We start from the raw sequence: 43380 nt of genomic DNA on the forward strand, positions 1-43380 counted from the left end.
TAGAATTTATAAACTAGCAGTAACCCTATGTCGAAGCAGTGTACCAGGGCATTAAATGGGGATGGAAAAGGTAAAAACTGGCTATATTTGTGTATTAATAAATGACCAAAATGGCGATTATGGGAAATAGAATTGTGATTGATGAAATTATGAGCAAAGATTGGATGTAAAACAACCCATCAATGATCAGAACAGATCACATATATTGGCAAGATACGCATCTTCCCCAATCATGGTGGAAACGCATTGATTATGAACGGTATCAGTCGTTATCTTTTTCTACTTTGCGTATTCTAACTCTGGAGATTCGTTATAACGAATAAATTGGAGAGTTGCCTGTAATTTTGTATAGGACTTGGTAACCATCTCATTAACAGGCAACTCCCAATTTCGGATAAAGTTGCAACTAACACATCCAAATTTATTTAACGGAAAACTCTATATTTACACTTCGATTTCTTACCCAGTAGGCTTGGCTGTTATAACAAATCTGGCCTCCACAGATAGCATTTTCAACTATATCAGGACATCCTTTAATTAATGTATACCATTCTGGGCCAGATCCATCTGAATTTGCATGACCACGGCCATGCCGGAATGTTAGTGTACAATTTTCTGTGTCTGTATTGGCGACATTAATATAACTAACATTCCAATCTACAGTTTTAGTTGCATTTGTACATCCATCTGCCCAGTTATTATTATCCTTCAAGTTTCCAAGATAAGTTTGACCTGCTTCTAAACGTATTTTTTCGTCCCCACTATCATACATGCAATTAGATGATTGTGTAACAAGGGTAATACTCTTTGTCGCTGATGAGTTTTTAATTTGTAGTGCATATGTGGCTGATAAATTGGAAATTTTACCTTCTGAAACTTCCAGTGTCACCTCCTTATCGGTAATGTTTTCTCTTGTCTCAGCAGCTAAGGCTAATTGTGTTGACGAAGTTAAAATCACAATAGCTGTACCAATTAAAGCTTTCAAAGTGATCATATTAATAAACTCCTTTGATGAAATTATTCGGAACTTCATTAGGTGATTTTTGTGAGTCAATTTTCACCCATCAGATAGCTTATATAGGATATTAAGAGCTCATCCCATTAGCATTATTTTATTTTCACTTAAGCAAGTGTTGTTGAACGTTATTGATATCGTAACGATAATTATAAGTATAATTCATATTTTTATATGTTGAGTTGTTTTTGTAGAAAATTAATTTGCTAATATATGTTGGGATGTAACCTAGTGAAATATTGGTGAATATATATTTCACTGATGTGATTTATTATGTAAATAATAACGAATGGTTTTTTTAACTTTAAAATAATTCCATTAATTATAAAAAACATCATCTATATTTTTGTTGTTTTAATATAATTACAGGTGATGTTTATCACATCTAATTTAATAAAATGGAGAGGTTTTAATTGATTTTATTTTATATTTGTCAGTGAAAATAAAGAGGGCCAGCAAATGCTGGCCAGTTTTAAAAATTTATTTTTTAACTTTAAAATCACTAACAGATATTGGAGTTTTATTACCCGCTTGATCTAAGCCATATACACAAAAGCGTACTGGGGAGTCTTTCTTTTTAAGAGAAATTGGGATTCTTCTATAAATAGAGTAACCTGTGTCATCGTCGCATTTTGTGGATTTTAATGGACCTGATTTTACACGTAAGTCAACAATTTCATAGGGGTTAAAAGTAGGATCAACAATCCAACTATCCTCTGTTTCAAAAACTAATCTTGTTGTTGGTTTTATTGTTGGAGGTGTATCATCAATTTCACGTAATTTTATTGATGCGTTAGACGTACTCTGCCAGTTTTTATTTGCAGAATGTTGTCCAATGACGCACATAGCGTAAATCCCTTCTTTGGAAGGAACGGTAAGTTTATCCAGTGGTTGTGTAGTGACTGGAATAGGTTTGCTGTATCCTTCAGGATCTGAACAATCAATATTACTCGCAAGTCCTCCTTTATAGCGAATATTATCAAAACCTTGCTCTTCAAGATGTAAATTCCAGGTGGCAGGCTTGTTGTTAACTGTGCTCTTAGTAATTAGTGGGCCGCCAGCATTAATAGTGATCCCTTTGCCATCATCAAATTTACTTAAATCCAGTTTTCCATCAGGAGTAAATGCACGTGCAATTTTATCAACAGGAATATAATAACTGTCACCTTCACGTGAAAAACCTTTATCCTTAACCAACTCACAAGGCCGATTAACGCCACAACCCGTGTAATTTCGATCGACGGTGGTATTTAATACACCAATTATCTGGGGGTTATCTTTCAATATAACCGGTGAACCAGAAGTTCCTCCTGCAACACCGGCGCAATCAACAGAAACGGCCGGAGACCAAACCCATGTACCTTCATACACGAGAGGAGTTTTTCCAGTAATGGAACAAGCTGAATAGCGTAGATAGCGTTTATCACCCGCTATGCCATTGGCCGGAATGTGGGCAAGTTCAATCGGCTGACTTACTGATGGTTTATAATCTTTGTATAAAGTCACCGGCAGTATTCCGCGATTCGCTAACTCACCATAAGTTGCTTTAAGTCTGAAAACTGCAAGGTCGCCGCCTTTCATGGTTGCGTATAAAACCCTATCAACGCTAACAGGTTGGTGTTTATTGATTAAGTCAATAAAGTAATTTGGTGTGTATGTCCAACCGGGGCCTACTGGTTGATCAATCACGACTTCATTAGTATCTAATGAAGAGTCAAAACAATGGCCTGCGGAAAGAATAAGGGCTTGTTGATTGGCATCAGGGGTTTCTGAACCGGCAATAAGTGTCGCGGTACATAGACCACGACCGCTTAGTTTTCCCACATGTTTAAATCGCTCAGCGCCCGGATCGGTAGATTTTAATAGCGGAGCTTCGTTGCTGGTATTGTCTTGCAGATCAGCCATATGCTCGCTTTTATTTTCGGGAAGTGCTTGTACGAAACAGCTTGTTGACATAATCCCTGTAATAAGTGTAGCTAAAAAGGTTTTTCTCATGTTTTTACCTCATGTTGTTTACATTTTTAATCTTTCCATGTAATGGAAACAGACATTCAATTGAAGAAATGTTTTTAAAGCTTCAATAAATCCTCTATATGAGTATTTAATGTTTATTAATTTATGAATTAATAGACAGCTTTTTTAGCGCATAAAATCATTCCATTGGGTGCCTGTTATCCATAGCCAATAATAAGTAACATAAAAATCAGATAAATAGTTTTATATACTGCAATAGGGCTATAACGTTCAATGGAACAAGAACTGGCTATAAAGGTTTTTCTGGTATAAATTCGTTGTTATAAAGGATGAATTGATTAGATGAGAGTTAAACTCCGGGAGAATGTATATTTATTCGTTGTTACTAAATTTATTACCCGGAGCATTTGTTGTGGAATAATAAAAGTGTTAGCGAAATAATTCTGGTCTTGCCGGAATGAGTTTCAATTCAGTTTGCAAGGTTTTTAAATAGTCAATAGTAATAGTCGCTAAAATGGAATAAAAATCATTTTCCAGCTTAGTTGTCTGAACCAATTCCAGATAACGGTAGGCCCACGGTAATAAGTGCTGTTCTAACAGTATACGTGCGGCAGGTTTATGCCCTTGTTCCAAAATATAAACTAAGGCCAGCAGCATTAGACCGAATTGATCTTCGGGTTCCCGTTGTTCACTGGACATGACGATATTCTGTTTTGCCAGAAATTCCCGGTAAGCCAGCGTGCTTTCACCGGATAGCGAGTTTTCTCTGTCCAGATAAACCGATCCCCAAGGTGGCGCTGGCATAACACCTTGTCCTTCGAACAAGATGGAGTAGTCATATTGTAGAGATTCGGCCGAGAAGGTAGCGAGTTTTTTGGTCAGATTTTCTATTTTGCGGTTATTTGACCAAGGAAATAATTTATCAATATCGACAAATAATGGAATTAGCGGGCGGATTTGTTCTGATTTCGGTGAGTAATAAAAACAGGCGCCAATAATGCGGGGTACAGAGGTATCTAATAACATGGAGAGCTCTCATTATGATTTAGTTATACTGATGGTGTAAGCAGCGATTTTACGATAAACAACATCATAATCTTATATTATATGAATAGATAGTTGATTATGATCAACGATTAATCTGTTGTAGTTTTGCTACTATCTTTATCACCAGATTGACGGTGATTTTTGTTATAAATCGCATAAGTTTATCGCCGAAAATAATAAAATTAACCGCTTTATTGGTATGGGGAAATATATTTGACCTGCATTTAAATTCAACGAATTTAATAAGGTTATTATGGTAAAAGTGAATATATATCATTAGTTATCTAATGGTTTAATAACTTGAAAAGTAGGCCACGTTAAAAATAAATAAACCCTATGGATTTCAAGATGCATCGCGACGGCAAGGGAGCGAATCCCCGGGAGCATAGCGAACTATGTGACCGGGATGAGTGAGTGCAGCCAACAAAGAGGCAACTTGAAAGATGACGGGTATAAATCGCCGTTGGGTTAATACCGCACTTTAATAGTGTGGTTGGGAAGGAGGTGAAAATCCTCCGCAGCCCCCGCTGCTGTGATGCTGACAACTCCGCTGATACCACTGGTCGGAAAGACTGGGAAGGTGGCGGGGAAGGGTGACGCTAAGCCAGAAGACCGACCTGACAGGCACGAGACATTAACTCCTTCGGTGGGAAGCGAGTTGTCATCCGAGTGGTGTGCGCAGCATTGGCACGTCTTATTGGCGCTCATTTTCCGATCGACATATCGGGAATTTTTTATGCAATGGTCAGGCAGGAAGGCATTTGTTATCGCAGGTACCGGTAGTGGTTGTGGTAAAACTACAGTTACCCTTGGCATTTTGCGGGCATTGATGTTGCGAGGGTTGACTGTCCAGCCGTTTAAGGTGGGGCCGGATTATCTGGACAGCGGCTGGCACAGCGCGGTGTGTGGCGTAGCATCTCGTAATCTTGATGCATTTATGCTGTCAACAGCGACGCTTAATGGTCTTTATAATCAGCATATGCGTCATGCTGATGTAGCGGTCATTGAAGGTGTGATGGGGCTGTATGATGGTTATGGTATTGATCCCAACTATTGCAGTAGCGCTGCAATGGCTAAGCAGTTGGGATGCCCGGTGATTTTGTTGGTGGACGGCAAGGCAGTATCGACTTCTGTTGCCGCAACTGTTCTGGGTTTTTGTCGTTTTGATCCCTCTTTAACGATTGCAGGCGTCATTGTTAACCGCGTCAATTCTGAAAATCATTTCGAACTTATTCGTCATGCGATTGAACATTATTGTGGCGTTCCAGTGCTAGGGCGCTTGCCTGTAATGAAGGATGTGTCGTTACCGTCTCGTCATCTTGGTCTTATTCCTGCTCAAGAGCAGGTTGACAATGATGCTCGCTGGCAGCGGCTGGCGCAACAGGTGGAGGCGCATATCAATCTTGATCGTCTGTTGGCGCTTTGTGACTACCCTGTTTTACCTGAAGGTGAGACGCCATCATTGCCTGATCCCGCATTAGCTGATGGCTTGACGTTAGCGTTGGCAGATGATGAAGCCTTTAACTTTTATTACCCAGATAATCTGGAGATGTTGGAGCGGGCAGGGGTGCGTATTCACCGTTTTAGTCCACTGCATGATCGCCGTTTACCCGATTGTCAGATGATTTATCTCGGTGGTGGTTATCCAGAAATATATGCCGCTAAGCTGGCCGCCAATAGCGCCATGCGGGAAGCCTTACAGGATGCTCATTATCGTCAGGTTCCCATTTATGCTGAATGCGGCGGCCTGATGTACCTTGGCAAATCTTTGACCGACGGAGAGGGGAAGAGCCACCAGATGGCTGGTATTTTGCCGGGAGAAAGTCATATGGGAACGCGGTTGATGCGCTTTGGTTACTGTCAGGCACAGGCCCGTTTTGACACTTTGCTGGCCGCAGAAGGTGAGATTTTACGGGGCCACGAGTTTCATTATTCTGATTTTATCAGCTCAGTACCCTCAGTTTTTGACTGTACTAAATGGCGTGACGGGATGGCAATACAGCAATGGGCCGGAGGTTATCAGGTACAGCAGACGCTAGCCAGTTATCTTCATATCCATTTTGCTCAGCGTCCTAGTTTGCTTGATCGCTGGTTGAAGTCTGCAAGGAGGCTATTGTGACGCTTGCTGCCTGGTTTGCTGCTTTCTTGCTCGATAGCTGGTTAGGCGATCCGCCGCATTGGCCTCATCCGGTGCGTTGGATTGGTAAGCTGATCTCATTGGTGCAACAGGCGGTTCGGCGTTGTTGTCACAGTGAACGTGCATTGAAAGTTGGTGGAGCAGGGCTATGGATAGTGGTTGTTGGGCTGACTTGGTTGGTGAGTTGGGGATGCTTGTGGCTGATGAACTCCATTCATCCTTGGGTCGGTTGGCTGGTCGAAGTGTGGATGATTTATACCCTGTTGGCTGGCCGTTGTCTGAGTGACGCTGCGCTAGAGGTACATAGCGTATTACAACAGGGTTCGTTGGATGAGAGTCGCCAGCAATTGTCATGGATTGTCGGGCGCGATACTTCTCAACTGGATGCACCGCAAATCACCCGCGCCGTGGTGGAGACGGTGGCGGAAAACAGCGTTGATGGGGTTATTGCTCCACTGTTTTTCCTGATGATTGGCGGTGCGCCGTTGGCAATGGCTTATAAAGCAGTTAACACCCTCGATTCAATGGTGGGATACAAAACTCAGGAATACCGCGCGATTGGGTATGTTTCCGCTCGCATGGATGATCTGGCGAATTGGTTACCGGCGCGGTTGAGTTGGCTGTTATTGAGTGCGGCGGCTTGGTTCATCCGGCTTGATTTTCGACAGGCGCTGCGTATTGGCTGGCGTGATCGTTATCAACATACCAGTCCTAACTGTGGCTGGCCGGAAGCGACGGTGGCGGGAGCGTTGGGTATCCGTCTTGGTGGGCCGAATTGTTATTTTGGTGAACGAGTAGATAAACCTTGGATTGGCGATGAACGCCGTAAAATCGCGCTGACGGATATCCCGCGCAGTATCCATTTGATGATGATAGCTTCGCAACTGGCCTTACTGTTGTTTGCGCTGTTGCGTTTACTGTTGGTCGGAATGGCTTAGAAAAGGGCAACAATATGAACTACCTTCAGAAACCTCAGCAAATTGAACAGAATAGCTTTGCAATCATTGGCGATATTATTGCCAGTGAACGCCCCGATTACCATTTTGTTGATGAGATGCAAGAAGCGGTAATTAAACGGGTGATCCACACCACCGCAGATTTTGACTGGTTGGATATTTTATGGTTCTCGCCGGGTGTGCTGGCCTGCATTACAGAGGCATTAAGTCGGGGATGCACTTTGTATACCGATACGACAATGGCTCAGTCTGGTATCAACAAAGCACTGTTACATCAGATGGGGTGTGAATGCCGCTGTTATATCAGTGATCCGCGTGTCGTAGCGATGGCGAAAGCGCAGAGCATCACGCGTTCTATGGCTGCGGTGGACGTCGCATTAGCGGAAGAGGGTGACAAAATCTTCGTGTTTGGTAACGCTCCAACGGCTTTGTTCCGCTTGCTGGAAAGGCAGGCTTCACCATTGGCGGTGGTTGGAGTGCCTGTTGGCTTTGTTGGCGCGGCGGAATCGAAAGCGGCTTTGATGCAAAGTGAACTGCCTTGTATCGCCGCCGCAGGTCGTAAAGGGGGAAGTAATATCGCGGCGGCGATTATCAATGCCATTCTGTATCGATTACGGGAGGCGCTATGAGTGACGCCACGCAACTAGACAGCATCTGGCATAACGGTAAGCAGTATCGCAAAGGTTACACCACCGGTTCCTGTGCTACCGCGGCCGCCAAGGTTGCCGCATTAATGGTGCTGCGTCAGCAAGTTATCGATCATGTTTCTATTGTGACGCCTTCTGGTGTGACATTACGCCTTAACGTTGAACAGCCATTAATTGAAGGCCAGCAGGCGACCGCCGCTATCCGTAAAGATGGTGGCGACGATGTGGATGCTACTCACGGCATGTTGATTTTTGCCCGTGTCACCTTGTGTGACCACGGTGAGATCCATCTGCGAGGCGGGGAAGGTGTTGGCACGGTTACCCGCAAAGGGGTGGGATTGCCGGTAGGCAGCGCTGCGATTAATCGTACACCGCGTCAAACCATTGAGGCCGCAGTACGGGAGGCTATCGGTCCTCTACGGGGCGCGGAGGTGGAAATTTTCGCACCGGAGGGTGAAGAGCGGGCAAAGAAAACTTACAACGGGCGATTGGGGATACTGGGCGGTATTTCCATCATTGGTACTACCGGCATCGTCACGCCAATGTCGGAAGAGAGTTGGAAACGTTCATTGGCGTTAGAACTGGAAATGAAACGTTCGGCGGGTGCTGAAAAGGTCATTCTGGTGCCGGGCAATCATGGTGAGCGTTTTGTGCGTGAACAGTTGGGGCTTGATGGTCAGCTAGTGGTAACCATGAGTAACTTCGTTGGTTACATGTTGCAGGAAGCGGTACGGCTTGGGTTCCGCCATATCATGTTGGTGGGGCATCCCGGCAAACTGGTGAAAGTGGCCGCCGGCATTTTTCATACCCACAGTCATATTGCTGACGGCCGCATGGAAACGTTGATTGCTTATCTGGCACTGATGGGGGCGTCGCAGGCACTGCTGTTAGAGGTGAGTCATTGCGATACCACGGAAGCGGCGATGGAACTGATTGCAGAACATGGTTTGCAGGCGGTTTATGACCGGATTGCCGAACGTATTTGTGAACGAATGCGTGAAATGTTGCGTTTTGCCGTTAATCCACCGTGCTGTGATGCCATCATGTTCTCTTTTGATAATCAGATACTTGGCGCCAGTCGTCCATTGAATGACATTTTGGAGGCAATGCGATGATCACCGTAGTAGGAATTGGTCCCGGCGATACTGCGTATCTGATATCGCAGGCACAGCACTATATCACTGAGGCAGAGGTATTGGTCGGCGGTAGACGCCACCTGGAGATATTTAGCGGTGTCACCCACGAAACACGTGTACTGGATGCTGATCTTGCCAGCTTGCTGGTTTGGCTACAGAACAACAGTACACGCCAGATTGTGGTATTAGCGTCCGGTGACCCGTTGTTATATGGCATTGGCAAATTATTGTCGGAATATTTTACCGCAGAGGATCTGCGCATCATTCCGGGTATCAGTTCAATTCAATATCTATGCGCTAAAGCTGCGCTGGATATGAACAATATCTATCTAACCAGCAGTCACGGGCGTACCCCGGATTTTGGCTGGCTTTTGCAACACGACAAAGTAGGCATGGTAACTGATGGGCGCGTCGGTCCGCGGGCAATTGCGGAGGCCATTATTGAACGTGGCTTGAACCGTACATTGATTATTGGTGAAAACCTCTCTTTACCTAATGAGCGTATTCACCGTCTGCGGCCGGAAGCGGTGGCGACTGACTATGACATGAATGTGGTGGTGATCCTAAATGAGAGATGATGAATTTTTACGCGGACAGAAAGTGCCAATGACCAAAGAACCGGTGCGTGCGTTGGCGCTGGAGCGGCTGGAACTCAGTGATGCCAGCCAATTGATTGATGTGGGAGCGGGTACGGGCAGTGTGGCATTGGAGGCGGCATTACGATTTCCGGCGCTGACCGTCACTGCCATTGAACGCAACCCGGCGGCATTGGCCTTGATTGAGGAGAATCGTCAACGACTAGGTTGTCATAATGTGGAGATCATTGCAGGAGAAGCCCCGTTAGCATTGGATGTAATGGCAGATGCCGTATTTATTGGCGGCAGCGGCGGACAATTGACCGCCTTGATTGATTGGGCGCTGGATCACATGTACCCCGGCGGCCGCTTGGTATTGACTTTTATTTTGTTGAATAACCTGAATGATGCGCTGGAACATTTGCGGACCTGTCAGATCAGTGATTTGGAGTGCATCCAGTTACAAGCTTCTACTCTGGCATCCCTTGGTAGTGGTCACTATTTCAAACCGAATAATCCGACTTATCTGATTTCCTGTTACAAGGAGAAGATCGATGTCTGAATATTTTGATCCCCGAAAAGTGTGGTTTGTCGGGGCCGGACCGGGTGATAAGGAGTTGATCACCTTGAAAGGCTACCGTTTGCTGCAACAGGCGCAGGTGGTGATTTATGCCGGTTCACTGATTAATACCGAATTGTTGGATTATTGCCCGCCAGAAGCTGAGTGTCATGACAGCGCCGGTCTGACGTTGGAACAGATTGTTGCACTGATGGTTGATGGTGTACGTGCGGGTAAACTGGTAGTGCGGCTGCAAACCGGCGATCTCTCGCTGTACGGTTCCATACGCGAACAAGGGGAAGCTTTGACCGAGGCGGGCATAGATTTTGTCTCAATCCCGGGTGTCAGCGCCTTCCTTGGGGCAGCCGCGCAATTAGGGGTGGAGTATACCGTACCGGAAGTAGCGCAAAGCTTGATCATTACTCGAATTGAAGGGCGTACACCGGTGCCGCCGCTCGAACAGTTGGAATCCTTCGCTGCTCATCAAACTTCAATGGCGATTTATCTTTCTGTACAGAAGATGAGGCATGTGGCTGCGCGTCTTCAAGCTGGCGGCTATCCGGCGACTACGCCGGTTGCGGTGATATACAAAGCGACTTGGGCTGAAAGCCTAATTGTGCGCGGTACGTTGGCCGATATCGCTGAAAAGGTACAGGCAGCGGGTATTCGTAAAACCGCTTTGATTCTGGTTGGTGCTTTTTTGGGAGAGGAGTACCACTATTCCAAGCTTTATGATGCGGGGTTTAGCCATGAATATCGCCGGGCATGAATCAATTGCGGTGTTCTGTCTGACGCCGGGAGGGGTCAGATTGGTACGTCGGTTGAAAACGCATCTTCCTCTGACCTGTTTTACCAGCGAAAAGTTATTGGAGCCGGGGTTTATGCCTTTTAACGGCAGCTTTGGCGACACGTTGCGTGAAGCATTTAAATGCTATTCGGCGTTGGTGGTAGTGGCGGCGCTTGGCATCACGGTACGCATGCTGGCGCCACTCATAAACGACAAAATGCATGATCCCGCCGTGGTGGTGATTGATGAAGGTGGTCAGCATGTTATTAGCCTGTTATCCGGTCATGTGGGTGGGGCTAACGCGTTGACTCACCATTTGGCTGAGTTGTTAGGCGCTGATCCGGTGATTACAACCGCCACGGATGTTAATGGGATGGCAGCGTTAGACACCCTTGCCGTCCAATTAGATGCCGATATGCAGGATTTTCGCCACGTGGTGAAGGTGATAAATCAAATGCTGGTCAGTGGTCAAAAAGTGGGGCTGTGGTGGGAGGAGCCACTACTTAGTGAACGCGAGCAGTGTGATACCCGAGGTTTTGTCCCGGTAGCGTGTCTGGAAGCGTTGCCAGCGCTAGATGCGTTGGTGTGCGTCACATTGCGAGATTCGTTGCCGGAATTATCTCTACCGGTTTACAAACTGGTGCCGAAACGGGTTGTCGCCGGGATTGGTTGTCGCCGAGATACGCCATTGCAAACCGTGATTGAGCTATTGCAGCAACAGATGGCGGAAAACCATTTCGATCTGATGGCGCTGCGTGCCATCGGCAGTGTTGTCATTAAAAAAGATGAACCAGCGCTAAATCAGCTTGCACAGCGTTGGCGTGTACCGTTTGAGTTGTTCAGTGTTAATGAATTAAGTCTTCATGAGCAACGTTTTCCTGCTTCCGATTTTGTACGCCAGACAGTGGGGGTTGGCAGTGTTTCACAACCTGTCGCCTGGTTGATGAGCGAAGGAAAATTGGTTGGTCGGACCTTGCGTCAGCAGGGCGTCACTATCACTTTGGGGGTATCACAATCATGTTAACAGTAATCGGCATTGGGCCAGGCAATGAATCCATGATGACGCAGGAGGCCATTGAGGCGATCCGCGAAGCTGAAATTATTGTCGGCTATAAAACCTACACCCATTTAGTTAAGTATCTGACGATGGATAAAGAAGTGATTAAGACCGGTATGTGCAAGGAGATTGAACGCTGCCAGAAGGCGATCGATCTGGCGTTGTCCGGCCGTAAAGTCGCGTTGATCAGCAGCGGTGATGCGGGAATCTATGGCATGGCCGGGTTAGTGCTGGAATTGGTTTGCCAGCAACAGTGTGATCTTGAAGTCAGGTTGGTCGCCGGGATCACCGCCAGTATTGCTGCGGCGTCGTTGTTGGGCGCGCCGTTGATGCATGATTTTTGTCATATCAGTTTAAGTGATCTGCTAACGCCGTGGCCGATGATTGAGAAACGTATTATTGCCGCCGCGCAAGCCGATTTTGTTATTTGTTTCTACAACCCACGTAGTCGTGGCCGGGAAGGACATCTTGCCAAAGCATTTGAACTTATGCGGCCGTGGAAAGCGGCACAGACGCCGGTTGGCGTAGTAAAAGCCGCTGGACGTAAAAAACAGGATAAATGGATCACTACATTTGGCGAGATGGATTTCTCTCCGGTGGATATGACCAGTTTGGTGATTGTGGGTAATCAAACGACCTACTGCCGTGATGGATTGATGATCACGCCACGGGGGTATGAATTATGAGCCATCCGGCTATCCATGTTTTCGGCGGTACCAGTGACGCCCGGCTGATTTGCCGGGCATTAGACGCAGCAGGAGCGCGTTATCGTCTCTCTGTTGCTACTGATGCAGGGAAGCAACTGGCGGGTGATATTCAGGGAGACGTGGTGGTAGGGCGAATGGATGCCGAGGCGATGGTGGATTACTTTGATCGGCATAAGGTACGTTGGGTGATTGATGCTTCTCATCCTTACGCAAATGCATTAAGCCACAACGTGATTACAGCTTGTCGTCGTTTGTCACTGCGGCTTACTCGTTATCAGCGTCCCAGTGAGATTGACTTACTGAACCATCCACTGTTGCACAAAGTGAATAGTATAGAGGCGGCTTGCGACGTTGCCCGGACGTTAGGACAACGGATCTTGCTCACCACCGGCAGTAAGCAACTGGAGCTGTATCAGCGTTTACTACCGGGAAAAACGTTGTTGGTACGGGTATTGCCGACTGCCGAGGTGTTGATTCAGTGTGAAGCGTTAGGATTGGGGGTCGATCATATTATCGCGTTGCGGGGGCCATTTACGGCTGAATTCAATCATGCAGTGTATGAATTTTGTCACCCTGATGTGGTGATCACAAAAGAGTCTGGGGCCGAAGGGGGATATCAACAGAAAGTCGCTCCCTGTCTGGCGCTTAATATTCCCTGTATTGTGGTGTGCCGTCCGACACAGACTTTACAGGGAGATGAAGGAGAGCAGATTAGTTCGCTGGATGAGTTTGTCCAACACCTAGCCAGTTGGCAGGAATAATGAGGGCAATAAAATGAAAAAAGCACTATTAATCATCAGTTTTGGTACCAGCTATCATCAAACTCGACAAAAAAATATTGATGTCTGTGAACAACAACTGGCAGCGGCTTACCGTGATCGCGATCTGTATCGTGCATTCACCTCAGAAATGATCATCCGTAAACTAAAAAAACGTGATGGCTTACAAGTGGATAACCCACGTCAGGCGTTGGAGCGTTTAGCCAGCGAGGGTTATCAGGATGTGGCTATTCAATCCCTGCATGTCATCAACGGCGACGAATATGAAAAGATCGTCAGTGAAGTGCGTACCTTTAGTGATCGTTTCCAGCGTCTGGTTGTCGGTACGCCGTTGCTTAACAGTTTTGCTGATTATCAACAACTGCTTATTGCCTTGAAAAACCAGATGCCGCCGTTAGCTGAGGATGAGCGCGTGGTGTTTATGGGGCATGGCGCTAGTCACTATGCTTTTTCTGCCTACGCGTGCCTTGATCACTTGATGAGTTCACATAATTTCCCGGCGTTGGTCGGCGCGGTGGAAAGCTACCCGGAAATCGACAATATCATCATTCGCTTACGGCGGCAGGCAGTACGTAAGGTACATTTGATGCCGTTAATGCTGGTGGCTGGCGATCATGCGATTAACGATATGGCATCAGACGAGCCGGATTCGTGGCGTTCTCAATTAGAAGCTGTTGGGATCAAAACCCAATCTTGGTTACAGGGATTAGGTGAAAATCCACTGATCCGTGAAATGTTCGTTCAACACTTGGCAGATGCGTTACAGACAGATCAGCAGGAGGTGATGTGATGAATGGAAAACTTTATGCCATAGGCGTCGGTCCGGGCGCCAGCGACTTGGTTACCATACGCGCAGCTCGAATACTCGCTCGCCTTGATGTGCTTTATGCACCTGCTGGACGTAAAGGGGGGGATAGTCTGGCGCTCTCCATCGTGCGTGAATACCTGTTACCCCATACAGAAATTCGTACCTGCCATTTTCCGATGAACAGTAATGGCGAAGAGAAACAGGCGGTATGGGATGAAGTGGCGCAACAACTGCAAGATGAAGTAGCAAAAGGGCTGCAAGTGGGTTTTATCACGTTGGGTGATGCCATGTTGTTCAGTACTTGGGTCTTTTTGCTGGCGCGAATTGGTCGGCAGGAGTGGCTGGAAATTGTCCCAGGCATCACCTCTTTTGCCGCGATTGCTGCGCGTACCGTACTCCCACTGGCGATGGAACAGCAATCAATGGCGATAATGTCTTGTACTGCGCCGGAAGCCGAGCTGGAACAGGCATTACAGACGCATGATTGCGTGGTGCTAATGAAAGTTTATAACCGTTTTGCCGCAGTGAGCACATTGTTGGCGCGTCTGAATTTATTTGAACATGCCTTGTTGATGGCGGATGCTACATTGCCAAGTGAGCAGTGCTGGCGCCGTTTGGATCAGGTGGACGCCGATCAGAAATTACCTTATTTCTCCACCATTTTAGTGAATAAACAGTGGCATACTGAGAAATGAGTGCTTGAAAGGTAGCTAAAGCTGCATGGCGAATGGAATCGCGGTTGTAAAAACTGAGGAGCAGCTTTTTGCTCTGCTACACCAATCAAAGGAGATAGCATGATGGGCTTGTCTTTAATGTTGCAGGGTACGGCGTCTGATGTTGGGAAAAGTGTACTGGTTGCGGGCTTGTGCCGTATCTTTGTTCAGGATGGTTATCGCTGCGCGCCGTTTAAATCACAGAATATGGCGCTGAATTCTGGTATCACTATTAACGGTGAGGAGATGGGAAGGGCGCAAATTTTTCAGGCAGAGGCGGCAGGTATCGAGCCTGATGTGCGGATGAACCCGGTATTGCTTAAACCCACCAGCGAGCGTAAGGCGCAAGTGGTGTTGATGGGAAAAGTAGCCTGTAGCATGAATGCGGTGGAGTATCACCAATACAAGCCCAGTTTGCAGCAGCAAATTTGTGAGGTTTTTCACAGTTTGGCGGGTGAATATGACGTCATTGTGCTGGAAGGTGCTGGCAGTCCGGCGGAGATTAATCTGCGAGATCGCGATATTGTCAACATGGGGATGGCGGAGATGGTTGATGCCCCGGTGTTGTTGGTCGCGGATATTGATCGCGGCGGCGTATTTGCGGCTATTTATGGCACATTGGCGCTGTTGCGTCCGGAGGAGAAAGCGCGGGTAAAAGGAGTGATCATCAATAAATTCCGAGGTGATATCAGTCTGCTCCAGCCGGGTATTGAACAGATTGAAGCCTTGACTGGCGTGCCTGTCTTGGGAGTCATGCCTTGGTTGAATATTGATCTGGAAGATGAAGACGGCGTCGCGCTACAAACGGGCAAATATGATGGCGCAATAGAAAAGGCGCTGGATATTGCTGTGGTTCGTTTGCCCCATATTGCCAATTTTACTGACTTTAATGCGTTGGCGGTGCAGCCGGATGTTCGTTTGCGTTATGTGACTCAACCATCCGCGTTGCAGCCGTCGGATCTGATTATCTTGCCCGGTAGCAAAAACACGTTGGGAGATTTGCAATGGCTGAGGCAGAACGGGTTAGCGGATGCCTTGTTAACGGCACATCAGGCTGGTGTTCCGATTATCGGTATCTGCGGTGGTTATCAAATGTTGGGGAAACGGATCATTGATGGCGTGGAATCGGGCATTGAACAGATGGATGGCCTTGGATTGCTGGATATGGAAACCCGATTTGCCGATGAAAAAGTGACAACCAGAGTAAAGGGTAAGTGCTTGTCAGCATTGCCGGGCTTGCTGTCAGACTGCATTGAGCAGCCTATCCGAGGTTATGAAATTCATATGGGAAATTCATTACTGGGGGAGGATGCAATACCGTTTGCCTGTATTACTGAGCGTAATGGTCAGTCGGGTAGCTGGTGTGATGGTGCGGTTAATCGAGAGGGCAATGTGATGGGCAGTTATATTCATGGCTTGTTTGATAGCGCTAATTTTACCCGCGCGTTGCTTAATACTTTGCGTCAGCGCAAAGGATTGGCGGCTTATCAAGGGGAAACATTGGATTATACCCACTACAAACAGACTCAATTTGATCTCCTGGCGAAAGCCATGCGCGAACATCTGGATATAGAACGGATTTATCAGTGTATGAAAACCCATCGACAAGGTTCGGCTCCGTGATTTTGATTACCGGCGGCGCCCGCAGTGGTAAAAGTGTGCTGGCGGAGAAACTAGCGGCACAAGCGAGTGAACAGGTATTGTATATTGCAACTGCCGTGGTGACAGACAGTGAAATGGCTGAACGTATACAACTGCACCGTGAAAATCGGCCAGCCCATTGGCGCACATGGGAAGGTTATCGCGATCTCGGTGCAGTTATCACGACACAAACCCGACCGGGAGAAGCGGTTATCTTGGAATGTATCACCACCTTAATTACCAACCTATTATTTGAGCAAGCTGGGGAGACGCCACCTGAACACATGGATTTTGCGGTATTGGAGGTGGGAATTCAGCAACAAATTAGCGATCTGTTAGCGGCTTGTGCCGGCATGACTTCCCCGATATATCTGGTCACTAACGAATTGGGAATGGGTATTGTGCCGGAAAACCGTCTGGCCCGTCATTTCCGCGATATTGCTGGAAGAGTTAACCAGCGGCTGGCGGCGGCTGCCAGTGAAGTATTTTTGATGGTATCGGGAATTGAGGTAAAAATTAAATGAATCTGCGTCTGTTTCTTGCCAGCTTACAGTTTATGACTCGCATTCCAGTACCATCGCGCTGGACACAGGGATTAGAAATAGATCAGTACGTGCACGGTATAGCGAGTTTCCCACTGGTTGGATTGATTGTCGGTATGCTTGCGGCGGCGGTTTTTACCTTGCTGGCGCCTTGGTGTGGCGCACCCTTGGCGGCATTGGGGTACGTACTAGCGCTGGCGTTGTTAACTGGGGCTCTTCATCTTGATGGTTTAGCCGATACTTGTGATGGCGTGTTTTCTGCCCGTAAGCGGGAAAGGATGCTAGAGATTATGCGAGACAGCCGTTTGGGAACAAATGGTGGTTTAGCATTGATCTTCCTTATTTTGGCGAAAGTGCTGGTGGTGAGTGAATTATCTCTGCGTGGCGCTCCGATGTTAATGGCTTTGACTGCCGCATCTATTGCGGGCAGGAGTGCGATTATCTTATTAATGTACCGCCAACGTTGTGCTCGTGAAGGGAGTGGATTGGGGAATCTCTATATCGGGCGGGTTAACGGTTATCAGACACTGTTGACATTGTTAGGCGGGGCAATGTTGATTGCTTTACTGATGCGCTGGTCTGGTGTGTTGGCGTTAGCGATCACGCTGTTGGTTATCGGGCTGTTGGCGGTTTATCTGCATCGACGATTAGGCGGTCAGACCGGTGATACCCTTGGTGCGTCAGTGGAAGTTGGGGAGTTGGTGTTTTTACTGGCGTTACTGTGAGTGACGATAATGCGACTATTTTTGGTTCGGCATGGTCAAACGGAAGCGAATCTGAGCGGAGTTTTCTGCGGTATGACGGATGTGGAGTTGACTGAAACGGGAATAAATCAGGCTCGGCAAGTTGCCCGTTATCTATCGGCAGTGACATTTTCGCAAGCGATAAGCAGCACGCTACGGCGGGCACGCCATACTGCGGAGATTATTCTGGCCGATCATTCGCTATCAGTTAGCATTGATGCTCAACTTAATGAGATGCATTTCGGCGCATGGGAAATGCGCCATCACCGTGATTTGCAGCATGAAGACGCTCAAGCCTGGGCTGCCTGGTTAGCAGATTGGCAACAGGCATCTCCGACTGGGGGTGAAACCTTTCCGACATTTGCGGCCCGGATAGAACATGTGGTTCAGCAACTGCTGATACAAGAGAGTCAGGATAATCTGTTATTAGTCGCGCATCAGGGGGTATTGGGCTTGTTACTGGCGCGTCTGCTAGCTATGCCGCCTGCTGCTATGTGGCATTTTCATTTTGAACAGGGAGCGTACAGTGTCGTGGAAATCCAACATGGATTTACGACATTGCGTACATTTAATAACCGCACTGACTGGCAGCCTGAGATACGGAAATAACACCATGCAAACATTGTCATCGATCATTAATGCTATTGTGCCATTGGATAACGTTGTGATGGCGCGTACTGCCACTCGATTGAATGGGCTGGTTAAACCGACAGGCAGCTTCGGACGTCTGGAACATCTGGCGATTCAGCTTGCCGGAATGCGAGGATTGCCGGGCCATCATATTGATCGTAAACAGATTATTGTGATGGTTGCTGATCATGGGGTTTATGACGAAGGCGTGACCATATCGCCTAAGTCAGCAACGGCTATTCATGCGCAGAATATGATGAAAGGGATCACTGGTGTTTGCGTATTGGCGGAGAACGCGGGCGCTGATGTGAAAGTGGTGGATGTGGGCATTGATAGTGATCCGTTGCCGGGATTAGTGAACATGAAGATGGGGCGCGGCAGTGGCAACATTGCTCAAGGGCCAGCGATGAGCCGCCAGCAAGCAGAAGATCTGTTGCTGGCAAGTGCGCACCTGACATTGGAACAGGTTGCAAATGGCGTGAAATTGTTTGGCGTGGGGGAATTGGGTATGGCGAATACCACACCGGCGGCGGCTGTGGTCAGCGTCTTTACCGACAATCATCCACAACAGATCGTCGGCATTGGAGCTAACTTTCCCAGAGAACGCCTACATCACAAAGTGGCGGTTGTGCAACAGGCGATAGAAATCAATCGACCTGATGCCAGAGATAGCATTGATATATTGGCAAAGATTGGTGGTTATGATTTGGTGGGGATGACGGGCATCATGCTTGGCGCGGCTTCTGCCGGGCTGCCGGTGATTCTGGATGGGTTCCCCTCTTACGCGGCGGCGTTGGCTGCTTGTCGAATTGCTCCCGATGTGCGTCATTACCTGATTCCTTCACATTTATCGGCAGAGAAGGGATCAATCATTGCATTGCAGCACTTGCAATTGGAGCCTTATTTACATTTGGACATGCGTCTGGGAGAGGGCAGTGGTGCTGCGCTGGCTATGCATCTGGTGGATGCGGCTTGTGCTATGTATAACAATATGGGGCTATTGGCCGATAGCAATATTGTGCTGCCGTTGTAAAAGAATGAGAGAAAAAGCGTTATCGGGGTAGGATAACGCGGAGAAAATGGTATTTGATTTATACCCGTTATCCTTCAAGTTGCCTCTTTGTTGGCTGCGTTGGCTGCGCTCACTCACCCCGGTCACATAGTTATCTATGCTCCCGGGGATTCGCTCCCTTGCCGTCGCGATGCATCTTGAAATCCATTGGGTATATATGTCGTTACGAGCCTTGGCAACATGACTAAGTGCCAATAAAAAGCGCGTTTCGCCACCCCCTTCATCAAGCTCTTTAAAAGCAGTGTGAAGGTATATTTCAGCAAACTCAGGGTCCTTACGAATTATTTCAATTACTGCTTCATCATGACTACGTGATCTGCTCATGGTTTCCAATACTGAATATAAATTAAGGTTTTTGGCGGAAGGGATCAGAAAATACCCTGCTTTATGCCAGCATTTTACTGAGTGCTGATCTCTGGTCTCTTATTGGCGTGGGTCATACCAATAAGAGACTGAATAAAGCTTTATATTGTTGCCTCCGTTACCTATCAGTGTGAAGTCACGGATACCTCAAGATTTTTACCCATTGCCCCGATAGCACGCTGAACAGTGTCGATTTTTGTTGAATGCCGTAAATTAAAAATACGTTGTACTTCCTGTTTTTTAACCGTAATACGCTCGGCCAGCTCCACCTGAGTTAAGCCGGAATCAATAAACGTATTCAACATCATAATTTTTGCTGCAACACTTATAGGCACATCGACAAAATCACCTGTTATTGAACTAGGTAAAGGCACTTTCTCACTATCTTCAAAATAAAACTCAAAAGCGGTAATAAGTGCATCAAGCGCCATTTCTAGCGCTTCTTCGCGTGTATCACCTTGTGTAAGGGCCTCTGGTATATCGGGAAACGATACAACAAAGCCGCCCTCATCGGCTGACTGTAAGTTTACTGGATATCGCATATTTTTTTATGGTGAAAGTCCGCAAGTACCAGCCACGAAGGGCTGGATTTGTTAAAGACCTAACTGCTTGATAATGGCTCTTCTTAGAGCTTCTTTTATCTCATTGCCGGGGTGCCTCGGCATTACGCTTCGTTTCCCCTTATATCGTAGTTTTAAATGGTTTGTACCGTCCCAAACTTCGACGCCTTGAGATTCGAGCCACTTTCTAAACTCGCGTTGTTTCACCATCCCTCCTTTTTGTTGAACATAGAGTTATGGTAAGCATTTTTGATTACCTTGGTCAACATTTATATTTGCTATTTTCATGTTTGAAACAGAAAAGGATAATTTATCTGTTTTAGGGACTTTTTATTCTGCTCTGCTATAACTAACCTTGGGCAAAAACTTTAAGTGTTTTAGGTAAATATATCTTGTACAATTTGATTACCAATATCTCTCATCTATTCTGAGTTTGCTTGGATTAGTAAATTAATTAAATTACTAACACAAAAGTATTAACTGAGTCTATCTTGTCATGAAATATATCACATTTTTTGGAATGAAACTTATAACTAATTATAATTCTTATTAATTTGATATATATTCACGTTTTTGAAAAATTGACTAACTGATGGTTAAGGTACCTTCTTTCATCATCGTCAAGATTTTTAAAGATTCTTGGTTTAGTGGAAACGGTCAATTTGGCGAAAAGTGCCGTGCCGAGCAGTCGGAAAATTAATGGCAAGGCGCTGAGTGGGGATGTGAGTCTGAATGCCAGGGATGTGGGGGCATTGTCGGGTAAACAATATACCCATGATCTGACAATTCAATCGTCAGCTTGGGTGAAAATCGCTGAAGTCACAATGAAAGTGATGAGCACTATCAATATTAATATCACTGGCGGTTCAGGGTACAACGTGGGCAATTTTGAACAATGCGCTGTTGCTAATATAATTTTAAGAACTGGAAATGGTGCACCCCACGGAATCAATGCAGTGATGTACACAACTAATGATTGTGCCCCTACTGACTTGGCAACTGTTAATGCATCTGGTGATAACTATGACATTTATATATTTATTGGCCCTTTTGCTCAAAATATAATTTTAAATGCTTTTGTGTCAGATAATGCAACTGTTAATCAATTATTGAAGATAGCAGAGTTATCAGAGATCCCTAAAGGTGCAGTTAAGGGGAAAGTTTACTCTTATTTATTATCTGGAAAAGAAAGCGATATCTATCCCGTTGGTGCCCCCATCCCGTGGCCGCAACCCAATCCTCCATCAGGTTATCTTACATGTAACGGTCAATCATTTAATAAATCTACCTATCCAAAATTAGCTGTCGCCTATCCTAATGGCAGGTTACCCGATTTACGCGGTGAATTTATCCGTGGTTGGGATGATGGGCGTGGCGTGGATCATGGTCGTGGGGTTTTGTCGTGGCAACCACAACAAGTTCAGTGGCACCGGCACCTTGGTGGTCATGGTGGCCGAGCGCAGGGAGCATTCGGTGTAACAAATGTAGCCGGCCATCCTGGCTCATACCATGATGATGCAAAGCAAACTTTACCATTCACAAATGATGGCAGTGATTATCAGGGATTTACAAACAATGGTGCTGTTGGTGCAGAAACCCGCCCCCGCAACGTCGCATTTAACTACATAGTGAGAGCAGCATAATGACTGAACAAAAATATTCTTTAGAACCGGAAGCAGCAATGTTAGGCCAAGATGGATTAGCAGAAAAAGCTGGCTGGTTGACCATCTATCATGCAGCGCCTCATTCAAGGGAATTTATTGGCGCGACACCAGAATACCTGATGGAGGGGGTAGGAATACCGGCCAGTTCCTATACAGATGTTCCGACACTTCCTGAATCCGATTCTCTGGCTGTCAGGCGCACAGCAGAGGGAGATCACTGGGAAATTGTACCTGATTACCGTGGAAAAACAGCTTACAACATACAGACTCGATTACCGCAAGAAATTACTGAGCTGGGTGAATTGCCTGAAACTCTGACATTCAAACAGCCTACTACTCATTTTGATCGATGGGATGGTTCAAAGTGGGTGACTGACAAAGCAGCAATAAAGGGCAGCGAGATTGAGCAGGCAGAACAACTACGCGATACTCTGTGCACGCAATCTAATGAAACCATTACATTACTTCAATATGCCGTTGATACTGAATTGGCTTCGGAAGAGGAACAGGCTCTGTTACTTGAATGGAAAAAATATCTGGTATTATTGAACCGTGTTGATACTTCACTGGCTCCTGATATTGAATGGCCAGAAATACCAAAATAAGTTACATCTTTTGGTAAAAATCTTCCATGAGTGGTTTGTTGGATTTGACAAATTCATTAGATCACTCAAACCAAATGAAGTCCCTTAAAAATTACCACTATTTTAGAAAATCCTTTAGTAAAGGAGATCATGAACTATTCAGTATTGATTTGACGGAAGGATAGCTTCACCAAGCGATGATGTATGACTTATTAATATTATTGGACATATTTCTAATAAAATTATAAGATGCTTACATTGTTATTCTGATGTTATTTAACAACTATGAAATCTGGGCTAATATTCGTTTTGTGCTATAAGTCTGATATCAATTATGAAAGTGTTGTTTAAATATACATTGGATGCAATAATCATAAATTATCGATATCTATTAAAGGGGGAAGTATTATTATGAAAAACATTATATTTATAGCTCCAGAGTTCCATTCTATTCCCCCTACCTATTCGGCTGCTGTTGAATGGTGGATTTATAATGTGGCAAAAGAATCAGATGTTAAAAACATAATAATCTGCAAAGGTGAACACAATGAAAAGAAAATAGAGATAATAAATGAAAGTTCTATTATATATAGAATTAAAATTAGTAATGTTTATAAAAGAATATTTCAAAAATGGACAAGATTAGATCCATTGCCTTATAGTAAAAGAATAATCTTGAAAGCTTACAATGAAAGCAAAAGAAATAACGTAATTTTAATAATTCACAACTCCATTAAACTATATAACGAAATAAAAAAACAGTATCCGGAAGAATTAATGATTCTTCACATGCATAATAAGCAAAATACAGAACATCTTGATCGTAAAACAAAATTAATTACCCCAAGCGTTTTTTTAGCTAATTTCTTTAAGAAAGAAGTTCCAGATATTAATATCAAGGTGGTTCCTAATGGTATTAACAAAAATGTATATAATTCTAATAAGTACTGGGACAGAAAAAAATTTAATTTACAAGATAACGATATTATTATTCTTTATGCGGGAAGGCTAGATGTAGGTAAAGGTGTTCTTGAATTAATGGAATCAGTATCTATCCTGAAAAATAAAATAAAAAATATAAAGCTACTAATTGTAGGAGATTATGAAACTAAGAAAAGAGGAAACCGTGAAGATTATAGAAAAAAGGTTATTGAACAAGCGAATAAGATGAGTTCATACTGTATTCTTGTGGGAAATATTCCTCCTAATGATATGCATAAAATTTACCCATTAGCCAACTTAACAGTAGTTCCATCATTAACAGAGGAAGCTTTCTGTATGGTCGCTTTAGAATCAATGGCTAGTGGCACTCCAGTCCTTGTAAGCCCTAGAGGTGGAATAAAAGAATTTGTCATACATAATGAAACTGGTTTTCATTTGAAAGAGCCCCTATCCATTGAAAGTATTTCTTTAGACATCAGTGAAACTCTGAATAATCCAAATGTAAAAGCTATTGCTGAAAAAGCAAAATTAACTGCACTGAATAATTATGATTGGAAAAACATAAGTAATAAACTTATCGATGTTTTAAACGAATGGTTCTAGAATAAAGCCGTCAATCAAGACGGCTACCATTATTGGCTATAACTGACATCAAAAATCCCAGATAAACACCTAATATGTTCAAATGAACACTTTCAAAGTTACCTCTAACGATAAAGTATCCAACAAAAGAAGCCATTAACATAATTGAAATTTGCTTTGTATATTTATTTCTACTTAAAATTAGTGTGGTTGACTCTTTTATATATATGAATATAAGATACAGGAAGGATAAAAATCCAATAATTCCCGATGAAAACCAAACTGTAAGATATATATTATGAGGCCCTAGTGAACTCTTAAATATCCATTCCTGATGATTGATAACATTATCATTATATATAGAATTGTATATTTCATTCCCTGCCCCATATCCTAAAATGGGATTTTTTAATATTAATGTCAAAGCAGAACCTTGAGTCCCATTTTCATATCTATGGCTACTGTCAAGTTGTTCCATTTTTGTTAACAGAACAGATTCATTGCTATTTTTGTGTAATTTAACTACAGAAAAAACGGCAACTCCGGTAATTAATGTAATTATAAAAAGTTTCCAGTCTCTGTTTATTAATAAGATAAGTATATACATGGAAAAAACAGCGAGCCAGGCACCTCTGGAAAGGGTTCCTAGTAAGACAAACAATACTAAGGTAGATAACGAAATTATACCAAGTAAACTAGAATAGTTATTTTTATTAACAAGGTACCAAGTAGATAGCAAAACAGGAAAGAAAAATACAATCCCATCTGAAACGCTTCTATGGTTAAAGTTAGAAAACGGTAGTATATTGTTTCTATAATCGATAAAATATAAGTAAATTTCTTTTAAAGTTATCAGAGATAACCCTATAAAGAAACTATATAAAAACATTTTTTTTATTTTTAGGCTATTCTCCTTATATAATAAAATTAATATTAAAGTGGCAACAAAAAATACATCTCTAAAAAATGGGGTTTTGACTTCACTAAAGCTAATTGCAGGGCTTTTAGATATAAAAATAGAATAAATGACAGTAAGGAAGAAAATTAATAGTGCAAAAAACACTCTGTTTTTTACTGCGTGCAGGTATATTCTTGGGGATTTACATAGATAAAAAATCGATGTAATTGCCATCAATATAAGAAAAAGACTTTTATATCTAGTTACGTCAGTTAGATAGATAAGAGAAACATAACCACCAACTAAAAAAGTATTCCACGATATATTTTTCTTTACAAACTCGATAGTCATTAGCAATACCAAAATGTGATTTATCAATGTTATTATTATAATACATAACTCAATAGAAAGACAAAAATTTATATGTTCCCGAATCTTCACGTTGCTCAGCAATCCTCACATTTTTAATAGAGTTCAGAAGTAGAATTCAAATAATCTGTAACATATGTTATTTAGGTGTGTAGCTAACTAATACTATATTTAAAGTGCTCATGGTTATAAAACTATTGTCACTTTGCAACACATCGAGATAGACCTTTTCAATTTTACAGACTCAATATTCTGCCAATTGGTTATGGGTTACACCATCTGAGTTTGTATTCTCTGGATGGACAGCCGAAGGAATACCTGATAAAAGAGCTGACTGCCGTTGGATGTGAATTTAGAAGGCATAACGGAGGTAGCCACCAAATTTGGTGGTCACCTATAACCGGAAAGACATTCCCGGTCCCGCATCCCAAAAAGGATCTGCCTATCGGCACCGTCAAATCTATAAAGAAAATGGCGGGGATTAAATCCCCGCCGACTTTGGAGGTCATCATGTTTTTCTCAGTAGGTGTTGAGTTGCCGAAAGATGAAAACACCGCGTATGGTCTAGTTATTCCTGCGTTGTGTACTGAAAATTATGGCTGTTTTTCTGCCGCTGATAATAAAGAAGACATCGCGGTAATGGCGCGTGAGGCTATCTTGCTGACAGTAGAAGATATGGTCGCAAATAATAGAGCAGTTGAACGTATTCAGGATGCTGGCTATCTGGTTTATGCGAAAAACACAGAATATCAATATGTTGATAGCTGGTTTGTTATCGACGTTGATTTGTCTGAATTTTCCGGAAAGCAGCAGCGTATTAATATCTCATTGCCTGATACACTCATTCAGCGTATTGATAATCGTGTCAAAGAAAGTCCGGCACAATATCGAGACCGAAGTCACTTTTTAGCAGAAGCGGCAAGACATGAACTCAGCTAATACCAGGCGCACGGATGCGCGCCTGGTATTAAAAAGTACTCAATTGATGCCATTTTTGTAAATCCCCACGATATCGGTATGAATATAAAGATCGGATCATAGCCTCTGTACCATTTTAATGAATGCACTGTTTCGAATGAAGATATGGAGCATATAGCTCTCACTACCAGCCTCAGAAGCCAAATAGATTATTAACCCCCCATAATTAAAGTCCTTTAATTAAGAGCGTTAAAATGCATCTTGCAATTTCACCAAGGATTAAATATTTTATTAGTGCGTTTTTTGTCTTATTTCTTCATCTGCCCTTACATGGGTATCCCAACCAATATACCTAACTGAACTTTTATCTAAAACAACCTGATATTTATATCAGTATATTTCTTTGAAAATGTCATTTTGTATCTAAATAAGGTTTCATAATAGTGCTACACCCATTTTTTGTCTTCCTGGTTCTTGCTGTGATGAAAACGATTTCAAAAAGGCATCAACATAATTAAGCAACTGCCACATAAATTGACAACAATGATTTCGCGTTACTGTCTCATGGAGCGATTGCCATAACCGTTCTATTTTATTTAGCCACGGGGAATAGACCGGTAAAAACAACAAGGTAAATTTGGGATGTTGGGCCAACCAATCCTTCACCTTCTGACTTTTATGAATACAGTCATTATCTAAGATTAATGTGAGGGTTTCCGCATGGGGATATTGATGATTCAGTTCATCTAACATTTTGATAAACAAATCAGCGTTCTTTTTTATTCCCTTAACATAGGTGACTTGTTCTGTTTGGGCATTGAGGCAGCCCGCAAGGTAATATTTTTCATTTTTTCCCGGGGTGATAACCCGTTTTTGTTGCCCTTTGAAACACCAGTCCGCGCCGATTTTCGGGTTGAAATCAATATCTACCTCATCTTCATAGAAAACGGGATGTTTTTCTGAGCTATTCGCTTTAGCTTCCGTGACCTTTGCCATTTTCTCATCATATTCAGGTTAACGTGAGGGTTTCAGCGTGACAATATTGGCGCTCAAGTTCCTTCAATACATTGATAAATAATCGAGAATCCTTATTTAATCCCCCAACAGAAAAGCAGGGAAAACGGAGGTTCGATTTCTTCATCCATCCGGGTTTACTATCAATACAATACTATGTATTTTTCGTCATGTGAATAAGAGAAATTTTAGTTAAAGTTAAATTTTAAATCAGAATACTTTAATTATGATTTAAAATGACCCACATAATACATAAGTATTACTAAAGCCTCCCAACGTAGGAGAATACAAATAATATACCATAGTTGGGTTCGATTAAATAAGTGCACTTTTCAGGAAGGATAGTTAGTTGCTATACTTATCGCCTTACTCGCCAAAGGAAAATGCATCATGAGATACAAACAACTGACCAGTGAAAGGAGATAAAACTCCTAAATGAATTTCGTGCTACGAAAAATACAAACAGGATTTGTGTTGAGCCTGATTTTTAGATAAAATTAAAAGGTAATAAAGATAAGGTTAGATTAACTTATGAAAGCGAAAAAAATTATTCTTGTAGGCTACGATATGCCCGGCTTTGGGGGAAAGGAAACTGTATGCAAAAAATTAGTAACCCTATTATCGAAGGATAACACGCCAGTAGATATCAGTTTCTTCTTTATCGATGATATCCGCCAAGGATGCATTGAAATAGATGATGGATGGTTAAATGGCATGTCATTTCATCGCATCCGATCTGAGATATATAATACAAAGGCCCGCAGAATACATTTTGCCTTTTTATTCTCTAGATTTATGAAAAAAGAAAAGCCAGATATCATTATTGCTATAGATCCACTGAGTTGCTACATAACAAGTCTGGCGAAAAAATTAATTTTTTCCAAAACACCTATATTCTCATGGATTCACTCCTCTCTTGAGGAATTGTATAAAAGTATTTATGCAACAAAAGCTGATTATCACCTTTCCATTAGTTCAGGAATAACTCAGCAATTTATTGATAGAGGTGTTAATCCAGATAAAATCTTTACTATATTTAATCCTGTTTCTCAGAAAAGTGAAACTATCCCTCGACCAAATGGGAGTATAACTAAATTTTTATATGTAGGCAGATTAACTGATGATGATAAGAACATTAGTGGTATGTTTAAAGCATTATCGCAAGTTCATGGTAATTGGGAGTTAAATATTGTTGGTAGTGGTCGTGATGAAAAAATATTACGCAGTGTAGCAGATAGTCTAAATATAACTAGTAATATAATATGGCACGGTTGGCATAATGAGCCATGGCACTATGTTATCAGTGAAATTAAAGAGATTACAACACTGTTATTGACTTCGAATTTCGAGGGGTTCCCTATGGTGTTAGGCGAAGCTAATTCTCAAGGTATATATTGTATAAGTTCTGACTGTAAAACTGGCCCCGCTGATATCATAACCAATGAAATTAATGGTGAGTTATATCCTGTTGATAAGCCATCTGAATTAATAAATAAATTACAGAATATAGTTAACGGAAAAAAACTAGCTGACAACGATACAATAAAAATGGCGATTTCCAATTTATATGATTCGAGCTATTTAAAAAGAGTGAAATCGGCGCTTAATATTTAATGGTATCGACTAAATAATACAAGAGAGATGATAGTGCAAGGTTCACATTTACATTCTGGAAAAAAATTATCAGTCATAGTTGTAGCGCATAACTTAGAAAAGTTAATAGGAAAATGCTTAAAAAGCATAAAAAAATGCCTATGCAAAGTTTCTTCTAATGATTATGAAGTTTTGCTGATAGATGACAGTTCTTCTGACTCAACTCCATCAATCTTAAAAGAATTTTCAGAAGAAAATGAATCTTTTATTTACATAAGAAAAGAGTTTAGGAATGTAGGTAAAGTAAGGAAATATGCAGTAGAGGTGAGTCATGGAGAGTATATTACTTTCGTTGATGGTGATGATTTTTTATCTGATTTTTCTATGAGAGAGATTTTGGACTTTTTGGCATATAAAAAACCAGATATATTTATCAGTGGGTTAAATGAAGTAAAAAAGGATTCAGATATAATAGAAAGGTCGAGATTGCTATCCTCAATAAAACTTAATAGGGATTCGGCAATAAAAGATTTTTTAATTCATAAAAAATTTCAAGCACATTCAATAGGGAAATTTTTTAGGAAAGAATTATTCCACGGAAACAACTTTCCTGAAGTTCCTTGTTATGAAGATTCCTTATCATTTCCTTTATTTTTAGCTAGGTGCAATAGTATTCATTATACTAAGATGAAATACTATAATTACGTAAAAAGAGACGGTAGTTTGTCTAATTCCATTAATGAGTCTAAAGTAAATATAATGGCAGAGGTTATTTTAATAACAGATAAAACCTTCGGCAGAAAATTCAGAAACCTTACAGCTTGTCATGCTATAGAGCTTATCTATAAATATGGAAATAAGTTGTCAAAAGAATATTCTGATTCTATCTATCAGATATTAAAAGACCTTTCAATATTAAGCTTTATGTTAGATCATAATGTTAGGTTTAGTTTTAAGAAAAAGTTACTGAAAATAAGAAAAAAATAGAATATCAAGGAGTGGAAAACTCCACTCTTTTTTTGCATTAAGGGATAATCTTGGACTTAAACACACAATAAAATACTATCATTAGTAATGTTGGGATTCATAACTATAAAACCGCTGTTATTTAGTGGAAGAATTTTATGACATATTTATTATTAGACCGATAGGAAAATGCTAATGGTTCAGATATATTATCAATAGGTGGTGGTTACTCTGGCAGTCAATAATTTTCCAATACATAGTCACAGTAAATCTAGGTAATATTGATCATGAAGGAAATATAATTATGTTGTGGTCGCTAATGAGTGTGTATATACCCGTTATCTTTCAAGTTGCCTCTTTGTTGGCTGCGCTCACTCACCTCGGTCACATCGTTATCTATGCTCCCGGGGATTCGCTCCCTTGCTGTCGCGATGCATCTTGAAATCCATAGGGTATATATTATTAATATTGGCGTTCATTCCCATTTTATTTCCGGAACAACAACTAATATTGGGTCAGAAACTGAAATACACATAACAAGTTCATATATCAAGTTGATGGGTTAGTATCGAAATATATGATATTAATAATTACTGCCCTATTTATGGGCAGAATTATTATGGGAAAAGTAATCGACCAATGCTTTCTCTGATACACCAGCGATCTTTATATTCGTAGGTAGGTTTTCCAAATGAAAAACGCATTGCTTTATTTTCTTCGTTACATTTGTTCCACGCACTTTGTGTGTTCAGCCACATTATTATAGTTCCTACAGACAATTTGGCTAACTCTGTATTTAACCCAATATTTATGTAATCAAAAGTTGACCATTTTGGATTATCTGATTTCATTATTAGCTGAAATGCTGCTGGTTTCCCTTGATAAAAAAGGATACTACCAAACACCATATTGCGAAATTTTTGGATGAATTTTATGTTTTCTTCTCTTTGACCTGGATATATACCTCTGCGCATCTTGAAAAGTTCAAAATAAATATCTACTAATTCAGAGGCACTATATTCACGTTGGTCTATTATCTCGCCCCCTTGCTCAAGGAATCGTCTAACTTCTCTTTTTCTTGAGTTTTTCGTACTGGATGACATCATCTCTGGATTCTTTGCCAAACAAATTTGTCGTCTGGCATTCAATTTGTAAGCAACATTCATAATAGAGTTTGCGTTTATCTCTGATATAATTTTACTTTTAAAAGGAAGTAAGCTTTTTTTCTCAGCAGATAAAGGCAAAATTAATTCATCTTTTGGCACAGGCAAATTGAGATGTTTAGTGATTTCGGAAGTAAGACAATCATTAGCCAGATATCTATTGTGCCATACACATAAAGCTCCTGTGAGCTTACCATTTCCATTAGTTCTCACAAAGAATCGTTCTCTACATTCTGCGTGTGAGTGTAAATAATCAAGTACATCAGGGTGCGTTGAAAAATTGCCGCCAAATTTTTTATAACAATAACGGTATTCAGACTCTCCAGCCTCTGACCACCCTGAAAAATGAGTCTTTATGTTTGTAATATTCAATGATGCTACCTCTATATAAATTCAAAATAGATCGTAATATGATAATTTCCATTTTTCATAGTAAATCAATGCAACACATCTCAAATGTTTATAACGTCATATTAGACTGTTTATGGTTATAAAGCTACTACTATTCGGAGGCAAACATACTATATATTAACAAATTTTTGGGGCATTTGAATCAATAAGGGCAAAACGGCCCAGAAATTACTTTGGCAGTTTTGGTCATTCGATATCAGGAGGTTATAAAATATCTATCCGACTCAGTATTACCCGATATTCCTGATTTGTTGGAAACTATAAAGTTGGAAAAAGTGTAGGGCCGAATAATAAGAAAATTAACAGTAAGGCGCTGACCAGAGATATAGGGAGTTATGCCAAATCAAAAGCTAATTATTAAATATCAACCATGTGGGAACTACTGACCTGCTGGTAATTATATGTTGAGAGGCGATAATTATACGAAAGCAGAGAGTGATGTGATTCGTCTGAAATAAGTGATAAGTATGAAATTTAGGAATATTTGGGTAGAGGAATTTAATATGGACACAAACCGCTAATTTTAATGAAGGTTTAGCAAATGTAATTAATGTTCGGAGTGATAACAAAAGAAGATAAAGTAAATTTAATTAAGTAGATGTAATATATGGAGGAAATTCATATGATTGATATACAAAAAATACAGGATATTAGATAACCGAAATAATCAAATTAATTGTAGGACCGTTTGGTCCTAATGGCAGTTATTTGGTAGGTTCGGTGACATAGTTATCAAGAAAAAATAGTTTCTATAAATTTTACATAGGGTCATGCTATTGCATGGTTTTCTTATGCCTGGTGTTATTCTTTAATAATCAATACATATTTTTTTGTCTTAGATACAGGAAGATTAAATACTATTTTTTCTTTTGATGTGATCTGAGGTTCACCAGTATCCCTTAGTTTTATAAATCGAGAAAGGATAATTTTATTGAAAATTTTTAATTTATCTTTACGAGAATGAGAAGGTAGCCAAGAACCATTAAAATGGTGTATTGCGAAGTTTGTCATATTCGGTTCTGGCGTGCAAAAATAATTAGATGGATAAATAATAGAATTATTAGTTAAATAGGTCTCTTTTGTCCCATTATATGGTGGTAATAGGTTGAATTTTTTTGAAAAATAACGAGTTATCTTTATTATGTTTGTTTCTAAATCAAGTCCATTGGGATTTTCAAAATGAATATCGTCATATTGTTTTAATAAATCATAAACAATACTGTTTCTTTTTTCTGCGCCTATAACAGCAGAGGTAACAGGATAGTAACAGTTCCCCTCTCCTTTTTCATAACAACTAAAAAAGTCCAAATGTAAGAATGAATCTAGACTTTGGGTAATTTCTACATCAGTATCTAAGTATATTCCACCTTCATTATAAAGAACATAAAGCCTCAGGTAATCAGAGACAAAAGCCCATTTTTTATTACGAAATGCTTCTTCGGTATAATTATTTTTAATACTCTTTAGGCTCTCATTGTTCCATTCAATCAATTTATAATCAGGTAAAAATTTTTTCCATGTTGCTATGCAATCCAAAACGAATTGTGGTTTAGGTTTATCACCAACCCATACATAATGAATTTTCTTAGGTATCATTTGTCATCTCAAAAGTTGAATATATTTCGCTAAAAATAGGATACACAAATTATCTCTCAAGGTCTCGTTAAGTCTTCCTTTCCGAACATCGTATGCTCAACTTCTACCCAATCTCAGTTAGCCAAAAGGAGAAAGACTGTTGTAACAAGCAAATGAGACACTTATCTTTACTACAAGACGCAGTTGATTTAGAAATCGCTGTCATCTCACCTTGTCTTTTACAAAGATGAATAAATATTGACCTAAACCTTAAAGTCTGGGCTGACGGCTATCTACTAAAGAAGCAACAAAAGTGTATTCCCACTCCGAGCTAGAATGGAAAACACTATCTTGCCGGAGCCCTACATTCTGTATATGGGTAAAATGGATCATATGAGCGGAACAAGTAAGAATTCAGACTCGTTTATCAGGATGTTGGAAAAATTAAGAAGCACTTATCGACAAGCTAAGACCTAGACTTTAACAGTAGACAATTATGTGATCCACAAGAGCTTAAAGTAGAACGATGGCTTTTGACCAATCCAAAGTTTAATTTATTGTTTTTACTGACTTACTCCTATCGGTTAAACAAAATAGAGTTGCTATGGTTATCTTTACACGAAACGGTCACTTGTCATCATCAATGTCGCTATATGTGGCAATTGTTGATAAAGGTAAAGCAGTTTATGGTGGTCGTTTCGCCTTTATCGAGAAGCCATCCAGTTAAAACAAAAATGTGGCGATAATATGCAAAGCTAATTAAATCCCCACCATTTTCTTATAGATTTGGCAATTACTGATAGGTAAATCTTTTTTAGGATACAGAGTTGGGAATGTTTTTCCAGCTGTAAGTGACTATCTCTGTTATTCCTTCTAAGTTCACACCCAATGGCAGTCAGCCCTTTTATCAAGTCAGTCAATTTCATATATCCCTCTTAACCTAACATCAAGATACATACGCGCACACAAAGTATATTTTTCTCAAGTGAACTACATCAAAGCAATGGGTAATAGATTAGCTAATCCGTGATATTGCAAAATATAACATTATGATAGATCTGCACCCATAATTCATAGAGTTATTGCCCAAGATGCATTGTAATGAAATTTCTGAACAAATAAAGCAGGTGATGCCAATTTTTTAGATAAAGGTCGAATGACCTTTATCCTTTAATGAGTCTAATGTGATGGAACTTTTTTAGTGAAAAAAATTCGTAATTTGATATGGAATTCAAACAAAGATCACTATAATTTTAATATGTAGAACATCTTGCATATTATGTGATAGAATGCATTAATTTTTTTATGGAAACGTAGTATGAATATTTTTGAAAATGTTATAAAGGAAGAGAAAAACATTGTCTTAAAAAAAAGACATGATGTTTTCCATATTGCTTTTGCGGTCGATGGGAATTATTTGAGGCCTGCTGGAGTTGCAATGTTTTCCATACTGAAAAACAACCCTGATTCTTTTTTCCATTTCCATATATTTACCGCAGGTCTTTCTCCTTCTGATGTTGAGAAAATTAAGAGCTTTAGTGATTTTAACTGTTCTGTTACAATTCATTTTATTGATACTAGTGTATTTGATAGGCTACCAGAAAGTAGTTATATTTCTACAGCTATGTATTATAGGCTTATAATACCTTATGCTCTTAAGGGAATAGCGGAAGTTGTTTTATACCTCGATGCCGACATTTTATGTTTAGGGAATTTATCTCATTTGTTCGATGCAGACATTGGTAATAATCCAATTGCTGCTGTTTATGATGAGTGTGTTAACCTAAGTTATATAGATGAATTGGGTATCGACAGAACAAAACCATATTTTAACTCTGGAGTTATGTTAATAAACATTCACAATTGGATGTTAGATGATATAGTTTGTAACTTCATGAAAATTATTAATGAAAGAGTATACTCCTATCCAGACCAAGATGTATTAAATATCATTTTAAACGATAAGGTTAAACTTTTACCTAAACAGTATAACCGTTTTTCTTTAGGGAAAGGTTCATTCTCGTCTGACACTGTTTTAGCTCATTTTGCTGGTTATCCAAAACCCTGGAGTGTTTTGTTTAAACATAATGATATTTATCTGGCTTATTATAATGAATCTCCTTGGGGGAATGTTCCATTAGATAAACCAAGAAACTATAAACAATATAAAAAATACTCTAATAAATTATGGGGTGAAAATAAGTATTTTTCTAGCTTTATATGGTATGTAAAGTACGTTGTGAAGAAAATATCGTGTAAAAATAATTAAATATTTTTTGGGGTATAGCTATTAATTATATATATTTTATACCCCCCTCGACTTAATAATTATACTAACTTATCAGCATGAATAATTAATATTTCCTATAGCCTAGATACAAAAATAACACTTTCAAAGAAATATACTGATATAAATATGCGGTTATTTTAGATAAAAGTGCAGTTAGGCATATTGGTTGGGATGCCCATATAAGGACAGATGAAGAAATAAGACAAAAAAAACTTACTAATAAAAGAAAAATAAAATATTTTATCCTTGGTGCAATTACAGGATGCATTTTGACGCTCTTAATTAAAGGACTTTAATTATGATAAATTAGTAGAAAGTTTAATAATCTATTGGGCTTCTGAGGCTGATGTGAGATCTATATGCTCCGTATCTTCACTCGGAACCATATATCCACTAAAACGGTACGAAGTCTATGATTCGAGCTTTACATTCACACCGATATCGAGGGATTTACAAAAACAGCGTCAATTGAGTGCTTTTTAACACCAAGCGCATTTATGCGCCTGGTGTTAGCTGAGTTCATGTTTTGCCGCTTTTGCTAAAGGTCACTTCGGTCTCGATATTGTGCCGGACTTTCTTTGACACGATTTCAGTACGCTGAATGAGCATATCAAGCAGTGAGATATTAATACGTTGTTGCTTTCCGGAAAATTCAGACAAATCAACGTCGATAACAAACCAGCTATCAACATATTGATATTCTGTGTTTTCTGCATAAACCAGATAGCCAGCATCCTTAATGTGTTCAACTGTGCTATTATTTGCGACCATATCTTCTACTGTTAGTAAGACAGCCTCACGCGCCATTATCGCAATGTCTTCTTTATTATCAGCGGCAGAAAAACAGCCATAATTTTCGGTACACAGCGCAGGAATAACTAGACCATACGCGGTGTTTTCATCTTTCGGCAACTCAACACCTACTGAGAAAAACATGATGACCTCCAAAGTCGTCGGGGATTAAATCCCCGCCATTTTCTTTATAGATTTGACGGTGCCGATAAGCAGATCTTTTTTTACGGGACAGGGAACGTCTTTCCGGTTATAGGTGACCACCAAATTTGGAGGCTACCTCCGTTATGCCTTCTAAGTTCACATCCAACGGCAGTCAGCCCTTTTTTCAGGTCAGTTGATTATATATCCTCCCAACCTGACATCAACATATGCACGCATACATACAAAGTAAATTTGTTTATCTCAAGTGAACTACGGGTAAGAGAATTGGTTAATGTGTAATGTTGCAGAATATAGCGTTATGGTAGGTTTACAGAGAGTGACTACTTTAGATGCGTTGTAATGAAACTTTGTAAGGTGATGCTATTTTTCTGTATGTTTATTATGCAATAATGGTTCGTAATTCCATCATAGTTAATATATTTCTTTCTCAATCATCATTTCGGTTATTTATTGATACTCAGATCTGCCCGATTTTTACCATATTGGGTCTCATCGAATACTTTTAAAAACTGCTTTCACAAAGATTGCTGTCAGTTAATGGGCTACAGAAAACATTCCATTTCGAGAAGCTCTTTAAATGTGAATCCACTACTGAGGGTTAATTTTCTTAACTTTTCCAAATCCATCTATTCAATCTCATAATATTTTGTTGATATAATGACTTATCATAACATAATTATAACTTTATTATACCTAATAAATGCATTATTTATATCTGTTTTTCAAAAGTTTGTTGTATTTAATAGTATGATACTGCCGTGGTAATAGAAATGAGAGAGAAAAGTGTTATCAGAATAGATAATGCGAAAAAAAACAGTATCTTATTATTTCGGTTGTTATTTATTACATGATTGAATGAAATATATATACAATGAATTTGTTGGCTGTATTTTTCTTCACTGGGCTGATAAATTTCAATATTTAACTGTTTGTGGAAAGTGTTAAGTTAAATTTCATAGGTGAAATCACCTATTATATATGTCACTAAATAACAGTTAAAATAAGGAAGGAATAAAATGTCATCGAAAGTTATAGCTATAAACCCTGGTCAATCGTTTGAGATTTTTAAGCATGGAAATGTAATATTTCCCAATCATTATCCTTTGGCGATTATAAAAAACAATGGTATGGCGCCGATTAGGGCGGTAAATTACTGGGCTCCCCCGATTGGAGATTATAACCAGTATGGTTATATTGATGTTTACCCCGGTGAGGAGAAAACATTTCTCGCACCTGTTAACGCTGTTTATTTCTATAAAATTATAGTCACCAATCTCAGCACTATTTACAACGCAGAAATTGAAGTTACATCGCAGTTTTGGAATTGGTAGTTGAACCTTTATGGGGCATATTTTAAGAATTTAATTATCTAGCAAACCGATTTAAGGAGGCAGGCTTTAACCTGCCATCCTTTATTTTAGGTGATATTAAATTTCACTTTTTTGGGGTTGGCTATTCTATTAAGAAATAACTTTAAGTGTTTTCAGTAAGTATATCTCGTAATATTTAATTGTTAATGGCTTTCAAGGTTGATTTAAGTGGAATATTTATAGCAGTTAAATTCTATTTCTAACACCAAAGGATTAACGAAACTTTTCTTGTCATGAGGTTTATCACACTCTTTGGAAATGAAACCAACAGTTATATTACATTTCTTATCAATATACTATATATTCATATTTTTGAATGTTAACTAATTGATGATTTTTTATGGCAAATATAATCTATTTGGAAATTAAGGGTGATAAACAAGGTTTGATATCACAGGGATGTTCAACGGTTGATTCTATTGGTAACACATGTCAGCTTGGTCATGAAGACCATATATTTGTTTATGAATTGACGTCTAATATAACCAGAGGTCAACATGTTAACCATCAACCGGTTGAGATAAGAAAACCAATAGACAAATCTTCTCCTCTTTTGGGATTAGCCATAACCAATAAAGAATCGCTGCAATGTATTTTTTATTTTTACAGAACATCAACTAAAGGTGGTTTAGAACTCTATTATAAGATAAAACTCACTGGCGCATATCTATGTGGATTGAATGGCTTTTATCCAAATTCATCTACGCATAATGAATGCCAGCCACAGGAAAGTTTATCTTTAATGTATAAGTCAATAACGTGGGAACATGTTATGTCCGGCACCAGTGCATATAGCATATGGGAAGACAACGTTTATTGAGGTTTTTATGAAAGGGATATCCCATCTTTCTTATGATTTAAATAATTACGCTTCGTCATTGAAGCGTAAAGCACACTTGGCTGCCAGCTTTTTTATAGAGGATAGCCAGTTGAGAATGTCATATTTAAAAGAAATTGATGACTTTGTTAATATAAAAACACGTGAGTTTAAAAATACCTTTGATGTAAATGAAAAGAAGAGATTGGTTTATGAAGTAAAAGATGAATATGAAATAACGGAAAGAGAATGTCAGGCTTTAAGGCGTAAGGATTATACCAAATATATTGTAACCGATATATTTGAAGATTAGGGCGTGGTTAAATACGCAAAAATAGGCGGTGGTGCTCAAGCAGTTGCTGGTTTTGCTGTAATTAATTCAAGGAAGTTTTTAAAGTCTAAAGCAGTTCAATCGATGGGGGTTATATTAGTTGCTCATGGAGCTAATAACTTTTATGAATCTATTAGTCCGATTCTTTATGAGAATCAAGATATAGGTTGGGTTAGGGAAGGATATAGGCATGTCTCTCATGCTTTAGGTTATGGTAATGATGTAGCTGATGTTGCCTATAGTTCAGTCGATTTAGCGGCGAGTGCGTATGGAACGTATGGAATGTTCAAGCTTAAACCGGGAGCGGGGAAATTGTTCAGATATATTAATTCGGATTTTACCAGAAAATGGCGGTTAACACCGAGTCCTATTTTAACCATTCAAATATCTGGTAGTATGTATAAAGTCAAACTTTTAGTAGAGGATATATATAAGCTTTATGATGATTGAAATCTGTTTTTTATTTTAAAACGAATATAGAGTGTTGTTAATTTTAATCCTGTGATAGGATTACAGCTAACGGAAAGGCTATAATAAATTGAGAATGAGATAAAAAAGAGTAAGTAAATAAGTGACATTAATGAAATACTATATTCCTTTTCACTGAAAAGCATACCTGATATTATAAATAAACAGACTGAGGTTAAAAGTATTAATGGTGTGGCGATTTCTTCAGCTATAAATAATAGATAATGACAGAAACAATCTGTTTTGCTCTTGTATTTATGATAAATATCAGGATCATCTTTGTGTAGAATAATAAAGCTTCTCTTTATCTTAACTAATTCTTTTAAGGTGAATCCGCTATTTAATATTAATTTTCTCAAGTCAGTTAGGTTCATTTATTTAGACCCGATTTTACTTAGTTTTATAATTGGTTATTTTTATCATGTTTTATTGGTGAACTCAAGGGTTAAATTTATTTTTTTAAAACGAATGTAGAAAATTAATAATTTTGAACCTGTGATTAGATTACAGCTAACGGAAAAACTGTAATAAATAAAAGATGAGATTGAAATAAATAAGTAAATTGAAAACATTAATGGAACTCCATATGCCATATCACTGAAAAACATACCTAAAATTATAAATAAAAAAATTGGAGTAAAAAATAATAATGGCATGGCGACTTCTTCACCTATAAGTAAAATATATTGGCAAAAACAATCTGTTTTACTTTGGTATTTGTCATAAACATCAGGCTCATCTTTATATAGCATAATAAAGTTTCTCTTTATCTTAATCAATTCTTTAAAGGTGAGTCCGCTATTTAATATTAATTTTCTTAAGTCAGTTAGGTTCATTTATTTATGCTCGATTTTATTTGGTCTTATAATCAGTTATTTTTATCATGTTTTATTGGTGAACTCAATGGTTAAATTTATTTTTTATTTTAAAACGAATATAGAAAATTAACAATTTTGAACCTGTGATTAAATTACAGCTAACGGAAAGGCTGTAGTAAATAAAAGCAGAAATAGCAAAAAATAAGTAAATAGATGACATTAATGGAATTCCATATGCCATTTCACTGAAAAACATGCCTGTTATTATAAATAAAAAAACTGAAGTAGAAAATGTTAATGGTAAAGAGACTTCTTCAGCTATAAATAACAGATAATGGCAAAAACAATCTGTTTTACTTTGATATTTATCATAAATATATGGGTCATCTTTATGCAGAACAATAAAATTTCTCTTTATCTTAAGTAATTCTTTTAAGGTGAATCCACTATTTAATATTAGTTTTCTTAAGTCAATTAAATCCATTTTTTTAAACTCGTTTTCTAACTATATAAATTTTTTACCGTAACATGCTTATTTTTTATAGCTGTTTGAGTTGTTCTTTTATTTTGAAGCGAATATAGAAAATGACTAATTTTATGCAGGTGCAAAAATTATAACGATAGCGGTGATAAAAAGATTTATAACATATGCATATAATGGTTGAAATAATATAAATAATCGATATTAATGATAAATAGGATACTGTATTTTCGTTATGAAGGAAAATTTCCATTATTATGATACCTATATACATGAGAGAAAAAAATAACACGGGATCGCCGGCATCTTCAGCAAGCACTATTATAACATTGTAAATATTATCGCTTTTTGTGTAATATCTTATTACATATCTTCTTTCATCATCGTCAAGATTTTTAAAGGTCCTTTGCAGCATAAGAAGCTCTTTAAATGTGAATCCACTACTGAGGGTTAATTTTCTTAACTTTTCCAAATCCATCTATTCAATCTCATAATATTTTGTTGATATAATGACTTATCATAACATAATTATAACTTTATTATACCTAATAAATGCATTATTTATATCTGTTTTTCAAAAGTTTGTTGTATTTAATGGTATGGTACTGCTGTCGTAATAGAAATGAGAGAGAGAATTGTTATCAGAATAGATAATGCGGAAAAAACATCACCTTATTATTTCGGTTGTTATTTATTACATGATTGAATGACAAAGTATATACAATGAATTCGTTGATTGTATTTTTTCACTGGGCTGATAAATTTCAATATTTAACTGTTTGTGGAAAGTGTTAAGTTAAATTTTACAGGTAAAACTGCCTGTTATATATATTACTAAACAACATAAATAATAAGGAAAAGAATAATGTCAACGAAAAAAAGAATATCTGTAGGTCCTCTTCAAACCGTTGAGATTTATAGTAGTAGCAATATTGTAATGCCCAATACTGTCCCAACGGCAGTTATAAAAAACAGGAGTATAGCACCAATTAAAGCTATAAATTACTGGGCTAGTCTGACTGGAGATTATCAGCAGTATAGTTATGTTGATGTTTATCTTGGAGAAGTTAAAATACTCGCAAGACCTACTCACCTTCTTTACCGATATAAAATAGTAGTTTCCAATCTTAGCAGTACTGAAAGCGCAGAAATTGACTTTGTATTGGATTCTATGTATAAAAACACTGACATTCGATCAAGAAAAATACTGTTGACCAATCCACATGGATTTGAAATTTATAATTCTGGTAATGCAGCATTCCCTTCTGAATTCAGTGATGCAATTATAAGAAACAATGGTTTTGCACATATTAGGGCTATAAATTATTGGGCTAGTCCGTTTGGAAGTTATAATATGTATACCCATGTTGATGTTGACGCCGGTAACTCCGATATACTTGCATCACCGCCTAATCTTGTTAATTTCTATAAAATTGTAGTCTATAACATTAGCCGTGATGTTCAAAATGCAGAATTTGAAGTTATATCGCATATATGGCCCGCCAATTAATAAAGTAGGAGGCAGGTTCTGGCCTGCCATCCTCTTTTTTATTTTTATATTGGTGATTTTCTTTTAATCAGTCGAGCACTAGTTGACTTATTCGGCAATCATATAAAGCCGCTAATTTTTCAATCGTTGCTTTGCGTGGGCGATCTGATTTCTCAAACTGAGAAACGGCAGCTTGTTTTATACCCAGTTTTTCCGCTACCTCAGCTTGTGATAGTCCACGATAAATACGCCAAGCGGCTTGTAGTGAAACTTCATCGTCTACCATGATAGAAACGATTTCATGAGGAATAGTTTCATTGTCATTTGGACCCGCTGTATAGGGAATAATTTGATAATCTTCATCATGATCCGCGGCTGCCAACAGTCTTTCGTACTCGTCCATTGGTAAAATAACGGCTTGTTTTTTGCCATGCTCGTCTGTAATAAATTGAATACTAGCCATATTCTTTTGCTCCGTATGTTTACGTAGTTACGTAGCCCTTAGAGGTAAATGGTTATTCCCGTTATCTTTCAAGTTGCCTCTTTGTTGGCTGCACTCACTCACCCCAGTCACATAGTTATCTATGCTCTTGGGGATTCGCTCCCTTGCCGTCGCGATGCACCTTGAAATCTATAGGGTATAAATGGGAAAACTTACCTATTTGTTAATAGGTTTTTGTCTGGCGCCGCCTAATTTCCTGAATTTCTAGGATGTTAGGTTCTCCATCCAGTAATTCAAACAAAACCCGATAATCGCCAACTCTGAGTCTATATCTGTTATCGAATCCTGATAATTTTCTGATATCCAGACCAACAAGAGGAAAATCTGTTAGCGAACTCACCTTTTGTTTTATCGCCTTCTGATATCGAGTATCGATCCTCGTTAGCTGCTTGATTGCAGCTTTAGACTAAATTACTTTAATCATTTCTTCCTCTATTTTAAAAGAGCATATCCGCTGTGGATACTCAAAATATAGGTGTTTATATTTATGCCGTCAAAGGAAAGTCTTATATTTTAAGAGGAAAAATAAGGTTACGTCCAGTAGAGTTCAATTTTTTATGATGAAATCAGATATAAATTTTATGATGATTGGAATTTATTTTTTAATAAAATTCTTTCTCTGTTTTAAATGTGATTATAGAAATGAAGATTAGTTTCTATTTATTTTTTTATATTGATTTTACTCCTAATTAAATTAAAGGGGTTTACCCCTTAAATAAAAGATTGTTGT

At 39.7% G+C, this 43380-nt stretch carries 44 protein-coding genes, 5 pseudogenes and 1 riboswitch; of the genes and pseudogenes, 32 read left to right on the top strand and 17 right to left on the bottom strand.

The window, feature by feature from the left end:
- Nucleotides 1–421 precede the first annotated feature (421 nt).
- From OO184_RS17880 to dmsD, 3 genes are all read right to left on the bottom strand, one after another.
- Complete coding sequence (locus OO184_RS17880) at nt 422–994, bottom strand: hypothetical protein (protein ID WP_265380336.1); 573 nt, start codon at nt 992–994, stop codon at nt 422–424.
- Between the two features lie 501 nt (nt 995–1495).
- Nucleotides 1496–3010, bottom strand: coding sequence for a trypsin-like serine peptidase (locus OO184_RS17885; protein ID WP_265380337.1), 1515 nt, complete (start codon nt 3008–3010; stop codon nt 1496–1498).
- A gap of 408 nt (nt 3011–3418) precedes the next feature.
- Nucleotides 3419–4015 (bottom strand): Tat proofreading chaperone DmsD, encoded by a 597-nt coding sequence (gene dmsD, locus OO184_RS17890; protein WP_265380338.1) that lies wholly within the window; start codon nt 4013–4015, stop codon nt 3419–3421.
- A 469-nt stretch (nt 4016–4484) separates the two neighbouring features.
- A riboswitch (cobalamin riboswitch) is annotated at nt 4485–4671 on the top strand.
- Between the two features lie 101 nt (nt 4672–4772).
- Here dmsD and OO184_RS17895 point away from each other — a divergent pair.
- The 17 genes from OO184_RS17895 to cobT all read left to right on the top strand — a co-directional run bounded on the left by OO184_RS17895 (nt 4773) and on the right by cobT (nt 19486).
- Entirely contained in the window at nt 4773–6155 is a 1383-nt protein-coding gene (locus OO184_RS17895; RefSeq protein WP_265380339.1) for a cobyrinic acid a,c-diamide synthase CobB, read from the top strand.
- Nucleotides 6152–7111, top strand: coding sequence for an adenosylcobinamide-phosphate synthase CbiB (gene cbiB, locus OO184_RS17900; protein ID WP_265380340.1), 960 nt, complete (start codon nt 6152–6154; stop codon nt 7109–7111). The genes OO184_RS17895 and cbiB overlap by 4 nt, the downstream gene beginning before the upstream one ends.
- Before the next feature lie 14 nt (nt 7112–7125).
- A complete protein-coding gene (locus tag OO184_RS17905) occupies nt 7126–7758 on the top strand; it encodes a cobalt-precorrin-8 methylmutase (protein WP_265380341.1) in 633 nt (210 codons plus the stop codon).
- Entirely contained in the window at nt 7755–8891 is a 1137-nt protein-coding gene (gene cbiD, locus OO184_RS17910) for a cobalt-precorrin-5B (C(1))-methyltransferase CbiD (RefSeq protein WP_265380342.1), read from the top strand. Before OO184_RS17905 ends, cbiD begins: the two co-directional genes overlap by 4 nt.
- Entirely contained in the window at nt 8888–9490 is a 603-nt protein-coding gene (locus tag OO184_RS17915) for a cobalt-precorrin-7 (C(5))-methyltransferase (protein ID WP_265380343.1), read from the top strand. Before cbiD ends, OO184_RS17915 begins: the two co-directional genes overlap by 4 nt.
- Nucleotides 9480–10049, top strand: a complete 570-nt coding sequence (locus OO184_RS17920) for a decarboxylating cobalt-precorrin-6B (C(15))-methyltransferase (protein WP_265380344.1) — start codon at nt 9480–9482, stop codon at nt 10047–10049. Before OO184_RS17915 ends, OO184_RS17920 begins: the two co-directional genes overlap by 11 nt.
- The gene (locus tag OO184_RS17925) at nt 10042–10815 is read left to right on the top strand and encodes a cobalt-precorrin-4 methyltransferase (protein ID WP_265380345.1); all 774 of its coding nucleotides are present in this window, start codon (nt 10042–10044) and stop codon (nt 10813–10815) included. Before OO184_RS17920 ends, OO184_RS17925 begins: the two co-directional genes overlap by 8 nt.
- On the top strand, nt 10796–11857 hold the full coding sequence (cbiG, locus tag OO184_RS17930) for a cobalt-precorrin 5A hydrolase (RefSeq protein ID WP_265380346.1): 1062 nt from the start codon (nt 10796–10798) through the stop codon (nt 11855–11857). The genes OO184_RS17925 and cbiG overlap by 20 nt, the downstream gene beginning before the upstream one ends.
- Nucleotides 11851–12576 carry a precorrin-3B C(17)-methyltransferase gene (locus OO184_RS17935; protein WP_265380347.1) on the top strand — a complete coding sequence of 242 codons (726 nt, stop codon included), beginning with the start codon at nt 11851–11853 and terminating at the stop codon, nt 12574–12576. The genes cbiG and OO184_RS17935 overlap by 7 nt, the downstream gene beginning before the upstream one ends.
- Nucleotides 12573–13358, top strand: coding sequence for a cobalt-precorrin-6A reductase (locus OO184_RS17940; RefSeq protein WP_265380348.1), 786 nt, complete (start codon nt 12573–12575; stop codon nt 13356–13358). The genes OO184_RS17935 and OO184_RS17940 overlap by 4 nt, the downstream gene beginning before the upstream one ends.
- Nucleotides 13359–13371: 13 nt before the next feature.
- Entirely contained in the window at nt 13372–14166 is a 795-nt protein-coding gene (gene cbiK, locus OO184_RS17945) for a sirohydrochlorin cobaltochelatase (RefSeq protein ID WP_265380349.1), read from the top strand.
- Nucleotides 14166–14879 carry a cobalt-factor II C(20)-methyltransferase gene (locus OO184_RS17950; RefSeq protein ID WP_265380350.1) on the top strand — a complete coding sequence of 238 codons (714 nt, stop codon included), beginning with the start codon at nt 14166–14168 and terminating at the stop codon, nt 14877–14879. Before cbiK ends, OO184_RS17950 begins: the two co-directional genes overlap by 1 nt.
- A gap of 102 nt (nt 14880–14981) precedes the next feature.
- Nucleotides 14982–16520: a cobyric acid synthase gene (locus tag OO184_RS17955; protein WP_265380372.1), complete on the top strand. Its 1539-nt coding sequence runs from the start codon at nt 14982–14984 to the stop codon at nt 16518–16520.
- Nucleotides 16517–17062: a bifunctional adenosylcobinamide kinase/adenosylcobinamide-phosphate guanylyltransferase gene (gene cobU / locus OO184_RS17960; RefSeq protein WP_265380351.1), complete on the top strand. Its 546-nt coding sequence runs from the start codon at nt 16517–16519 to the stop codon at nt 17060–17062. The genes OO184_RS17955 and cobU overlap by 4 nt, the downstream gene beginning before the upstream one ends.
- Nucleotides 17059–17805: an adenosylcobinamide-GDP ribazoletransferase gene (gene cobS / locus OO184_RS17965; RefSeq protein WP_265380352.1), complete on the top strand. Its 747-nt coding sequence runs from the start codon at nt 17059–17061 to the stop codon at nt 17803–17805. Before cobU ends, cobS begins: the two co-directional genes overlap by 4 nt.
- 9 nt (nt 17806–17814) lie before the next feature.
- Nucleotides 17815–18432: an adenosylcobalamin/alpha-ribazole phosphatase gene (locus OO184_RS17970; RefSeq protein ID WP_265380373.1), complete on the top strand. Its 618-nt coding sequence runs from the start codon at nt 17815–17817 to the stop codon at nt 18430–18432.
- A gap of 4 nt (nt 18433–18436) precedes the next feature.
- A complete protein-coding gene (cobT, locus tag OO184_RS17975) occupies nt 18437–19486 on the top strand; it encodes a nicotinate-nucleotide--dimethylbenzimidazole phosphoribosyltransferase (RefSeq protein ID WP_265380353.1) in 1050 nt (349 codons plus the stop codon).
- Here cobT and OO184_RS17980 read toward each other — a convergent pair.
- From OO184_RS17980 to OO184_RS17990, 3 genes are all read right to left on the bottom strand, one after another.
- Nucleotides 19451–19849 (bottom strand): helix-turn-helix domain-containing transcriptional regulator, encoded by a 399-nt coding sequence (locus tag OO184_RS17980; RefSeq protein WP_265380354.1) that lies wholly within the window; start codon nt 19847–19849, stop codon nt 19451–19453. The two genes, cobT and OO184_RS17980, sit on opposite strands and share 36 nt — an antisense overlap.
- 164 nt (nt 19850–20013) lie before the next feature.
- Complete coding sequence (locus OO184_RS17985) at nt 20014–20430, bottom strand: type II toxin-antitoxin system HicB family antitoxin (protein ID WP_265380355.1); 417 nt, start codon at nt 20428–20430, stop codon at nt 20014–20016.
- 51 nt (nt 20431–20481) lie between these two features.
- Nucleotides 20482–20655 (bottom strand): type II toxin-antitoxin system HicA family toxin, encoded by a 174-nt coding sequence (locus OO184_RS17990; RefSeq protein ID WP_036848460.1) that lies wholly within the window; start codon nt 20653–20655, stop codon nt 20482–20484.
- Nucleotides 20656–21095: 440 nt separating this feature from the next.
- On the opposite strand from OO184_RS17990, the gene OO184_RS17995 reads away from it, so the two are divergent.
- The 3 genes from OO184_RS17995 to OO184_RS18005 all read left to right on the top strand — a co-directional run bounded on the left by OO184_RS17995 (nt 21096) and on the right by OO184_RS18005 (nt 24241).
- Nucleotides 21096–22091 carry a tail fiber protein gene (locus OO184_RS17995; protein WP_265380356.1) on the top strand — a complete coding sequence of 332 codons (996 nt, stop codon included), beginning with the start codon at nt 21096–21098 and terminating at the stop codon, nt 22089–22091.
- Entirely contained in the window at nt 22091–22717 is a 627-nt protein-coding gene (locus OO184_RS18000; protein ID WP_265380357.1) for a tail fiber assembly protein, read from the top strand. The genes OO184_RS17995 and OO184_RS18000 overlap by 1 nt, the downstream gene beginning before the upstream one ends.
- 390 nt (nt 22718–23107) lie before the next feature.
- The gene (locus tag OO184_RS18005; protein WP_265380358.1) at nt 23108–24241 is read left to right on the top strand and encodes a glycosyltransferase; all 1134 of its coding nucleotides are present in this window, start codon (nt 23108–23110) and stop codon (nt 24239–24241) included.
- A gap of 10 nt (nt 24242–24251) precedes the next feature.
- Here OO184_RS18005 and rfaL read toward each other — a convergent pair whose 3' ends face one another.
- A complete protein-coding gene (gene rfaL, locus OO184_RS18010) occupies nt 24252–25469 on the bottom strand; it encodes an O-antigen ligase RfaL (protein ID WP_265380359.1) in 1218 nt (405 codons plus the stop codon).
- A gap of 336 nt (nt 25470–25805) precedes the next feature.
- On the opposite strand from rfaL, the pseudogene OO184_RS18015 reads away from it, so the two are divergent.
- Nucleotides 25806–25970, top strand: a pseudogene (locus OO184_RS18015) (type II toxin-antitoxin system HicA family toxin); the annotation flags it as partial.
- 27 nt (nt 25971–25997) lie between these two features.
- Complete coding sequence (locus OO184_RS18020; protein WP_265380374.1) at nt 25998–26426, top strand: type II toxin-antitoxin system HicB family antitoxin; 429 nt, start codon at nt 25998–26000, stop codon at nt 26424–26426.
- Nucleotides 26427–26840: 414 nt separating this feature from the next.
- Here the strand turns inward: OO184_RS18020 and OO184_RS18025 are convergent.
- Nucleotides 26841–27419: pseudogene (locus OO184_RS18025) on the bottom strand (IS630 family transposase); the annotation flags it as partial.
- A gap of 531 nt (nt 27420–27950) precedes the next feature.
- Between OO184_RS18025 and OO184_RS18030 the strand changes: the two are divergent.
- The 3 genes from OO184_RS18030 to OO184_RS18040 all read left to right on the top strand — a co-directional run bounded on the left by OO184_RS18030 (nt 27951) and on the right by OO184_RS18040 (nt 30420).
- Nucleotides 27951–29033 (top strand): glycosyltransferase, encoded by a 1083-nt coding sequence (locus tag OO184_RS18030; RefSeq protein ID WP_265380360.1) that lies wholly within the window; start codon nt 27951–27953, stop codon nt 29031–29033.
- A gap of 27 nt (nt 29034–29060) precedes the next feature.
- Entirely contained in the window at nt 29061–29999 is a 939-nt protein-coding gene (locus OO184_RS18035; protein ID WP_283256340.1) for a glycosyltransferase family 2 protein, read from the top strand.
- A gap of 283 nt (nt 30000–30282) precedes the next feature.
- Nucleotides 30283–30420, top strand: coding sequence for a hypothetical protein (locus tag OO184_RS18040; protein ID WP_265380362.1), 138 nt, complete (start codon nt 30283–30285; stop codon nt 30418–30420).
- A 175-nt stretch (nt 30421–30595) separates the two neighbouring features.
- On the opposite strand, the gene OO184_RS18045 is transcribed toward OO184_RS18040, so the two are convergent.
- Nucleotides 30596–31513, bottom strand: a complete 918-nt coding sequence (locus OO184_RS18045) for a GNAT family N-acetyltransferase (protein WP_265380363.1) — start codon at nt 31511–31513, stop codon at nt 30596–30598.
- A gap of 840 nt (nt 31514–32353) precedes the next feature.
- Nucleotides 32354–33148: a glycosyltransferase family 32 protein gene (locus OO184_RS18050; protein WP_265380364.1), complete on the bottom strand. Its 795-nt coding sequence runs from the start codon at nt 33146–33148 to the stop codon at nt 32354–32356.
- A 201-nt stretch (nt 33149–33349) separates the two neighbouring features.
- Between OO184_RS18050 and OO184_RS18055 the strand changes: the two are divergent.
- Together OO184_RS18055 and OO184_RS18060 are read left to right on the top strand one after the other, a co-directional pair.
- Nucleotides 33350–33873: pseudogene (locus OO184_RS18055) on the top strand (transposase); the annotation flags it as partial.
- Nucleotides 33874–34445: 572 nt separating this feature from the next.
- Nucleotides 34446–35396: a glycosyltransferase family 8 protein gene (locus OO184_RS18060; protein ID WP_265380365.1), complete on the top strand. Its 951-nt coding sequence runs from the start codon at nt 34446–34448 to the stop codon at nt 35394–35396.
- Nucleotides 35397–35926: 530 nt separating this feature from the next.
- Here the strand turns inward: OO184_RS18060 and OO184_RS18065 are convergent.
- Both OO184_RS18065 and OO184_RS18070 read right to left on the bottom strand, forming a co-directional pair.
- Nucleotides 35927–36353 (bottom strand): annotated as a pseudogene (locus OO184_RS18065) (type II toxin-antitoxin system HicB family antitoxin).
- Between the two features lie 24 nt (nt 36354–36377).
- A pseudogene (locus OO184_RS18070) lies at nt 36378–36541 on the bottom strand (type II toxin-antitoxin system HicA family toxin).
- 849 nt (nt 36542–37390) lie between these two features.
- Between OO184_RS18070 and OO184_RS18075 the strand changes: the two are divergent.
- The 4 genes from OO184_RS18075 (at nt 37391) to OO184_RS18090 (ending at nt 39342) form a co-directional block, all read left to right on the top strand.
- Nucleotides 37391–37705 (top strand): hypothetical protein, encoded by a 315-nt coding sequence (locus OO184_RS18075; RefSeq protein WP_036777367.1) that lies wholly within the window; start codon nt 37391–37393, stop codon nt 37703–37705.
- Nucleotides 37706–38084: 379 nt separating this feature from the next.
- Nucleotides 38085–38564 (top strand): Hcp family type VI secretion system effector, encoded by a 480-nt coding sequence (locus OO184_RS18080; protein WP_049584663.1) that lies wholly within the window; start codon nt 38085–38087, stop codon nt 38562–38564.
- Between the two features lie 7 nt (nt 38565–38571).
- Nucleotides 38572–38874, top strand: coding sequence for a hypothetical protein (locus tag OO184_RS18085; protein WP_265380366.1), 303 nt, complete (start codon nt 38572–38574; stop codon nt 38872–38874).
- 3 nt (nt 38875–38877) lie between these two features.
- A complete protein-coding gene (locus OO184_RS18090; protein WP_265380367.1) occupies nt 38878–39342 on the top strand; it encodes a DUF4225 domain-containing protein in 465 nt (154 codons plus the stop codon).
- Here OO184_RS18090 and OO184_RS18095 read toward each other — a convergent pair.
- The 3 genes from OO184_RS18095 to OO184_RS18105 all read right to left on the bottom strand — a co-directional run bounded on the left by OO184_RS18095 (nt 39330) and on the right by OO184_RS18105 (nt 40662).
- Nucleotides 39330–39734: a hypothetical protein gene (locus OO184_RS18095; protein ID WP_265380368.1), complete on the bottom strand. Its 405-nt coding sequence runs from the start codon at nt 39732–39734 to the stop codon at nt 39330–39332. The genes OO184_RS18090 and OO184_RS18095 overlap by 13 nt on opposite strands.
- A gap of 45 nt (nt 39735–39779) precedes the next feature.
- A complete protein-coding gene (locus OO184_RS18100) occupies nt 39780–40196 on the bottom strand; it encodes a hypothetical protein (RefSeq protein ID WP_265380369.1) in 417 nt (138 codons plus the stop codon).
- A gap of 64 nt (nt 40197–40260) precedes the next feature.
- The gene (locus OO184_RS18105) at nt 40261–40662 is read right to left on the bottom strand and encodes a hypothetical protein (RefSeq protein WP_265380370.1); all 402 of its coding nucleotides are present in this window, start codon (nt 40660–40662) and stop codon (nt 40261–40263) included.
- Between the two features lie 862 nt (nt 40663–41524).
- Between OO184_RS18105 and OO184_RS18110 the strand changes: the two genes are divergently transcribed.
- Entirely contained in the window at nt 41525–42169 is a 645-nt protein-coding gene (locus OO184_RS18110; RefSeq protein ID WP_265380371.1) for a hypothetical protein, read from the top strand.
- A gap of 67 nt (nt 42170–42236) precedes the next feature.
- On the opposite strand, the gene OO184_RS18115 is transcribed toward OO184_RS18110, so the two are convergent.
- Together OO184_RS18115 and OO184_RS18120 are read right to left on the bottom strand one after the other, a co-directional pair.
- The gene (locus OO184_RS18115; protein WP_088372843.1) at nt 42237–42611 is read right to left on the bottom strand and encodes a helix-turn-helix domain-containing protein; all 375 of its coding nucleotides are present in this window, start codon (nt 42609–42611) and stop codon (nt 42237–42239) included.
- Nucleotides 42612–42813: 202 nt separating this feature from the next.
- On the bottom strand, nt 42814–43044 hold the full coding sequence (locus OO184_RS18120) for a type II toxin-antitoxin system RelE family toxin (protein ID WP_265380375.1): 231 nt from the start codon (nt 43042–43044) through the stop codon (nt 42814–42816).
- Nucleotides 43045–43380: the final 336 nt, after the last annotated feature.

The sequence above is a fragment of the Photorhabdus aballayi genome (assembly GCF_026153155.1).
GTDB lineage: Bacteria > Pseudomonadota > Gammaproteobacteria > Enterobacterales > Enterobacteriaceae > Photorhabdus > Photorhabdus luminescens.

Bases quoted from the DNA above. Each gene is read 5' to 3' on its own strand.
- cbiD (WP_265380342.1), top strand. From the start codon at position 7,755: ATGAGTGACGCCACGCAACTAGACAGCATCTGGCATAACGGTAAGCAG.
- OO184_RS17885 (WP_265380337.1), bottom strand. From the start codon at position 3,010: ATGAGAAAAACCTTTTTAGCTACACTTATTACAGGGATTATGTCAACA.
- OO184_RS18000 (WP_265380357.1), top strand. From the start codon at position 22,091: ATGACTGAACAAAAATATTCTTTAGAACCGGAAGCAGCAATGTTAGGC.
- OO184_RS18020 (WP_265380374.1), top strand. From the start codon at position 25,998: ATGTTTTTCTCAGTAGGTGTTGAGTTGCCGAAAGATGAAAACACCGCG.
- OO184_RS17935 (WP_265380347.1), top strand. From the start codon at position 11,851: ATGTTAACAGTAATCGGCATTGGGCCAGGCAATGAATCCATGATGACG.
- cobS (WP_265380352.1), top strand. From the start codon at position 17,059: ATGAATCTGCGTCTGTTTCTTGCCAGCTTACAGTTTATGACTCGCATT.
- OO184_RS18030 (WP_265380360.1), top strand. From the start codon at position 27,951: ATGAAAGCGAAAAAAATTATTCTTGTAGGCTACGATATGCCCGGCTTT.
- cbiK (WP_265380349.1), top strand. From the start codon at position 13,372: ATGAAAAAAGCACTATTAATCATCAGTTTTGGTACCAGCTATCATCAA.
- OO184_RS17920 (WP_265380344.1), top strand. From the start codon at position 9,480: ATGAGAGATGATGAATTTTTACGCGGACAGAAAGTGCCAATGACCAAA.
- OO184_RS18110 (WP_265380371.1), top strand. From the start codon at position 41,525: ATGTCAACGAAAAAAAGAATATCTGTAGGTCCTCTTCAAACCGTTGAG.
- OO184_RS18060 (WP_265380365.1), top strand. From the start codon at position 34,446: ATGAATATTTTTGAAAATGTTATAAAGGAAGAGAAAAACATTGTCTTA.
- OO184_RS18100 (WP_265380369.1), bottom strand. From the start codon at position 40,196: ATGAACCTAACTGACTTAAGAAAATTAATATTAAATAGCGGACTCACC.
- OO184_RS17915 (WP_265380343.1), top strand. From the start codon at position 8,888: ATGATCACCGTAGTAGGAATTGGTCCCGGCGATACTGCGTATCTGATA.
- OO184_RS17980 (WP_265380354.1), bottom strand. From the start codon at position 19,849: ATGAGCAGATCACGTAGTCATGATGAAGCAGTAATTGAAATAATTCGT.
- OO184_RS18095 (WP_265380368.1), bottom strand. From the start codon at position 39,734: ATGAACCTAACTGACTTGAGAAAATTAATATTAAATAGCGGATTCACC.
- OO184_RS17955 (WP_265380372.1), top strand. From the start codon at position 14,982: ATGGGCTTGTCTTTAATGTTGCAGGGTACGGCGTCTGATGTTGGGAAA.
- OO184_RS18005 (WP_265380358.1), top strand. From the start codon at position 23,108: ATGAAAAACATTATATTTATAGCTCCAGAGTTCCATTCTATTCCCCCT.
- OO184_RS17895 (WP_265380339.1), top strand. From the start codon at position 4,773: ATGCAATGGTCAGGCAGGAAGGCATTTGTTATCGCAGGTACCGGTAGT.
- OO184_RS17940 (WP_265380348.1), top strand. From the start codon at position 12,573: ATGAGCCATCCGGCTATCCATGTTTTCGGCGGTACCAGTGACGCCCGG.
- OO184_RS17985 (WP_265380355.1), bottom strand. From the start codon at position 20,430: ATGCGATATCCAGTAAACTTACAGTCAGCCGATGAGGGCGGCTTTGTT.
- rfaL (WP_265380359.1), bottom strand. From the start codon at position 25,469: ATGACTATCGAGTTTGTAAAGAAAAATATATCGTGGAATACTTTTTTA.
- OO184_RS18050 (WP_265380364.1), bottom strand. From the start codon at position 33,148: ATGATACCTAAGAAAATTCATTATGTATGGGTTGGTGATAAACCTAAA.
- OO184_RS17970 (WP_265380373.1), top strand. From the start codon at position 17,815: ATGCGACTATTTTTGGTTCGGCATGGTCAAACGGAAGCGAATCTGAGC.
- OO184_RS18035 (WP_283256340.1), top strand. From the start codon at position 29,061: ATGATAGTGCAAGGTTCACATTTACATTCTGGAAAAAAATTATCAGTC.
- OO184_RS18085 (WP_265380366.1), top strand. From the start codon at position 38,572: ATGAAAGGGATATCCCATCTTTCTTATGATTTAAATAATTACGCTTCG.
- OO184_RS18080 (WP_049584663.1), top strand. From the start codon at position 38,085: ATGGCAAATATAATCTATTTGGAAATTAAGGGTGATAAACAAGGTTTG.
- OO184_RS18040 (WP_265380362.1), top strand. From the start codon at position 30,283: ATGTTGTGGTCGCTAATGAGTGTGTATATACCCGTTATCTTTCAAGTT.
- OO184_RS17905 (WP_265380341.1), top strand. From the start codon at position 7,126: ATGAACTACCTTCAGAAACCTCAGCAAATTGAACAGAATAGCTTTGCA.
- OO184_RS17950 (WP_265380350.1), top strand. From the start codon at position 14,166: ATGAATGGAAAACTTTATGCCATAGGCGTCGGTCCGGGCGCCAGCGAC.
- dmsD (WP_265380338.1), bottom strand. From the start codon at position 4,015: ATGTTATTAGATACCTCTGTACCCCGCATTATTGGCGCCTGTTTTTAT.
- cbiG (WP_265380346.1), top strand. From the start codon at position 10,796: ATGAATATCGCCGGGCATGAATCAATTGCGGTGTTCTGTCTGACGCCG.
- cobT (WP_265380353.1), top strand. From the start codon at position 18,437: ATGCAAACATTGTCATCGATCATTAATGCTATTGTGCCATTGGATAAC.
- OO184_RS17925 (WP_265380345.1), top strand. From the start codon at position 10,042: ATGTCTGAATATTTTGATCCCCGAAAAGTGTGGTTTGTCGGGGCCGGA.
- OO184_RS17880 (WP_265380336.1), bottom strand. From the start codon at position 994: ATGATCACTTTGAAAGCTTTAATTGGTACAGCTATTGTGATTTTAACT.
- OO184_RS18105 (WP_265380370.1), bottom strand. From the start codon at position 40,662: ATGGATTTAATTGACTTAAGAAAACTAATATTAAATAGTGGATTCACC.
- OO184_RS18075 (WP_036777367.1), top strand. From the start codon at position 37,391: ATGTCATCGAAAGTTATAGCTATAAACCCTGGTCAATCGTTTGAGATT.
- OO184_RS18115 (WP_088372843.1), bottom strand. From the start codon at position 42,611: ATGGCTAGTATTCAATTTATTACAGACGAGCATGGCAAAAAACAAGCC.